At 47.7% G+C, this 57,671-nt stretch carries 51 protein-coding genes and 1 pseudogene (1 of these 52 running past the window's edge); 8 read left to right on the forward strand and 44 right to left on the reverse strand.

Going from position 1 to position 57,671, the window contains the following annotated elements:
* Together VNN20_07950 and VNN20_07955 are read right to left on the reverse strand one after the other, a co-directional pair.
* Window positions 1–491 (reverse strand): MBL fold metallo-hydrolase (locus VNN20_07950; GenBank protein ID HWP92113.1); only part of this gene is annotated, 491 nt, incomplete at its 3' end.
* A 23-nt stretch (window positions 492–514) separates the two neighbouring features.
* Window positions 515–784, reverse strand: coding sequence for a hypothetical protein (locus VNN20_07955; protein HWP92114.1), 270 nt, complete (start codon window positions 782–784; stop codon window positions 515–517).
* A 268-nt stretch (window positions 785–1,052) separates the two neighbouring features.
* Between VNN20_07955 and VNN20_07960 the strand changes: the two genes are divergently transcribed.
* The 4 genes from VNN20_07960 to VNN20_07975 all read left to right on the forward strand — a co-directional run bounded on the left by VNN20_07960 (window position 1,053) and on the right by VNN20_07975 (window position 4,010).
* Complete coding sequence (locus VNN20_07960; GenBank protein HWP92115.1) at window positions 1,053–1,457, forward strand: hypothetical protein; 405 nt, start codon at window positions 1,053–1,055, stop codon at window positions 1,455–1,457.
* Window positions 1,458–1,586: 129 nt separating this feature from the next.
* Entirely contained in the window at window positions 1,587–2,822 is a 1,236-nt protein-coding gene (gene thrC / locus VNN20_07965) for a threonine synthase (GenBank protein ID HWP92116.1), read from the forward strand.
* A gap of 18 nt (window positions 2,823–2,840) precedes the next feature.
* Entirely contained in the window at window positions 2,841–3,119 is a 279-nt protein-coding gene (locus VNN20_07970; GenBank protein ID HWP92117.1) for a MoaD/ThiS family protein, read from the forward strand.
* Between the two features lie 198 nt (window positions 3,120–3,317).
* A complete protein-coding gene (locus VNN20_07975; protein ID HWP92118.1) occupies window positions 3,318–4,010 on the forward strand; it encodes an OmpA family protein in 693 nt (230 codons plus the stop codon).
* Window positions 4,011–4,065: 55 nt separating this feature from the next.
* Here the strand turns inward: VNN20_07975 and dnaJ are convergent, their stop codons facing one another.
* The 30 genes from dnaJ to VNN20_08125 form a co-directional block, all read right to left on the reverse strand.
* Window positions 4,066–5,157, reverse strand: a complete 1,092-nt coding sequence (gene dnaJ / locus VNN20_07980; GenBank protein ID HWP92119.1) for a molecular chaperone DnaJ — start codon at window positions 5,155–5,157, stop codon at window positions 4,066–4,068.
* 43 nt (window positions 5,158–5,200) lie between these two features.
* On the reverse strand, window positions 5,201–7,018 hold the full coding sequence (gene dnaK / locus VNN20_07985; protein HWP92120.1) for a molecular chaperone DnaK: 1,818 nt from the start codon (window positions 7,016–7,018) through the stop codon (window positions 5,201–5,203).
* A gap of 9 nt (window positions 7,019–7,027) precedes the next feature.
* Window positions 7,028–7,735 (reverse strand): nucleotide exchange factor GrpE, encoded by a 708-nt coding sequence (gene grpE / locus VNN20_07990; protein ID HWP92121.1) that lies wholly within the window; start codon window positions 7,733–7,735, stop codon window positions 7,028–7,030.
* Window positions 7,725–8,765 (reverse strand): heat-inducible transcriptional repressor HrcA, encoded by a 1,041-nt coding sequence (hrcA, locus tag VNN20_07995; GenBank protein ID HWP92122.1) that lies wholly within the window; start codon window positions 8,763–8,765, stop codon window positions 7,725–7,727. Before hrcA ends, grpE begins: the two co-directional genes overlap by 11 nt.
* Window positions 8,766–8,961: 196 nt before the next feature.
* Entirely contained in the window at window positions 8,962–9,891 is a 930-nt protein-coding gene (locus VNN20_08000; GenBank protein HWP92123.1) for a Ppx/GppA phosphatase family protein, read from the reverse strand.
* Between the two features lie 30 nt (window positions 9,892–9,921).
* Complete coding sequence (locus tag VNN20_08005; GenBank protein ID HWP92124.1) at window positions 9,922–10,440, reverse strand: gamma carbonic anhydrase family protein; 519 nt, start codon at window positions 10,438–10,440, stop codon at window positions 9,922–9,924.
* Window positions 10,441–10,452: 12 nt separating this feature from the next.
* Entirely contained in the window at window positions 10,453–12,528 is a 2,076-nt protein-coding gene (gene fusA / locus VNN20_08010; GenBank protein ID HWP92125.1) for an elongation factor G, read from the reverse strand.
* Window positions 12,529–12,640: 112 nt separating this feature from the next.
* Complete coding sequence (gene rpmE, locus VNN20_08015; protein ID HWP92126.1) at window positions 12,641–12,853, reverse strand: 50S ribosomal protein L31; 213 nt, start codon at window positions 12,851–12,853, stop codon at window positions 12,641–12,643.
* 194 nt (window positions 12,854–13,047) lie between these two features.
* Window positions 13,048–14,970 (reverse strand): molecular chaperone DnaK, encoded by a 1,923-nt coding sequence (gene dnaK, locus VNN20_08020; GenBank protein ID HWP92127.1) that lies wholly within the window; start codon window positions 14,968–14,970, stop codon window positions 13,048–13,050.
* Between the two features lie 20 nt (window positions 14,971–14,990).
* Window positions 14,991–15,854 carry an RNA polymerase factor sigma-32 gene (locus VNN20_08025; GenBank protein HWP92128.1) on the reverse strand — a complete coding sequence of 288 codons (864 nt, stop codon included), beginning with the start codon at window positions 15,852–15,854 and terminating at the stop codon, window positions 14,991–14,993.
* A gap of 165 nt (window positions 15,855–16,019) precedes the next feature.
* A complete protein-coding gene (gene sucC / locus VNN20_08030) occupies window positions 16,020–17,186 on the reverse strand; it encodes an ADP-forming succinate--CoA ligase subunit beta (GenBank protein HWP92129.1) in 1,167 nt (388 codons plus the stop codon).
* A gap of 34 nt (window positions 17,187–17,220) precedes the next feature.
* Window positions 17,221–17,961 carry a succinate dehydrogenase/fumarate reductase iron-sulfur subunit gene (locus VNN20_08035; GenBank protein ID HWP92130.1) on the reverse strand — a complete coding sequence of 247 codons (741 nt, stop codon included), beginning with the start codon at window positions 17,959–17,961 and terminating at the stop codon, window positions 17,221–17,223.
* Window positions 17,961–19,685, reverse strand: coding sequence for a succinate dehydrogenase flavoprotein subunit (locus tag VNN20_08040; GenBank protein ID HWP92131.1), 1,725 nt, complete (start codon window positions 19,683–19,685; stop codon window positions 17,961–17,963). The genes VNN20_08035 and VNN20_08040 overlap by 1 nt, the downstream gene beginning before the upstream one ends.
* Window positions 19,685–20,416, reverse strand: coding sequence for a succinate dehydrogenase (locus tag VNN20_08045; protein HWP92132.1), 732 nt, complete (start codon window positions 20,414–20,416; stop codon window positions 19,685–19,687). The genes VNN20_08040 and VNN20_08045 overlap by 1 nt, the downstream gene beginning before the upstream one ends.
* Window positions 20,417–20,567: 151 nt before the next feature.
* Window positions 20,568–21,509: a malate dehydrogenase gene (gene mdh, locus VNN20_08050; protein ID HWP92133.1), complete on the reverse strand. Its 942-nt coding sequence runs from the start codon at window positions 21,507–21,509 to the stop codon at window positions 20,568–20,570.
* A 131-nt stretch (window positions 21,510–21,640) separates the two neighbouring features.
* On the reverse strand, window positions 21,641–22,897 hold the full coding sequence (icd, locus tag VNN20_08055; GenBank protein ID HWP92134.1) for an isocitrate dehydrogenase (NADP(+)): 1,257 nt from the start codon (window positions 22,895–22,897) through the stop codon (window positions 21,641–21,643).
* Window positions 22,898–23,166: 269 nt separating this feature from the next.
* Complete coding sequence (gene acnA / locus VNN20_08060; protein HWP92135.1) at window positions 23,167–25,860, reverse strand: aconitate hydratase AcnA; 2,694 nt, start codon at window positions 25,858–25,860, stop codon at window positions 23,167–23,169.
* Window positions 25,861–26,567: 707 nt separating this feature from the next.
* Window positions 26,568–27,806, reverse strand: coding sequence for a beta-ketoacyl-ACP synthase II (gene fabF, locus VNN20_08065; GenBank protein HWP92136.1), 1,239 nt, complete (start codon window positions 27,804–27,806; stop codon window positions 26,568–26,570).
* A complete protein-coding gene (gene acpP / locus VNN20_08070; GenBank protein ID HWP92137.1) occupies window positions 27,806–28,057 on the reverse strand; it encodes an acyl carrier protein in 252 nt (83 codons plus the stop codon). The genes fabF and acpP overlap by 1 nt, the downstream gene beginning before the upstream one ends.
* Window positions 28,058–28,080: 23 nt before the next feature.
* Window positions 28,081–28,824, reverse strand: coding sequence for a 3-oxoacyl-[acyl-carrier-protein] reductase (gene fabG, locus VNN20_08075; GenBank protein HWP92138.1), 744 nt, complete (start codon window positions 28,822–28,824; stop codon window positions 28,081–28,083).
* Complete coding sequence (gene fabD / locus VNN20_08080; GenBank protein ID HWP92139.1) at window positions 28,814–29,746, reverse strand: ACP S-malonyltransferase; 933 nt, start codon at window positions 29,744–29,746, stop codon at window positions 28,814–28,816. Before fabD ends, fabG begins: the two co-directional genes overlap by 11 nt.
* A gap of 7 nt (window positions 29,747–29,753) precedes the next feature.
* Entirely contained in the window at window positions 29,754–29,936 is a 183-nt protein-coding gene (gene rpmF / locus VNN20_08085; protein HWP92140.1) for a 50S ribosomal protein L32, read from the reverse strand.
* Window positions 29,937–29,960: 24 nt separating this feature from the next.
* Window positions 29,961–30,476: a DUF177 domain-containing protein gene (locus VNN20_08090; GenBank protein HWP92141.1), complete on the reverse strand. Its 516-nt coding sequence runs from the start codon at window positions 30,474–30,476 to the stop codon at window positions 29,961–29,963.
* A 79-nt stretch (window positions 30,477–30,555) separates the two neighbouring features.
* Window positions 30,556–31,524, reverse strand: coding sequence for a dipeptide ABC transporter ATP-binding protein (locus VNN20_08095; GenBank protein ID HWP92142.1), 969 nt, complete (start codon window positions 31,522–31,524; stop codon window positions 30,556–30,558).
* A gap of 30 nt (window positions 31,525–31,554) precedes the next feature.
* A complete protein-coding gene (locus VNN20_08100; GenBank protein HWP92143.1) occupies window positions 31,555–32,547 on the reverse strand; it encodes an ABC transporter ATP-binding protein in 993 nt (330 codons plus the stop codon).
* A gap of 105 nt (window positions 32,548–32,652) precedes the next feature.
* The gene (locus VNN20_08105) at window positions 32,653–33,660 is read right to left on the reverse strand and encodes an ABC transporter permease (GenBank protein ID HWP92144.1); all 1,008 of its coding nucleotides are present in this window, start codon (window positions 33,658–33,660) and stop codon (window positions 32,653–32,655) included.
* Window positions 33,657–34,658, reverse strand: coding sequence for an ABC transporter permease (locus tag VNN20_08110; protein HWP92145.1), 1,002 nt, complete (start codon window positions 34,656–34,658; stop codon window positions 33,657–33,659). Before VNN20_08110 ends, VNN20_08105 begins: the two co-directional genes overlap by 4 nt.
* Window positions 34,659–35,006: 348 nt before the next feature.
* Window positions 35,007–36,668: a peptide-binding protein gene (locus VNN20_08115; protein HWP92146.1), complete on the reverse strand. Its 1,662-nt coding sequence runs from the start codon at window positions 36,666–36,668 to the stop codon at window positions 35,007–35,009.
* Window positions 36,669–36,797: 129 nt separating this feature from the next.
* Window positions 36,798–37,553, reverse strand: coding sequence for a slipin family protein (locus tag VNN20_08120; protein ID HWP92147.1), 756 nt, complete (start codon window positions 37,551–37,553; stop codon window positions 36,798–36,800).
* 15 nt (window positions 37,554–37,568) lie between these two features.
* Window positions 37,569–38,918 carry a nodulation protein NfeD gene (locus VNN20_08125; protein HWP92148.1) on the reverse strand — a complete coding sequence of 450 codons (1,350 nt, stop codon included), beginning with the start codon at window positions 38,916–38,918 and terminating at the stop codon, window positions 37,569–37,571.
* 196 nt (window positions 38,919–39,114) lie between these two features.
* Here VNN20_08125 and VNN20_08130 point away from each other — a divergent pair, with 196 nt between their 5' ends.
* Together VNN20_08130 and VNN20_08135 are read left to right on the forward strand one after the other, a co-directional pair.
* Window positions 39,115–39,768 carry a tetratricopeptide repeat protein gene (locus VNN20_08130; protein HWP92149.1) on the forward strand — a complete coding sequence of 218 codons (654 nt, stop codon included), beginning with the start codon at window positions 39,115–39,117 and terminating at the stop codon, window positions 39,766–39,768.
* A 134-nt stretch (window positions 39,769–39,902) separates the two neighbouring features.
* Complete coding sequence (locus tag VNN20_08135; protein ID HWP92150.1) at window positions 39,903–40,262, forward strand: sulfite exporter TauE/SafE family protein; 360 nt, start codon at window positions 39,903–39,905, stop codon at window positions 40,260–40,262.
* Between the two features lie 56 nt (window positions 40,263–40,318).
* Here VNN20_08135 and miaA read toward each other — a convergent pair whose 3' ends face one another.
* The 10 genes from miaA to rimP all read right to left on the reverse strand — a co-directional run bounded on the left by miaA (window position 40,319) and on the right by rimP (window position 51,027).
* Entirely contained in the window at window positions 40,319–41,257 is a 939-nt protein-coding gene (gene miaA / locus VNN20_08140) for a tRNA (adenosine(37)-N6)-dimethylallyltransferase MiaA (protein HWP92151.1), read from the reverse strand.
* A gap of 283 nt (window positions 41,258–41,540) precedes the next feature.
* On the reverse strand, window positions 41,541–43,649 hold the full coding sequence (gene pnp, locus VNN20_08145) for a polyribonucleotide nucleotidyltransferase (GenBank protein ID HWP92152.1): 2,109 nt from the start codon (window positions 43,647–43,649) through the stop codon (window positions 41,541–41,543).
* A gap of 36 nt (window positions 43,650–43,685) precedes the next feature.
* Window positions 43,686–43,955 (reverse strand): 30S ribosomal protein S15, encoded by a 270-nt coding sequence (gene rpsO, locus VNN20_08150; GenBank protein ID HWP92153.1) that lies wholly within the window; start codon window positions 43,953–43,955, stop codon window positions 43,686–43,688.
* A 25-nt stretch (window positions 43,956–43,980) separates the two neighbouring features.
* On the reverse strand, window positions 43,981–44,892 hold the full coding sequence (truB, locus tag VNN20_08155) for a tRNA pseudouridine(55) synthase TruB (protein ID HWP92154.1): 912 nt from the start codon (window positions 44,890–44,892) through the stop codon (window positions 43,981–43,983).
* Window positions 44,889–45,875 carry a bifunctional oligoribonuclease/PAP phosphatase NrnA gene (locus VNN20_08160; GenBank protein ID HWP92155.1) on the reverse strand — a complete coding sequence of 329 codons (987 nt, stop codon included), beginning with the start codon at window positions 45,873–45,875 and terminating at the stop codon, window positions 44,889–44,891. Before VNN20_08160 ends, truB begins: the two co-directional genes overlap by 4 nt.
* Window positions 45,868–46,221 carry a 30S ribosome-binding factor RbfA gene (gene rbfA, locus VNN20_08165; GenBank protein HWP92156.1) on the reverse strand — a complete coding sequence of 118 codons (354 nt, stop codon included), beginning with the start codon at window positions 46,219–46,221 and terminating at the stop codon, window positions 45,868–45,870. The genes VNN20_08160 and rbfA overlap by 8 nt, the downstream gene beginning before the upstream one ends.
* A 12-nt stretch (window positions 46,222–46,233) precedes the next feature.
* A complete protein-coding gene (locus VNN20_08170; GenBank protein HWP92157.1) occupies window positions 46,234–46,524 on the reverse strand; it encodes a DUF503 domain-containing protein in 291 nt (96 codons plus the stop codon).
* A gap of 16 nt (window positions 46,525–46,540) precedes the next feature.
* Window positions 46,541–49,162 carry a translation initiation factor IF-2 gene (infB, locus tag VNN20_08175; protein HWP92158.1) on the reverse strand — a complete coding sequence of 874 codons (2,622 nt, stop codon included), beginning with the start codon at window positions 49,160–49,162 and terminating at the stop codon, window positions 46,541–46,543.
* A 122-nt stretch (window positions 49,163–49,284) separates the two neighbouring features.
* The gene (nusA, locus tag VNN20_08180; GenBank protein HWP92159.1) at window positions 49,285–50,592 is read right to left on the reverse strand and encodes a transcription termination factor NusA; all 1,308 of its coding nucleotides are present in this window, start codon (window positions 50,590–50,592) and stop codon (window positions 49,285–49,287) included.
* A 12-nt stretch (window positions 50,593–50,604) separates the two neighbouring features.
* Window positions 50,605–51,027: a ribosome maturation factor RimP gene (gene rimP, locus VNN20_08185; GenBank protein ID HWP92160.1), complete on the reverse strand. Its 423-nt coding sequence runs from the start codon at window positions 51,025–51,027 to the stop codon at window positions 50,605–50,607.
* 152 nt (window positions 51,028–51,179) lie between these two features.
* Here rimP and VNN20_08190 point away from each other — a divergent pair.
* Window positions 51,180–51,293: pseudogene (locus VNN20_08190) on the forward strand (AMP-binding protein).
* Between the two features lie 153 nt (window positions 51,294–51,446).
* Complete coding sequence (locus VNN20_08195) at window positions 51,447–52,052, forward strand: diadenylate cyclase (GenBank protein ID HWP92161.1); 606 nt, start codon at window positions 51,447–51,449, stop codon at window positions 52,050–52,052.
* A 68-nt stretch (window positions 52,053–52,120) separates the two neighbouring features.
* Here VNN20_08195 and VNN20_08200 read toward each other — a convergent pair whose 3' ends face one another.
* Window positions 52,121–54,976, reverse strand: coding sequence for an AMP-binding protein (locus tag VNN20_08200; GenBank protein HWP92162.1), 2,856 nt, complete (start codon window positions 54,974–54,976; stop codon window positions 52,121–52,123).
* 32 nt (window positions 54,977–55,008) lie between these two features.
* Window positions 55,009–57,671: the 3' portion of a sigma 54-interacting transcriptional regulator gene (locus VNN20_08205; GenBank protein ID HWP92163.1), read on the reverse strand. Its footprint extends 430 nt past the window's final position; 2,663 of the gene's 3,093 nt are visible here — the last part of the coding sequence; its start codon lies off the right edge, out of view; its stop codon occupies window positions 55,009–55,011.

Genomic DNA, 57,671 nt, shown 5'->3' on the forward strand with positions numbered 1-57,671 from the left:
AATGCAATACTCTCGTAAAGCTGATCAACATCCCCTCTATATCTTGTGTTGCCACAACCGGCTAGTAATAGGGTGTCTCCGACAAAAACATTCTCGTGAAAAATCAAAGACACGTGCTCAGGGCAATGGCCTGGAGTATGAATGACATTGATTTTTTGTCTGCCTATTTCTATCGTGCTACCCTCATCTATAGCTTCGCTTTCCGAAGAGATAAAAACCCGCCCTATCGGGTGGATTAATATATTGGCAAACGTGGCCTTTCTCATGGTTTCATTCCCTTCTATATGGTCAGGATGGGCATGGGTGTTGATCACATACTTGGCCCTCAACTTTCGATCTCTTATAAAATTAAGCAGGGTCTTCGCATCGAGCGGGTCGATGACAGCACATTCAGAGGTTTCTTCACACCAGAGGACGTAGTTATAGTTCTTATCGCTTTCTTCTATGCGGATCCGGGCAATCCCGTATCCTTTCTCGATGAATAAATCCATTTTTGCCTTCTCTTGAATTAACTCTATTCTACGGCAACTTTACATTTATCAAAGATTTTACATGGAAAAAGGAGATTACTTAGCAAATCTCCCAGGTCGACAAAGCTTCCGGCAAGCATGAGTTTCAGGCTCAATTTTTTCCCGTGTACCAACACAAAAAGCTCATCAATCGAAGAAAATTTTACATATCCCTTCTCTACACTGGCCAGGGTTCCCCTCAAAACCATTCTATGACCCATAAGGACGGCTTCTATATGCTTTCCGCTAAACTGTCTCAACTCTATTTCATTCATCACATAATCCCCCGGGAATAGTTATGGATTTAATAATACACGATAATAGCGTTTGGCTATGGGTGGAAGGAAACACTATCGGGCATGACCGATAAAACACTTTGCCGATCAGGTCACCAGAATCGATTGAGCATGTGCTTAGTATAAGCTTTCCCTGTATTCATCACCCCACTCGACCGGGTTATGACATATTTGCTCGTATATTGCCTTTAATTTCATTGACTCTTTGTAACCCCGGTATATACTCCATGTTAATTTACTACCCAGTATGAACACAATATTTGCTAAGACAATAAACACAGCCTTTGTCCTGGTCTTATTGGTAGTACCAACGGTCTCATGCAGCGGGGCAAAGGAAAAACCAATCCCTGGGGCAAATATTGCCGGAATCAGGACTCCAATCACCAGGATACTTATCTCACCGCTGGCCTTTGATGCAGCCATCGTAGCCGTTGAAGGATTAGCACACGACGTGCATGAAGAAAGCTTAAACGGAGAAGAAAAAACGATTTTTAAGCTCTCCGACTTAAAAGGAAATTTTATAAACATAGTCATCGACGGCTCCTGGGATATCTACGAAAATGACTACCTAATAGTTGGAGGAGTCTATAGAAGAGCTAAAAACGAGATTGAAGCAACCCAACTAGAAAAGATAAAGCTAGAAGAGGATTAGATAAACTCATTTCGGCTGACCTTTTACAAAGAAAACACTTAATTTTTCTAACTCCCCCAGAGGTCAAATTTTCTTGACAACATCGGAATTAAAGGGTAATTCTTAAAGATTAATTTAACGAGGAAAACCATGAGTTTCGTGAAGGGTCTAAAATGCCGGGAATGTGGACGGGAGTACCCAAAGGAGCCTGTCCACGTTTGTGAATTTTGCTTTGGTCCTCTTGAAGTAAGCTACAATTATGACGAAATAAAGGGCGTCCTCACACGCGAAGCCATAGAGAAAAGAGAGTCCAACATGTGGCGCTACAGCGAGCTCTTGCCTATAGACGAGTCTCCAACAGTGGGTAAGCATGTGGGATTCACTCCCCTTCTTAGGGCAAACAACCTGGCCAGGGCATTGGGGGTTAGAGAAATATACATAAAAAATGATTCCGTATCCTGCCCAACATTATCTTTTAAAGATAGAGTAGTATCCGTGGCTCTATCTAAGGCAAAAGAATTCGGCTTTAGAACGGTTGCCTGCGCCTCTACCGGCAATTTGGCAAACGCCGTTGCCTCCCTAGCCACGTCCGGGCGACTGGAAAGCTATATATTCATCCCTCGCGACTTGGAGCAGGCAAAAATAATCGGGACATCCGTCTATGGTGGTAGGCTCATCGGGATTAACGGAAGTTATGATGATGTGAATCGCCTTTGCAGTGAAATAGCCGGAAAGTTTGGCTGGGCTTTTGTCAACATTAACATGCGCCCATATTACGCGGAAGGCTCCAAAACCTTCGGCTTTGAGATAATGGAACAACTGGGATGGCGCGTCCCGAGGCACATTGTAATACCAATGGCCAGCGGTTCCCTACTCACCAAGATATGGAAGTCTATAAAAGAGTTTGAGAAGCTAGGTCTAGTAGATATTACCGAGACTAGGATATACGGTGCTCAAGCAAAGGGATGTTCTCCCATCACCACCGCAGTCAAGAATGGCTGGGAAGCCTTCAAGCCAGTAAAACCCGATACAATCGCAAAATCCCTAGCCATAGGAAACCCGGCGGACGGCTATTATGCCATGAGTGTAATCAGGGAAAGCGGCGGATACGGCGAAGACGCTACGGACGAAGAAATCGTCTCCGCGATGAAACTGCTTGCTGAAACCGAGGGAATATTCACCGAAACCGCAGGCGGAGTGACTCTGGCGGTAGCGGTAAAGCTGATCAACCAGGGGGTTATACCCCGGGACGAATCAATAGTTGTATCCATCACTGGGAATGGGCTTAAGACCCAAGAGCCTCTCCTGGATAAAGTTTCTAAGCCTTATATAATTGATGCAAAACTTGAAGAATTTGACAAACTCTATTCAAGGATTAATAGTTGAGAAGAGGAGGTAAGTAAAATGCCCTCTGTAAGAATACCTACCCCACTCAGGAGACTAACCGGGGAGAAAGATGAGGTAACGGTGAACTCGAAAAACATTGGCGAGCTGATTAATGAACTGGAAAAACAGTTCCCGGGCATAAGAGAAAGACTTTGTGACGAGACCGGAAACGTAAGGAGGTTTATAAACCTCTACGTCAACAACGAGGACATCAGGTTTTTAAAGGGAGTAGAAACCGAGCTCAAAGAAAATGATATCGTTTCCATCATCCCAGCCATAGCCGGCGGCATCGAGTGATAGTAACGATGTTCACGTCGCTGCCTGCACTAACAACCAAGAGCGGAATAGTACTCATCGGCGATGTGTTAAAATTTTTACGCTATATCCCTCCAGCCAGGAGGGAGTAATTCTCTTGAGCTAGGCCCTATAAATCCTAGGCGGTATATGGTTTAGCAACTGATAATTTGGAAAAAAGCAGATAGGAGGTAGTGGTCAATGAGCAAGTATAAGTCTCTTTTATTTTTCTTGATAATTGCCCTAGCATTTGCCTACGGTTGCGCCAAGAAACCGGATGAGGAACTAAGTAGCGCCGAGGCAGCACTTCAAGCCGCTCAAGAAGCAGGGGCTCAGGAATTGGCACCGGAGGAGTATGAAGCCGCCGAGGAACTACTAAGGCGGGCAAAGGAATTGATCGGACAGGGCAAATACGATGAGGCCAGAGAGCTATTACGACAGGCCAGGGCAAAAGCTGAAGAGGCTAGGAGCAAAGCCGAGTTTGCCAAGCAGGAGCAGGAGTTGGAAAGGCTCAGGCGTGGTGTACCCGAGGTAACTGGGCTAGGAATCCAGGACATTTTCTTTGATTTTGACCGGTATGATATCCGGGTCGACGCCAGGCCGGTGCTAGATCAAAACGCACAAATCTTGAGCACGAATACTAACGTGAACGTGGTGATAGAAGGATACTGTGACATAAGGGGGACTGACGAGTACAACCTTGCCCTCGGTCAGAGAAGGGCCGAATCTACAAAAAACTACCTAGTTCGTCTTGGAATATCGCCTGCGCGAATACAAGCGGTAAGCCGCGGAGAAACCACCCAATGGGCTGAAGGAACCGATGAATACGCTTATCAACAAAATAGAAGGGCTCATTTCATTCCTACTTCTACAACCTTTGGACCTTCGAGCTAACACCGTAAGTAACATAGCGAAATAAATAGGAAGAGAGTTGCTTGGATGAGTTTTATCATCCGAACAACTCTCTTAGCTTTTCCAGAAAATTTCTAGTAGCCGGACTTTCGTGTCCCTCACTGGCTTTGGCAAACTCTTCTAACAACTCTTTTTGCCTTGAATTTAGCTTTACCGGGATCTCCACGTTAACCCTTATGAACAGGTCGCCCCGGCCCCTTCCATTAAGTGTGGGAATTCCTCTATCTTTAAGCTTAAATGTCTGCCCCGGTTGTGTTCCCGGTGGAATTTTGATGGTGGTCTTACCGTCGAGCGTAGGCACTTCTATCTCCGAGCCAAGCGCCGCCTGGACAAAATTAATCGGCACCTCGCAAAATATATCCTTTCCCTCTCTCCTGAATAATGGATGATCCTTCACATATATCTCGATATACAAATCACCGTTGGGGCCGCCTAGAGCCCCGGCTTCTCCTTCCCCTCGAATTCTGAGCCTAGCCCCATCGCTAATTCCCGCCGGTATTTTTACCTTTACCTTTTGCTCGTTGATTATGTATCCCTCTCCCCTACACCGGGAGCAGGCCTTTTTTATTATTCTTCCGGTTCCCCCACAGCTTGAACAAGTTCTGCTGACGGCAAAGAACCCTTCGGAATATTTAATCGCTCCTTTGCCCCTGCATACCAGGCAAACGGATTCGCCACCGGGGGCAGCCCCTCTTCCACCACATTCCGAGCAAAAAACCCTCTTAGGAAGGGAAATCTCCTTCTCCGTACCAAAGGCCGCTTCTTCAAAATCAATTTCCAGATTGTATTTTAAGTCCCTGCCCCTCTCCGGACGCCGTCGTCTGCCGGCGTTGAATACCTCATCAAAAAGATTCTCGAAGAGGTCGTTAAAATTGCCGGAAAATTCGAAGTCCGAGAATAAGCCCTCGTTGGTCATGTGGCCGAAACTATCGTACCGTGCCCTCTTCTCCGGGTTGCTCAAAACCTGGTAAGCTTCGTTAATTTCCTTGAATCTTTCTTCCGCGGCAGGGTTTCCAGGATTTCTATCCGGATGGTATTCGAAGGCTAGCTTTTTATAAGCCTTTTTTATTTCTTCTTGATTTGCATTCCGGTTAAGCCCCAGAACCTCATAAAAATCTCTTCTCGCCATAATTAAACCATTTCGTAATTAGAGAGGTTAAGCAAGTTATTTTCTATTCTGCGCTTTTGGCTCTTTGGGAATATATAAACTCGGCAAAGCGGTAAGACGCTTCCTTGAGTTCATTCAAAGCATCCTTGATATCTATATAACTCTCACCATGGAGAACCTCCTTGGTCCTTCCGATCGCTTTTTCTATCAACTTTCTTATTTCCGGTTCAGCCTTTTCACCATAGGCATCTAGGGTCTTATTTACCGAGTAAAGCAGGCCCTCGGCCTCGTTTTTCAGTAGAGCCAGTTCTTTTCGCTTCCGGTCTTCGTCTACACTCTTTTGCCCCTCTTCTATTATCTTTTGAATCTCTTCCTCGCTCAACCCTCCAGACGGAAATACTTGAATCGCCTGCTTTTTCCCGGTACCGAGGTCTCTTGCCGAGACGTGAAGTATGCCGTCGGCATCGACTTCGAAAGATACCTCTACTTGAGGCATACCCCTGGGAGCAGGCGGAATACCCACGAGGTTGAACCTGGCCAAAGAAATATTGTCTGAGGACATCTCTCGTTCACCCTGAAGCACATGTACGCTCACAAAATCCTGATTGTCTATGGCTGTAGTGAAAATCCGACTTCTTCTGGTAGGAATCGTGGTGTTCCTTTCTATAATCTTGGTGAATAGACCTCCTTTCGTCTCCACGCCCAAAGACAGCGGGACGACGTCCAGCAGAAGAACTTCGTCAACCTTGCCCTCGAGAACGCCACCCTGTATCGCTGCACCAATTGCTACCACCTCGTCAGGGTTTATTCTTTTTTGGGGCTCCTTCTGAAATATGCTTTTTACCTTCTCTTGAACTTTGGGCATCCTGGTCATACCGCCAACAAGAACCACCTCATCTATCTCGGTGGGTTTCAACTTGGCGTCTTCGAAGGCTTGCCGGCAGGGGATCTCCAGCCTTTCTATCAGGTCGTCTACTAATTCTTCCAATTCCGACCGGGTGATTTTTACGTTAAGGTGCTTGGGGCCGCTGGTATCCACCGCTATGAAAGGCAGATTTATGTTTGTCTCCAGGATGGAGGACAACTCATGTTTGGCTTTTTCGCACGCTTCTCTTATCCTTTGAAGCGCCATCTTGTCGACTCTGAGGTCTATCCCGTTTTTTTTCTTGAAATCCTCTATAGCGAACTCCACCAATTTCTGGTCGAAATCGTCTCCGCCCAGGAAAGTATCTCCGCTGGTTGACTTAACCTCAAAAACGCCATTGGCGATCTCCAGAACAGTTATATCAAATGTCCCTCCTCCCAGGTCGAAAACGGCCACTCGCTGATTGCCCTTTTTATCCAGACCGTAAGCCAGAGCAGCCGCGGTTGGCTCGTTAATTATGCGCCTCACGTTAAATCCGGCGATTCTGCCAGCGTCCTTCGTGGCCTGACGTTGACGGTCGTTAAAATGAGCAGGTACCGTTATGACCGCCTCATCAACCTCATGACCTAGGTACTCCTCAGCAATCTGCTTCATCTTCGTGAGTATTATCGCCGAAATCTCCTGCGGGCTGTATCCTTTTCCGTTCACTTCAACCCAAGCATCGTCCGAAGAACTGGAAGTGATGTTGTAAGGAGCATACTGTCTAGCTTTCACCACTTCCGGCGCATCGTATCGCCTGCCGATGAGCCTCTTTACGCCAAAAATGGTATTAAGAGGATTCACCACCGCCTGTCTCTTGGCCACTGCACCGGCAAACCTGCTCCCATCTTCAGTAAAAGCTACTACGGAGGGTGTGGTTCTGCTGCCTTCTTCATTGGGAATGACAACCGGGCTGCCACCCTCAATCACCGCCACGCAAGAATTCGTAGTACCAAGGTCTATTCCAACTATAGGCATTGCCGTCCTCTAAATATTATCATCTAAATCCTCATCAGTTATATCCAATAATTCTCCCGGGCTGCCGTCGCTCTTTTTCTTTTCTTCCGGTTTATCCGGAGAGGCACCCTCAGTGGTCGTTTCCCGGTGCTCCTTTGATACCACCACCAAGGCTGGCCTTAGTAATCGGTCTTTAAGAGTATACCCTTTTAACATTTCAGAGAGAATTATGCCCGGGGTTAAATCTTTGGTTTCCACACGTTCTATGGCTTGATGATATCTTGGGTCAAACTCCTGGCCTTTATTAGCCTCTACCGGTTGTACCCCGAACCTCTCCAGACAACTGAGGAAGTGTTTATAAACCAATTTTACCCCCTCGACAATCGGGCCGTCCTGCTCGGCAGACTCGGAATGCTCCAATGCTCGCTCCAGGTTATCCAGTACGTTAAGCAGGGCCTTTATCAGTTCTTCATTTCCATAAGCTATGATATCGGCCTTCTCCTTTGATACCCTCTTCTTGTAATTATCAAAATCTGCGGCCATTCTTAAGTAGCGGTCGTGAAGGTCGTTATACTCTTTATTTTTATCTTCTAACCTTTGTTCTAGCTGCTTCAGCCTTAAATGCAGGTCCTCTGCAGCCGACCCTGATTCCGCATTAGCCTCTACCGTGCCTCCTATCTCGGAATCACTCTCGATACCTGTTATTTCTTTTTCTTCGTCTCTATCGTTACCGCTCATTATCTCCCCCTCCAACTATTTTACTCACAAGCCTAGCCGTATAATCAACCAACGGAATAATTTGAGAATAATCCATGCGTATCGGGCCTAGAACACCTAGTGTTCCTAGTCTCTTTTTATCGCCGTAGGGTGCAGCAACCAGGCTATAACCCTCGATAACGCCGTTCTCCAAACCTACGAAAACCTTGGTGCCTTGGCCCTTCATTACTTTTTCCAGAATATCCAACAGGAAGTCTTTTTCTTCGAAGGCCTTAAAAAGCTCTTTGAGCGCGCCAGGATTAACAAAATGAGCATTCTCTAAAAAAGAAGTCTGCCCCCTAATGTAGAAGTCGGATTTAAGTTTCTGCTCAGATACCTTAGTGCTGAACCTTATGACGCTCTCTATGAAATCCCGATAAAGCTGCTTTTGATCCTTCAACTCATCCAGCACCAACGATTTCAATTCGTCAAGCGTTAGGCCTATTGATAACTTGTTCAGATAATCGCTTATCCTATAAAGTGCATCCTTGGGGATTTCCTTCTTAACCCTTATCAGCGTCTTCTCGGTAATCCCTCCCTCGAAAACTATAACCACAAGAACCTTTTTATCTGCCAGCTTAATCAATTCGGCAGACTTTATCTTCATAAACCTAGTATTGGGAAGAGTAGCCAAACCAGCGCAACAAGATATATCCGATAGCATTCTAGTCGTTTCTTGCATTACCTGGTCGATGGTTCCGTCTATCTTTTTATAGCGCCTGCTTATAACTACCCTCTTACCTTCAGACAGCTCCTGTGGGTTAAGCAGTGAGTCAACATAAAACCTTACCCCTTTCTCGGTGGGAATTCTACCGGCGGAAACGTGAGGCTGAGCAATATAGCCCTTGTTCATAAGCTCGGCCATAGTATTTCTGACCGTGGCAGAACTCCAAGGGAGATTATAGCTTTGCACCAGTTTGAACGACCCGGCCGGCTGGCCTGTTTTTATGTAGTGATCTATTATTAGATGAAGCAATTTCCCGGCTCTATCGGATAGATGCATCACTTTCATGATTAATTATCTTTGAAAAATATAATAATTACAAGGCAGATTGTCAACGTAAAGGTCGTAATATCCGCACATGAATACTCGAAACTAATCTCAAATTCCCTTATCCATCCAGCTCAAAGAGCTTGGCGGGTAAGATTACAATATATATCATCATACGGAAAGTTAGAGTCGCTTTACAATTCCGGTAGAAGAAAGCTCAGTGCCGATCGGCAATGCTGAAGGCTACCCCTTCCAAGAGTCCGCCGTCGCTTACTATAATCCGGTCTTTGGAAAATATCTCCATGGTCTTCAGCACGATCAAAGCACCCGGAATAATGACATCCTCCCTGCCCTTCTCCAATCCAGTAATCTCGTGTCTTTTTCCCGTGGGGATTTTTATCAAGGAAGCGAAAATTCTCAATACCGCATCACGCTTGAGCACGTGTCCGTTAACCAAGTCGGGATCATAATTATTCATCCCCATGTCTATGGCTGCTAGGGTAGTGGGCGTTCCCGCCGTGCCGATTAAAGACAGACCGGCCACGGAGTATTCAGATGCCCAGGACAACTGAGAGAGTAGAGTATCCTCGATGTGCTTTGAAAGCAAGTTAAGTTCGGATTCGCTCGGAATATCATGCCGGAGAAAAAACTCAGCCAGATGCACCACACCAAGATTAGTACTGGCAAGACCCAGTATCAGTCCATCCTTAACATAGACATACTCGGTACTACCGCCGCCAACATCAAAAATCAGGTTATACTCCGAGACTTTGGGGACCGACCTCAACACACCCCGTACGGTAAGCTTAGCCTCTTCCTCCCCCGAAATCAGCTCCGCCCAAATTCCGGTCTCGCTTTTCACCCGTTCTAAGAAATCATGACCGTTTAAAGCCTCTCTTACCACACTAGTAGCCACCGCCCTCACCTTTTCGACCTTGTATTGTTCCAGAATATCGGCAAAGTTTTTAAGCGTACTAATCGCTCTTTCCATAGCATCAGGAGAAATTAACCCCTTTTCTTTGCTGAAGCCACCCCCGAGCCTGGTAATTACACGACCTACGTGTACCTTTTTCAGTTCATTACCCTTTAGCTCACACACCAGTATCCGGAAAGTATTTGTACCGATATCTATCGAAGCTATGCGCATGAGTAAGAATGTCTCTTGTAATGCTTAAGGCTAAAAATTGAGTTGCTGTTTATAGGTTTTCAAGTACTCCACGTAATTTCGTGCCGATTGCCTTATTTGCTCGACTTCATTCGGCCTAATCTCTCGTTTAATCCTGGCCGGTACACCCATGACCACAACGCCGGAAGGTACTCTGGAACCAGGAGGAACCACACTTCCTGACCCAATCACCACATTCTCCTCTATCATAGCTCCGTCCAGGACTATAGCACCGATCCCGATGAGGACGTTGTTTCCTATCGTGCATCCATGAAGCACGGCTCTATGGCCCACGGTTACTTCATCTCCGATCACCAAAGGATGCTTGCCCTTGGTAACATGTAGGACACAACTATCCTGGATGTTGGTCCTATCGCAAATGCGAATGTAATTTACGTCCCCCCTTACCACGGTCTGGAACCATATGCTCGATTCCTGGCCCAAGGAAACATCCCCTATAACTTGGGCGCTATCGGCCACAAAGGCTGTCTCATGCACGCTGGGATGAACTCCCTTATACGGTTTGATCATAAAAACCCATGCCTAAGACTCTTTTTCTTTTGCTGATTCTTCCACGATTTTGGCAGATAGATGGCTAGGTACCTCCTCATAGTGAGAGAACTCCATACTGAACATGCCTCTACCGCTGGTGATAGAGCGTAGCTCCGGTGCATAGGAAAGGATTTCAGCCATGGGAACTAAGGCTTTTACTAAGTGCCCGCCGGCCTGAGGCTCGACACCGGATACCTTCCCCCTTCTGGCATTAATGTCGCCTATGACGTCTCCTAAACAATCCTCCGGGGTAAATACCTCCATACTCATGATCGGCTCTAGAAGAATTGGTTGAGCCATTTCCATAGCCTTCTTGAATCCCATCGAGCCGGCGATTTGAAAGGCGATATCCGACGAATCCACCGGATGATACTTTCCGTCAAAAAGTGTCACTTTCAAATCCACTACCGGGTAACCGGCCAGGACACCCTTTTTCATAGCCTCCCTCACACCCTTTTCTACGGAGGGAATATAGTTTTTGGGAATTACGCCACCCACAATCCGGTCGACGAATTCATAGCCTGCTCCGGTGGGCAGGGGCTCGATTTCCAGCCATGCATCCCCATATTGTCCCCTCCCTCCGGTCTGCTTTATGTATTTTCCCTCTGCCTTTGCCGATTTTTTTACCGTTTCTTTATAGGGGACTTTAGGGGTTTTTAGCTCGACATTAACTCCGTAGGTGTTTTTAAGCTTATCTACCGTAACCTCTATATGCACCTGTCCGGTCCCGGAAAGGAGGAATTCCTTTGTCTCATCGTCCCTTCGGAATTGAATGGCGGGGTCTTCTTCGACTATCCTGTTTAACGAGGCCATCAGCTTATCCTCGTCGGACCGGGCTTTTGGCTGTATAGCATAAGACATAACGGCTTGGGGAATAGGTATAGGAGGAATAACTATGGGGTTTCCTTCATCGCAAAGTGTATCTCCGGTTTGTACATCTTTAAGCTTGTTGACTGCAACTATATCCCCAAAGTAAGCCGGGCTTAGCGGAAACTGTTTTTTTCCTACTATCCTGAACAACTGCCCTATTCTCTCGCGTGAATTTTTGGTGGAGTTAAAAAGCGTCGAATCGGCTTTAAGCATACCTGAGTACAATCTAAGAACACTCATTTTCCCAGCATATGGGTCGGATATAGTCTTGAAGGTAATGGCGGAAACCGGTTCCTCCAGTTTTGGCTGCCTCTCTATGTCTTCCCCCTTTAAGCTCTGCCCCTTGACCGGAGGTCTCTCCAGCGGCGAGGGTAAATAGCGATGAATAGCGTCCATGAGAATGTTTACTCCCATAAGCTTTACCGCAGATCCAACCACGACTGGAACTACCCTTGAGCTAAGCACACCTTCCCTTACCATTTTATGAATGGTTTCCTTATCGATGTTCTCCCCGTTAAGATATTTTTCGAGTAATTCGTCGTCCATCTCTGCTATAGACTCGAGTAGCCTTTCTCTCCATAAGCCTCCGCTTTTTTCCAGGTCGTTTGGTATTTTATCCTCTCTGTACTTTCCTCCATCGTCGTAGAGATAAGCCTTCATCTCTATCAAATCTACTATGCCCCTGAAGCTCTCCTCTTCACCTATGGGAATGGTAATGGGCACAGGGGTTATCTCCAAGTCCTTCTCAATATCAGCAATAGCGTTCTCAAAATTTGCCCTTTCCCTATCGAGCTTATTGACGAAGAGTAACCGGGGGATGCCCAAATCCGCTGCCATCTGCCAGAACTTTTCCGTCTGCCCCTTGACCCCGGTAATCGCGCTCACTATTACGATAACTCCATCCACCACCCTGAGTCCGCTTTCAGTTTCGAATAGAAAATTGGCGAATCCGGGCGTGTCTACCAAATTAAGGAGATAGTCATTCCACTCGGTAAAAGCGACGTGGCAGTTAATCGACATTTTCCGCTTCTTTTCCTCAGTCTCATAATCCAGAACGGAAGAACCGTCATCGACTTTTCCTAACTTTTCAGTAGCACCCCCTAGATAGAGCATCGCCTCGCAAAGAGAGGTCTTTCCGGCACCGTGATGCGCAATTATAGCCACGTTTCTCACGTGCTCTCGGTCATACTCTTTCATCGGAACTCCCCCTGGGCAGGTTTTTTACTATTATAGAATGATAAGTTGTAGTTTGTAAAGCTTCTTCAGGAAAAGAGTTGTCTAAGAAGCACAACTCAGCAAGGGAAAAATCTTAGGATGCTTGGTTTTCTTTGTATTTCTTCTTGAATCTTTCCACCCTGCCCCTGGATTCGGCAGTTCTTTCCTTTCCGGTGTAGAAAGGATGGCAGTTAGAGCATATTTCCACCGTAAAATTTTCTAGGCGTGTTGACCTGGTCTTGTAAGTTGCACCGCAGGCACAGGTAACAACGACTTCTTTATACTGTGGATGGATATTCTGCTTCATTACGATACCTCCAATCATTGAATAGGTCTGTGTAAACTCGCTACATCAGGGAGAAGGAATAGTTAAGAGCACTGATACCACGACCGAAAAAATTTAACATCGAAAACACCTCTAGGCAAGCTAAAACTAAAAGCAGCTTACCGATCATCTATAAGTCGTCCTTTACTGAAGCTCAAGAACCGCGGATGCCTTGATTATTTCTCGGTAAACTCGGCGTCAATCACGTCATCGCCGCCTTCTTTCTTACGTGCCTCGCCCGCCTGAGCCCCGGAGTCGCCAGTTTGTTCGGCAGCACCCTCTTTCCCGCCACCAGCTGCCTGCTTGTACATTAACTCCGCTATCTTGTGCGAAGCAGTCGTGATCCTGTCTGTAGCCCTCTGGATTTCACTCAAGTCTTCTCCCTTGACCGCTTTCTTTCCTTGCTCGAGCGCGTCCTCGAGCTCGCTCTTCTCGCTCTCAGAGAGCTTATCCTTGAATTCCTTGAAGCTTTTTTCCGTCCTGTAGATCAAGTCATCGAGCTTATTTCTATTCTCGACCAGTTCGCGCCTACTCTTGTCCTCCTCGGCTCGCTCTTCGGCTTCTCTCACCATCTTGTCGATCTGCTCCTTGGTTAAACCGCTTGACGCTTCCACCCTTATTTTCTGTTCTTTTTGAGTGGCCAAGTCTTTTGCAGATACGTGGAGAATACCGTCGGCATCAATATCAAAGGTGACTTCTACCTGGGGTATTCCCCTCGGTGACGGTGGAATACCGTCAAGTATGAATCTAGCCAATGTCCTATTATCACGAGCCATGGGCCGTTCTCCTTGTAGTACGTGTATCTCGACCGAGGTCTGGTTGTCCTCGGCTGTGGTAAAAACCTGGCTCTTTTTCGTAGGTATGGTGGTGTTCCTTGCGATAATAGTAGTCATAACACCGCCTAGGGTCTCGATCCCAAGCGAGAGCGGTGTAACATCCAGGAGAAGCACATCCCTCACCTCACCGCCGAGAACGGCGCCCTGTATGGCCGCCCCCACCGCTACGACCTCATCCGGGTTTATGCCTTTGTGCGGCTCTTTACCAAAGAAATCGGTTACCACCTTGTTTACCAGCGGTATCCTAGTAGAGCCTCCCACAAATATGACCTCATCGATGTTGTTCGCCTTGAGACCGGCGTCCTTCAATGCTTGTCGGCAAGGCTCCAAGGTCCCCAGTATTAGGTCCTCGATAAGTTGCTCGAACTTAGAACGGGTCAGCTTCATGATGAGATGTCTTGGACCGGCGGCATCCGCGGTGATAAAGGGAAGGTTGATTTCGGTCTCGAGGGTCGTGGAAAGCTCTATTTTAGCCTTCTCCGCCGCTTCCCTTAGCCTTTGCAATGCCATTTTATCTCGACTTAAATCAATTCCAGATTCTTTCTTGAATTCATCGATCAAGTAATCCATAATCCTTCTGTCAAAATCGTCTCCCCCAAGGTGGGTATCACCATTTGTAGATTTCACTTCTATGACGTTATCTCCAACCTCCAGTATAGAGATATCAAATGTTCCGCCTCCCAAGTCGTAAACCGCTATGGTCCCTTCTTTTTTCTTGTCGAACCCGTATGCCAAGGCTGCCGCAGTAGGCTCGTTTATTATCCTCCTCACATTCAACCCGGCAATTTTACCGGCATCCTTGGTAGCTTGTCTCTGGCTATCGTTAAAGTATGCGGGTACAGTTATTACCGCTTCGGTTACCTCTTCACCCAGATAGGTCTCTGCGGCTTTTTTGAGCTTCATCAAAACATGAGCAGAAATCTGTGGAGGGGAATACTGCTTCCCCATCGCCTCTACCCAGGCGTCACCGTTCGGGGCTTTAACCACTTTATAGGGAAGACGCTTCGCTTCATCTACCGCCTCATCGTACCTTCTCCCCATCAGTCTCTTGACCGAGAATACAGTGTTCTCGGGATTAACCACGGCTTGCCTCTTAGCCGGCCCCCCCACCAATATCTCGCCGTCCTTAGCAAAAGCTACAATAGAAGGTGTGAGTCTAGAACCCTCCTCATTTATCAGCACCTTCGGCTCTCCGCCTTCTACTATTGCCACAACTGAATTTGTAGTTCCAAGGTCTATTCCAATAATCTTTTTGCTAGCCATTATTCCCTCTCCTTGAAAATTTATATTTGTACATCGCTATTCAGATGGTTCTCGATAACTCCGCGAAGCTTTTTTAGCGCCTGGGTTTCGATCTGACGCACCCTTTCCTTGGAAATATCGAGCTCCTCGCCCAGGTCTTTGAGTTTGATGTTTGGTATAGTCAGGTATCTTTTCTCGATTACATACCGTTCTCTAGGGGACAGATGGTCAAGGCCATCCTGAAGGCCTTTCTGCATCAGTTCTTTTGTTTGCACTGATTCGATTACCTCCTCATGGTTAGGTCGATAATCGGATATCGAATCGAGATAAGTAATATTCTGATCTTCACTAGATGCCTGATCGAGAGAAAAATCCCTCGATGCCATTCTCATTTCCATACCTATCACATCGTCCTCTTTAACCCCAAACAAATCAGCCAGTCTACTCCAGTTTTTACCGTCTAGCTCTTCTCCTTCATCTATTTTTAATTGTTTCTTTCCCCTACCGAGCTTCTGAAAGAGTTTTCTTTGTGCCTGAGTAGTGCCGATCTTTACCAGGCTCCACGACCTCATGATAAAATTATGTATCCTCGCCCTAATCCACCAAACTGCATATGATATCAGTCTATAACCTTTATACGGATTGAACTTCTTTACCGCCTGCATCAATCCCACTGCACCCTCTTGAATCAAATCAACTAACGGGAACCCATAAGATACGTATTCAGAAGCTATCTTGACCACAAATCTAAGGTTCGAAACCACGAGCCTTCTTGCAGAATCATAGTCCTTTTCTTCATAGTACTTCACCGCCAGCGCCCTTTCCTCCTCACGGCTAAGCACCGGATAATTCTCCACTTCCTTCAAAAAGATAGTTAAAGAATCCCTTACCGCAATCTCTCGCATCTCTTTATATTACCTCTTTATAATCCGAAGTTAATCATCAATAGGAGAAAGTCAAGGGTTAATTGGTCAGAATTTCTAATGAAAAGAGCATAATGCGCTTCTAATTGATGGAATGTGCGGGTAAGTATGGTCTATATTGCTCGATATTAAGAATCTTAACTTTACTTAACTTCCCAGAGCGGCATTGACCGCCTTAGAGGCTGCCTCGCGCATATCCGCACCGGTGGCGATGTTCAAACCGGATTCGGCGAGCATTTTTCTTCCAAGCTCGACGTTGGTCCCCTCTAACCTCACCACTAGCGGAACCCCTATTCCTACCTCCTTGGCCGCCGTAATAATCCCCGTGGCTATGGTATCGCACTTCATGATGCCACCGAATATATTCACAAAAACGGCCTTAACGTGCGGGTCACTGAGTATCATCTTGAAAGCTTGAGTTACCTGCTCGGCGCTGGCCCCACCGCCAACATCCAAGAAGTTGGCCGGCTCACCTCCATGATGCTTGATGATATCCATCGTAGCCATGGCCAACCCCGCACCATTCACCAGGCAACCAATGTTTCCGTCCAGCTTTACGTAACTGATTCCCCATTTCTTTGCTTCAAGCTCCATCGGGTTCTCTTCATTCGGGTCACGGAGTTTTTCCACCTCAGGATGACGGTAAAGGGCATTGTCATCAAAGTTAAGTTTAGCATCAAGCGCAAGTATTTCCCCCTCACCGGTTACGACGAGCGGGTTCATTTCTGCTAATGAACAATCGTTTTCCACAAAAGCCCTATATAAAGATGAGATAAAGCTCGTCGCTTTATTCACGACCTTCCCGTTTAGTCTCAAAAAATAGGCGATCTTCCTGGTGTTGAACGGGAGTAGTCCGGTGGCCGGGTCTATATATTCTTTTAATATCTTATCCGGGCTAGTCCTGGCTATTTCTTCGATCTCTACTCCGCCTTCAGAACTGGCCATAATGACTATTCTTTCCTGAGCCCTATCTATAACCATACCCAGGTACATCTCTCTTTCTATCTGTGATGCTTCCTCTACCAGCACCTTGCCGACGATCTTCCCATCTGGTCCGGTTTGTTGCGTAACCAATCGCATGCCCAGCATTTCAGACGCGATTTGCCTTACTTCAGAAGGAGTTGTTGCCAGCTTGACCCCTCCCCCCTTGCCCCTTCCGCCTGCATGGATCTGGGCTTTCACCACGAATTTTTGGCAATTAAGGTCTTTTGCGATCTGTTCCGCTTCATCCGCATTAAAAGCCACCTTACCCGTAGGAACCCTGACGCCATATCGTGACAGTAGGTCTTTGGCCTGATATTCATGAATGTTCAAATCGGTGCTTCCTCCTGGCAAAAAAGCGTCTTATTCATAAGTTGCCGTTACTCCTTAGCTTCCGGAGTAACCAGTTTATAGGGTCAAAATATTTATCGGCGACCCTTTCTTTAAGCGGTATAATGGCATTATCGGTAATATGTATATGCTCGGGGCAGACCTCGGTACAGCATTTGGTGATGTTGCAATAGCCCACGCCTGCCTCCTTTCTCAGCATGGCCGAGCGGTCTAGTGTATCGAGCGGGTGCATCTCCAGCTCGGCGATCTTTATCATGAAACGCGGCCCGAAAAAGGCGTCGTTTTTATGATGATTCCTCAAGATGTGACACACATTCTGGCACAGGAAACACTCTATACACTTCCTGAATTCCTGAATACGGTCTATATCCTCCTGATACATTCTCCAATCCGTATCCTTAGGCGGGGTAAAGGGAGGGATCTTCTTGTGTGTCTGGTAATTCCACTTGACGTCCGTGACCAAGTCCTTTACTACCGGAAAAGCCTTCATCGGATAGACAGTTATAGGCTCTCCCTGCGGAAGGCTATCTATCCTGGTCTTGCAGGTTAAGCGTGGCTTGCCATTCACTTCGGCACTGCAAGAACCACACTTAGCCGCCTTACAGTTCCAGCGCACTGCCAAGTCACCATCATAATTTGCCTGTATATAATGGAGGGCGTCGAGGACAACCATTCCTTCATCCACGGGCACCTTATAATCTTTTTCTTCTCCGCCTTGGGCATCCCCACGAAATACTCTCAAAATGACGTCGGCCATTATTTGTCCTCCGCGATAATCCTTTTGAGTTCTTCCGGCATCTCCGGTAACGGAGATACCCCAATCCTCATGGACTCACCGTCTTTAGTAATGACTGAATTAACCTTGCCCCATTTATAGTCGTCCGTATTTGGATAGTCCACACGAGAGTGAGCCCCCCTGCTCTCTTGGCGCTGTAGCGCACTTTTAGCAATCGCCTCCGATATGATGAGCATAGACTTCAGGTCCCGGCACAGGTGCCATCCCGGATTGTAAAGCCGGGTGCCCTCAATTTTCAGATGTGACGCCCGCTCCTTTAACTTCTCCAGCTCGTTAATACCATGCTTGAGACCCTCGTCAATCCTAAAAACACCAAAATAGTTCTGCATCACATCCTGTAATGTGCTGTGGACGGTGTATGGGTTCTCTCCGTGGGCATTCTCGAACGGCCTGAGCATCTCCCTAGCCGCCTGCTCCAACTCGTCCTCGTTGATTTTGAGCGAGTCCCCGTTAATCTCATTGGCATACTGTGCGGCTCCCAATCCAGCCCGTCTCCCGAATACAAGGAGATCGGAGAGGGAATTCCCTCCCAACCGATTGGCACCGTGCATTCCTCCTGCCACCTCTCCGGCAGCAAAAAGTCCGGGCACCGTGCTAGCCCCATTCTCTGCTTGGACACGTACACCCCCCATCATGTAATGGGTAGTAGGTCCTACCTCCATTGGGCCTTTGGTTATATCTATATCGGCAAACTCCATGAACTGATGATACATACTAGGTAGTTTTCTCTTTATGTATTCCGGACCCTTATGAGATATATCGAGGAACGCCCCGCCGTGCGGAGAACCTCGACCCTCTTTCACCTCGGTGTAAATGGACCTGGCCACGACGTCACGGGTAGATAGCTCCATTTTCTGGGGGTCGTATCTTTCCATGAACCGCTCGCCCTTCGAGTTTGTGAGAATCCCTCCCTCCCCTCTAACCGCTTCCGTCACCAGTATTCCCTTCACGCTTGGCGGCCAAACCATGCCGGTGGGGTGGAATTGAACAAATTCCATATCTATGAGTTCCGCCCCTGCCTCATAGGCCAGTGCATGGCCGTCGCCCGTATACTCCCATGAATTGGAAGTGATTTTATATGCTTTCCCGATTCCGCCTGTTGCTAAAACCACTGATTTTGACTTAAAAACCACGAATCTTCCGCTTTCCCTCCAGTATCCAAAAGCCCCGGCGATGCGCTCCCCGTCCTTGAGGAGATGGGTAATCGTACATTCCATATATACATCCATGCCGGAGTGTATGCCTTTTTCCTGGAGCGTACGTATCATCTCCAGGCCGGTGCGGTCGCCGACGTGGCATAGCCTTTTCCAGGAATGTCCACCAAAGGCACGCTGCATTATACGTCCGTCGTTAGTGCGGTCAAATAGAGCACCCCACATCTCTAGCTCCTTGACCCGGTCTGGAGCTTCCTGGGCATGGATTTGAGCCATACGCCAGTTGTTGAGCATCTTGCCTCCCTTCATCGTATCCCGAAAATGGACCTGCCAGTTGTCCTTCACATCGACGTTAGCAAGGGCTGCAGCAATTCCTCCCTCCGCCATTACCGTATGTGCTTTTCCCAAAAGCGATTTACAGACCAAACCTACAGATGCCCCCTGGGCGGAAGCCTCGATCGCTGCCCTGAGCCCGGCGCCTCCTGCACCTATAACTATCACATCGTGCACATGTGTCTCGTACTTCTCCATCATATCAACCTCACGTCATTAATTATTCCCCTGGCTACGAGCATTACATAAAGGTCGGCGAACGCTACCACGAAAAGACTTATCCAAGCCCAGAACATATGATGTTCGTTTTGCTTGCTGACACACTTCCAGATCGCATGCCGGCTGGGGCACTTAGACATAACGTCCATCTTCCCGCCGACGAGATGGCGAAAAGAATGACAGGAAAAGGAGTACATCGATAGAAGGAATGCATTGACCAGAAGGACTATGGAGCCGATTCCGATGCCGAAACCGTCTTCGAAAAAGAAAGCCTTAATCGCATCGTACCAGAGAAAAAGGACCACGACGGTAGCAGCATAAAGGAAATAGCGGTGTATGTTCTGGAGGATGAACGGAAACTCAGTCTCCCCGGCATAGCTACCCTCTTTTGCTTTCGGCTTCACTGCGCATGCCGGTGGGGCCCAGAAGAAAGAGCGATAATATGCCTTTCTGTAATAATAGCATGTAAGCCTGAAACCAAGCGGAGCCCAGAGTATCAATATAGCCGGAGAAAACTTCCACCAGTCGGGTGTTATCAGTGGAGAGTAAAAGGGAGACAAATACGGTTCGGCTAAATAGTAATTCCCGGCCAGCGCCCGCCAAGTTGCATATATACCAAATGCCCCCAGTACAATGACCGTGATAAGCGGCTCAATCCACCAGGTGTCCCTCCTCATGGTTAGGGCATTTTCTGTTGCTGCGTTCGCCATTTTTCTTCCTCCAGATTAGTATACCAGAGCTAATTCAAACGCTATTTTCATATCGTTTCCTTTGGGATAATCAGGGGAAATCGCTCAGGGTCACTAATATTAAATAAGCGTCTTGACCTAGTCAAGAATTTGCACCAGCCAATTGCCACTCTTAAAGCTCCCCCAGCTCATGTATCCTATCGCAAAGCTCTTTTACATGGCTAGCGGAAAGGTGAAGAGCTTTAGCCTCTTCATCCGTGAGCTTAATTTCAAGGATTTTTTCGACCCCGTTTCTTCCCAGTTTTACCGGAAGACCGACGAAGGTGTCTTTAATTCCGTATTCGCCGCTCGTCAGCACGCAGCAGGGCAGTATTTTCTTCTTGTCCTTGAGTATTGCCTCAACCATCTCTACGGCCGATGCCGCCGGGGCGTAGAACGCACTCCCGGTCCTCAAGAGCTTGACAATCTCTGCACCACCGTCGCGGGTCCTCTGGATTATCGCATCAAGCCTCTCTTTAGCTATAAGCTCGGTGATCGGGACGCCGGACACTGTAGTGTACCTAGCCAGAGGAACCATATCGTCCCCGTGCCCGCCAAGCACAAAGGCGTGTATGTTTTCTACCGAAACACCTAACTCCATGGCGATGAATGTCCTGAACCGGGCTGAGTCTAACACCCCGGCCATCCCCATGACCCTCTCTTTTGGGAACCCGCTTACTTTGTATGCAACGTAGGTCATAGCATCGAGCGGGTTGGTCACCAGGATCAGAACCGATTTGGGAGACCTTTTAGCAACCTCAGCCGTAACCTGTTTCACTATCTTGGTATTAGTGGAAAGGAGATCATCCCGGCTCATCCCGGGCTTTCTGGGTATTCCAGATGTTATTACCACAACATCCGAACCCTCGGTTTGGTCATAGCTATTGGTCCCAACAATATTAAGGTCGTAGCCGGAGATAGGCCCCTGCTGCATGAGGTCGAGTGCCTTCCCCTGGGGCATTCCCTCGACTATATCCACCAGCACTATGTCTCCTAGCTCCATCTCCGCCAATTTTAGGGCGGCAGAAGCCCCTACATTCCCTGCTCCAATCACTGAAATCTTCGGTCTGCTCATCATTCACTCCTGGTCTAATTTTATTAGTTAAGGCTGGCGGGAGTGCATAATATCCGCCTTTATCCACTCCAGAGAACTTTTTGGTTAATAAGCATACCTAATCAACCCGGAAGATTTAAAATCTATGTGTTTCATCCAGCCAATACCCTGTCCATGTTGTCCACAATGGCCTGTCCGAACTCGGAGCACTTTAAGAGCGTTGCACCCTCAAGCTGGCGTTCTAGGTCATAGGTGACTTTCTTCTCGGAGACCGTTCTCTCCATGGCCTTCATTATTAGGTCTGCAGCTTCTTTCCACCCAAGATATTCGAACATCATAACCCCGGATAGTATGACCGAGCCCGGATTTACCTTATCCTGTCCGGCATACTTGGGAGCGGTCCCATGAGTGGCCTCAAACACCGCATAGAAGTCGCCGATGTTTCCACCAGGAGCCATCCCCAACCCCCCTACCTGAGCGGCACAAGCATCGGAGAGATAATCACCGTTTAAATTGGGAGTAGCAATTATGTCATATTCGTTCGTCCTGGTTAAAACCTGCTGGAGCATATTGTCCGCAATTCTATCCTGTATGACCACTTTACCCTCAGGCGCTTTGCCGTTGTATTTACTCCAGAGGTCGTCCTCGGTTATGGTCACATCGCTGAATTCCTCCCTGGCTACTTCGTACCCCCATTCCCTGAACGCACCCTCGGTGAATTTCATTATGTTTCCTTTGTGAACCAGGGTTATACTCTTTCTTCCATACTCCAGTGCGTACTTAATTGCTTTTCTAACCAGCCTCTTTGTCCCAAAGACACTTATAGGCTTGATTCCTATTCCTGAATCTTCACGGATGTTCACCTTCAGGTTTTTCTTCAAATACTTGATCAGCCTCAGAGCCTCCGGAGAGTGACATTCCCATTCCATTCCAGCATAAACATCCTCAGTATTCTCTCTAAAAATCACTACATCCATATTCTCGGGTTTTTTCACAGGAGATGGAGTTCCTTTTATGTATTTAACCGGACGTACACATGCGTAAAGGTCAAGCAACTGCCTGAGGGCTACATTCAGGCTCCTTATACCTCCGCCCACAGGGGTGGTAAGGGGTCCCTTTATGGCCACAACATGCTCTTTTATCGCCGTCAGTGTCTCGTCGGGGAGCCAAGTCCCTGTCTGGTTATAGGCCTTCTCCCCAGCAAGAACCTCAAGCCAGGCTATCTTTCTGTTGCCATCATAGGCCTTTTTGACAGCCGCATCGAATACCAGTTGTGAGGCATGCCAAATATCCGGCCCGGTTCCGTCTCCCTCTATGAAGGGAATTATGGGATTGTCAGGAACTATTAACTTCTCCTCTTTTTTGTCTATAGTAATTTTTTGGCCTTCGTTATTTGATATGAATGACATGATTAAAATTCCTCTCTATCATAATTTTCGGCTAATGAATATACATGGATTTATTGAAAAAACAAATCATTTTGGGCTAATTTATCAACCACAAGTACAACAAAGCAAAAAGAAAAACGGAAAAGAATTATTGATTCCCCAACCCTAGTCGCTGAGCCATACCGCGCCCTAATTTAACCAGGATGCAATCGGTTATCGAGAACTGGTCTCAACCTGTAGTGGATTCCCGTTTTCACGGGAATATAGTACCTATCTCTACCCCACTTGTTTTAATTACCCCTAGCCATCTGGCGCAGCACGGTATGTAAGATACCGCCGTTCCGATAGTACTCGATTTCGATGTGGCTATCCAAACGGCACACTGTCTTGAACACGGTCTCACCACCATCTTCACGCCTTGCCCGGACCGTAACGTCTTTACGCGGCCGTAGGTCTTCGCTAATTCCCTCTATTTCGTATTGTTCGAATCCGGTTAGTCCTAGCGTCTTCCAGCTCTCACCAGCCTTAAACTGAAGCGGAAGAACACCCATTCCTACCAGGTTGCTCCTATGTATCCTCTCGTAGCTCTCTGCTATGACCGCCTTGACCCCTAGGAGCATCGTGCCTTTAGCCGCCCAGTCTCTAGAGCTGCCGCTTCCGTATTCCTTCCCCGCTATAACTATCAGTGGTATTCCCTCATTTTTATATTTCATCGCTGCGTCATATATACTGGCTTTTTCTCCACTAGGCACATACACAGTCCACCCGCCTTCTGTACCCGGAACCATCTGGTTCCTAAGCCTGATATTGGCGAAGGTGCCCCGTATCATAACCTCATGGTTGCCGCGACGAGAGCCGTAGCTGTTGAAGTCGAGCGGCTGAACCCCATGCTCGATTAAATATTTTCCGGCAGGGCTATCCTTGGCTATGTTGCCCGCCGGAGATATATGGTCAGTGGTAATAGAGTCTTCAAGAAGGGCCAGCACCCGTGCCCCCCTGATATCTCCAACTGGTGCCGGTTCTAGAGAGAAATCGGTAAAGTAAGGCGGCTGCTGGATGTAGGTAGATTGAGCGTCCCACTCGTACAGGTCGCCCTCTGGAATGGCTAAATTCTTCCATTCATCGTCACCCTCAAAGACATGGGCATAGCGGCCCCGGAAGAGCTCTGGATTCAGGGTCCTTTTTATTGTCTTTCTTATCTCTTTTTGAGAGGGCCAGATATCCCTTAAAAATACCGGTTTACCATCGGAGCCTACTCCTAAAGGTTCGTTGGCCATATCTATATTCACCGTCCCGGCAAGGGCATAGGCTACTACTAGAGGCGGCGAAGCCAGATAAGCCAGCCTGGCCTGCGGATGTACCCTGCCCTCAAAGTTTCTATTACCGCTCAGTACTGCGGCAACGGTGAGGTCATTTTCCTTGACTGCCTGGGCTATGGGCTCGGGTAATGGGCCGCTATTCCCTATACAGGTCGTGCATCCATACCCGACCAGATGGAACCCCAATTTTTCCAGATAGGGCATCAGGTCTGCTCCATGCAGATAATCCATGACCACGCGCGAACCGGGTGCCAAGCTCGTTTTAACGGTAGGGCTAACGCTTAGACCATGCTCGACTGCCTTTTTGGCCAGGAGCCCCGCCCCGACCATCACCGATGGGTTTGACGTATTAGTACAACTGGTGATGGCCGAAATCACCACTGAGCCATCGGCGAGGGTGGCCTTATCTCCGTTGACCTGGACCTCGGCTTTCTTCAAATCTTCTGGATTTCTCTTGGCCTTAGTCTCCATGTATGTATGGAAGGATTTCTTCATCTCTCCTAAAGTTATCCGGTCTTGAGGACGTGATGGCCCGGCCAGGGAAGGCTCGACCGTGCTCAGGTCTAGTTCCAGATAATCGCTGTAAACCGGGTCTTCGGTATCATCGGTGCGAAACAGTCCCTGAGCTTTGGTGTATTTTTCGACCAGGTCAACCAGTTTTTTATCCCGCCCGGTGCCCCGGAGGTATATGAGAGTCTCCTCATCAACCGGGAAGAATCCTATCGTCGCTCCATATTCCGGTGACATGTTGGAAACGGTCGCCCGGTCGGCAAGGCTCAGATGGCTGAGACCCGGGCCGTAAAATTCGACGAACTTCTCCACAACCCCTCTTTTCCTGAGCATCTGTGTTACAACAAGGACCAAATCGGTAGCAGTTGACCCCTCGGGCAATTCACCGTATAGCTTAAAACCCACCACCTCTGGAATAAGCATATAAAGAGGTTGTCCCAGCATGCAGGCTTCGGCCTCTATACCGCCAACACCCCATCCCAGCACGCTTAGGCCGTTAATCATGGTGGTATGAGAGTCGGTTCCGACTAGCGTATCCGGATAGGCGATTGTGTCGCCATTGACTTCAGCAGTCTGAACCACATTGGCCAGGTATTCCAGGTTGACCTGATGAACTATGCCGGTGCCCGGAGGAACCACCCGAAACTTGTCGAAGGACTTCTGCGCCCAGCGAAGGAAGGCATAACGCTCCCGGTTTCTTTCAAATTCAATTTCTACGTTTCTCTTGAATGCGTCAGGCGAGCCGAAAAAATCAACCTGTACCGAGTGGTCTATCACCAGGTCGACCGGCACTATGGGATTTATCCGTTTGGTATCTCCTCCTGAATTCTTCACCGCATCCCGCATCGCTGCCAAATCAGCCACACAAGGCACCCCGGTGAAATCCTGGAGTATCACCCGGGCGGGCATGTAGGGAATCTCCCTAGCCTCGGGCTTCTCCGGATTCCATTTAGAAAGCGCATGTACATCCTCTTCCGTAGCAATCCTGCCGTCACAATGTCGAAGTAAGTTTTCCAGAAGTATTTTTATGGAAAACGGTAACCTTGAAGTATCAACTCCTATTGCACCCTCAAGGCGGTTTAGAGAGTAATATTTAACCGTTTTTCGACCGACCTTAAGAGCGGATATTGTATTGAAAGGGTTATTTGTTGGCATTTTTTATCTCCTAATTTTTAATCTCGATTGACTCCTTTATTATATCCGAGGTGGGAGAATTGGGAAGTTATAGTCAGAATTATATCAACCTTAGAACAGACACTTAAAAATACGATCTAAAATAAAACTCATTTGCGTCCTTCGACAGGACGAACGGGATTTTTAACTTCGTCGAAGAGCAAGCATTCTAAGAGCGGATAGATATATCCGCTCATCCTGAGTTCATCAAAGGATGATAAACAAATTACAAAGCTAAAGAAGGCATTCTTCGACAAGCTGTTATGTAAAAAGTCAAGGGGTATTTCAAGAAAAACCACAGCTTTGAACAAACGAATCCCTTCTGCTTTTTTTAGTCTCCTCTGTCTCCTATCTAAACTACTCCCCTGGACCAACCCCAGGGTGAACGGGTCCTTAACTCCGTTAAATAGGAACTCAGTCTCTTTTCGTGCTTCTCCCTAAATGAAAGGAACGCAGATCCTTTCCCGAATGAACCACCTTGCAGCAAGGGGGCTGTAGGGTATCCGAAAATTTCCCCTCCCTTGATGGGAGGGGATGAAGGGGAGGGTGAATTACCCCCCACTCCTTTGGCTTCGCTCAGGACAGGTATGCGTTCCCTACAACATAAACAAATGTTGCATAAGCAAAATATTAGAAATGTTTTTCGCCTAATTTTTAATTCAGTGTGGTCAAAGGCAAGAACTGGCCCTCTACTGGCCGTCAAATCTTCTAAAGGCCAATGTCACGTTCGTCCCCCCAAAGCCGAAGGAGTTGCTGAGGGCAACTGCTATATCTGCCTCCCTAGCTTTATTTGCGACATAGTCGAGGTCGCAATCCGGCTCGGGATTGTCCAAGTTTATGGTTGGCGGGAGGATTCCGTGGTATATGGCCAGAGCAGTGAAGGCCGCTTCGATGCCGCCTGCCGCTCCCAGGAGGTGTCCGGTCATGGATTTGGTGGAGCTTACCGGGATGCTGTAGGCATGTTTTCCAAACAATTCCTTTATTGCACGCGTCTCGTTAATGTCGTTCTGCGGAGTAGATGTCCCATGAGCGTTAATGTATTGAACGTCCTCCGGATTCAACTCCGCATCTCGTAATGCCGCTTTCATACATCTGACCGGACCGTCGAGTGAAGGAGAGGTTATGTGGTAGGCATCACTGCTCATCCCGGAGCCTATCAACTCGGCGTAAATTCTTGCGCCCCGCTTTTTAGCGAACTCAAGCTCCTCAAGAATCAATATTCCGGCGCCTTCTGCGATTATGAACCCATCCCTGTCCCGGTCAAATGGACGGGAGGCACGCTCAGGCTCGTCGTTCCTCGTAGAAATAGCCCGCATCACGTTAAACCCGGCTATGGTCATGGGAATAACCGGAGCTTCGGTCCCCCCGGCGATCATAGCATCAGCATCCCCTCTCTGGATGGCCATCGCCGAATAGGCAATGGCATGAGCGCCCGCCGCACAGGCCGTAGTGGTGCAGCTATTCGGTCCCTTAGCGTTGAAGTAAATTGATACATACCCGGCGGCCATGTTGGCAATAATATTCGGAACAAAGAACGGAGATATCCGGCTGGGACCCCTTTCTTCCATCACCAGCACCGTCTTGTAATACGTATCCATACCGCCTATCCCGGAGCCAATGATGGTTCCAATCTGTGGAGAAAGTTCGTCGGTAACCTGAAGGTTGGCATCGTCCAGAGCGAGCTTGGTAGCGGCCACTGCATACTGTATGAACGGGTCGCTTCTCCTTATCTCCTTGGACTCCATAAAGGCTTCCGGCTCAAAATCCAGGACCTCCCCGGCTATCTGGGTCTTGAGCGAAGAAGGGTCGAATTTGGTGATACGTCCTATGCCCGAACGCCCTTCGCATATGCCTTCCCAGGTCTTTTTATTGCCGGTGCCAAGCGGCGTTACCAGCCCGATCCCCGTTACAGCCACCCTTCTTTTCATTATTTCTTACGCTCCAAAATGTAATTTATTGCATCCTGCACAGTTAGAATTCCTTCTGCATCCTCATCCGATATTTCCAGCCCGAATTCATCCTCCATGGACATGATTAACTCGACCAGGTCAAGAGAATCAGCCCCCAAATCCTCGATGAAAGATGATTCCGGGGTAACTTCATTCTCCGACTTGCCCAACTGAGTCGCTATCATTTTCTTTACCTTAGCGACGACTTCCTGATCTACCTGAGTTGCCATATTGTTTTCCTCCCAAAATTTTTTCAAGTGTAAAGACCACCGTTTACCCTTACAACCTCCCCAGTAACATACGATGCGCCGTCGGACGCCAGAAATGACACCACCTTTGCTACGTCCTCGGGCGTTCCAAACCTGCCCAGTGGAATAGCTTCCATGTATTTTTCTTTGACATTTTGCGGAAGTACATTTGTTATATCCGTCTCGATAAAACCCGGGCTCACCGCGTTAACCGTTATCCCCCTAGAAGCGAGCTCCTTGGCGGCCGACTTGGTAAACCCGATTATTCCAGCTTTGGCTGCCGAATAATTCGCCTGTCCCGGGTTACCCATTTCACCGACAACAGAAGTGATGTTGATAATTCTTCCGTATCTCTCTTTCATCATCATCTTCGCCGCCGCCCGGGTACAGTTAAACACACCCTTTAAGTCAACAGCCAATACCTCGTCCCAATCCTGGTCTTTCATTCTCAAGAGGAGCCCGTCTTTTGTTATTCCAGCGTTATTCACGAGAATCTGGAGCCCGCCAAACTCTTCACCGATTTTTGCTATTTCTTCCTGAACCCTGGGTGAATCCGAAACATCGAAACAAGAGAGCTTGGCCCTTCCGCCTGAGCTTTCTATTTCGTCGAGCACTTCCTTTGCCGCAGATTCGCTTTTCGAGTAATTAACAACGACAAAGGCACCACGTTGCGCCAACTCTACTGCAACCGCCCTTCCGATTCCCCTGGATGCTCCGGTTACCAGTGCTATCTTGTTCTTAAATTCCATCTTGTTTAAGCTGTTTTAAATGACCCACTTTCTCAAAATTCCGCACAAAAGCATCCGGGACCGTTCTCTTTATTAATCCGGAAAGCACGTTTCCGGGGCCGACCTCCAAAAATCTTCTTACCCCGGCTTCGTACAAGGTTTTGATTGATTCGTACCATCTGACCGGACTCATCACCTGGTCTATCAAAAGATCTCTTATCCTGGTCGGGTCGATATTTATCTTTGCGTCTAGGTTTGTCACTATCGGTATCTTAAACTCAGAAAAGTTTATCTTATCCAAGACCTGGGCCAGCCTTTCCGCAGCAGGGGCCATGAGCTTGCAGTGAAAGGGGGCGCTAACCTCCAGGAGAACCACCCTTTTTGCACCCCGTTCTTTAGATAAAGAGGTGGCTTTTTCCACTGCCTCCCGGTTCCCGGAAATCACCGTCTGGCCGGGGGCATTAAAATTCGCCGGACTAACGACGAACCCATTCGTGGAGGCCTCTTCGCAGATTCCCTCGACTACATCTTTTTCTAGCCCGAGAACGGCGGCCATAGCGCCTACTCCTACCGGGACTGCTTCCTGGGTGAATTTGCCCCTCTCCCTCACTATCCATACTGCATCCTTGAATTCCAGGGTTTCGCTTGCCACGAGCGCGCTGTACTCTCCGAGGCTATGCCCGGCTACATAATCCGCTTGAAACCCGGCCTCTTCATTGAGTACCCGGAGAGCGGCAATGCTAGCGGTAAGTATGGCCGGTTGGGCATTCACCGTTAGATTTAGGTCGTTAGAACCTTCATCAAAACAGAGCTTGGCCATATCTAGATGAAGCACATCGCTGGCTTCTTCAAAGGTTTTGCGGACAGTCGGAAATTCACCATATAGTTCCTTACACATACCTATATACTGAGACCCCTGTCCCGGAAATACAAAAGCCATCATTTAATCGTCACTCCTCTGACTCTTTCTTAAAAGTCCTTCCTTTATAAAAACCGCAATTGGGGCAGGCCCTATGCGGCGATTTCAGCTCATTACAATTTGGGCAAAGCGATAGCCCCGGTGTCGAAATCCGGTAGTGTGTTCTCCTCTTCCTTGACTTAGACCGGGATGTTTTTCTCTTGGGAAGCGCCATCTGATTTTCTCCTTAACAGGTTTTCTATACTTTTAGGCCCCTCAGCACGGCAAATCTGGGGTCCAGGCGGTCTTCTTTGCAAGAACAGACCCCATGGTTCAAGTTAGCCCCACAATTTTGGCAAAGTCCTTTGCAATCCTCCACACAGAGTACCTTAATCGGTAGGGACATCGCTATTAACTCCCTGAGGTAAACACCGAGGTCAAACTCATCTCCGCTATAGGTTTCATAGTCGACGTCCTTATCCTTTTCCTCGGTTTTATACGCCGGAGAAAGAACCAAATTCACCCTCGGGGAGAGGGTTAAGTCCACATCCCCCAGGCACCTTGCGCAAAAAGACCTTATAGAAAAAGATATGTTACCGTATACGGCAACCTCTTTTAAAACCTTCACCAGCTGCAGGTCAAACTTGATATTGGAAGACAAATGGGTGTCGTCCGAGTTAGACGCAAGCTCCGGTATATTGGTCAGCCATTCCGGCTTCCTCGATGCGGCTATGTGCAGGCCTTCATTGCCTATGTCGGATACTCTTACTTTCATAACAAACTAATTACCTAAAAATACGGCATTAAATAATAATATAACATTTGGCTTTTGCAAGTTCAGAGATTTTTACCATTCACACCAGGTGGCAAGCAACCATATGTCCTCCGCCGACGTCTCTGAGCGATGGTTCTTCATTTTTACACCTTTCGACGGCAACGGGACACCGGGGATGGAACCGGCACCCGGAGGGCGGGTCGATGGGGCTGGGAACATCGCCCGATAATATTATTCTCTTTTTCTTGGTCTTAGGGTCAGGAAGGGGAACGGCAGAAAGCAGCACCTTGGTGTACGGATGTAGAGGATTCTTATAAAGCTCCTCATTCTCGGCAAGCTCAACTACCTTTCCCAAATACATTACCGCAACCCTGTTGCTTATATGTCTCACCACACGGAGGTCATGGGATATGAAAAGGTAGGTCAGCCTGAATGCCTCCTGGAGTGAGATAAGAAGGTTTATGATTTGGGCTTGAACCGAGACATCCAGGGCAGAAACAGGCTCGTCACAAACAATAAACCGCGGCTTGACCGCCAGTGCCCTGGCTATGGCGATTCTCTGTCTCTGTCCACCGCTAAATTCATGCGGATAGCGAGAGAGCACGTCCTCTCTGAGACCAACCGTTTCCAGTACCCTTTTAACCTCCTCTTTAATTTTGCTTTTGGGCACTATGCGGTGAATGGTAATCCCTTCACCTACGATGGCTTCGACCTTCATTCTCGGGTTGAGGGAACCGTAGGGATCCTGGAATACTATTTGCATTTCACGCCGGAGTCGTCGCATCTTACCGGAATTCAAATGAGTTATGTCCTGTCCATCGAAGAAAATATGCCCATCGGTCGGCTGGTTAAGTCTGATAGCTGTTTTCCCAAGCGTGGTCTTTCCGCATCCGCTCTCTCCCACTAGTCCCATAGTCTCGCCTTCAAAGATGTTTAGGTCCACCCCATCTACGGCCTTTACGTAGTTACTCAGCCTAGACAGGATCCCCGACTTGATGGGGAAATACTTTTTTAGTCGAACTAGCCTGATCAGTTCTTTACGTTCCATCTATGATTAGCTCTTGACCCATTCACGTTTCTACACCTTGTCATAAATCCCGAAACTCACTTCTTCTACCCTAAAACATGCCGACAGGTGTCCGTTTACCGCCCGGAGCGGCGGCTCCGACATCCGGCACTTTTCTATCACCAGGGGACACCGGTCTTGAAACCTGCATCCAGTGGGGAAATCCTGAGGGCTAGGTATTACACCGGGAATGGCGCTTAACTTCTCCCTCTTCTCATGAAGGCCGGGAATCGAGTTCATAAGGCCAACAGTATAAGGATGCTGCGGGCTTTCGAAGAGATTGGTCGTCGATGCATGCTCCACAATCTTCCCGGCATACATTACATAAACTTCGTCGGCAACCTCTGCCACTATTCCCAGGTCGTGGGTTATAAGAAACACGGACATTCCCATTTTTTCTCTGAGGTCGTTTATAAGCTCCAGGATTCCGGCCTGAATCGTGACGTCGAGAGCCGTTGTGGGTTCATCCGCAATCAGGAGCTCCGGGTTGCAGGCAAGGGCCATTGCTATCATCACCCTCTGGCACATCCCGCCGCTTAATTCATGTGGATAATTGTTTACTCTTTCTTTAGGGGAAGGAATACCTACCAACCTCAGCAGCTCCAAAACGCGCTCCCGCTCCTCTTTCCTGGAAACACGAAGGTGGGTTCTTATCGCCTCCCCGATTTGATCCCCGACCGGGAAGACCGGGTTAAGGGAGCTGAGAGGCTCCTGAAAAATCATGGATATTCTGTTTCCCCGAATTGCCCTGATGTCTCTCTCCGAAAGCTTGAGCAGATTCATATCATCAAATATCACCTCACCGTCGTCAATTCTGCCCGGTGGCTCCGGAATCAAACGCATTATGGAGAGCGCAGTTACGGTTTTTCCACATCCGCTCTCCCCTACAACGCCTACGATTTTACCCTCGGGGATGGCCAGGGAGACCCCGCTCAAAACCTCTACCCTTTCCTCATCGCTTCCGAAAGATAACCTGAGATTTTTAATTTCCAGTATGTTTCTCATCGAACAGCCTATCCATTTCTAACTAGCCACAGAGGTTGCAGAGAATTTTCAATATCAAGACAAATTCTTCTCGGTGTGCTCTGTGGCAAATAGTTTTTTTCAATATTAAAACTTCCTCTTCCTCAATCTTGGGTCTATTGCGCTCTTGAAACCATCCCCGACCAAATTAAACGCAGTCACGGTCAGAAAGATTGCCGCACCAGGAAATAGAACAAGCCACCAGGCAAAATCAACGTACCTCTGCGACTGGGAAAGCACATCGCCCCAACTAGGTTCTGGCGGTGGCACTCCAAAGCCTAAAAAGCTTAACCCTGACTCGACCAGAATCGCCCCGGCTATTCCAAACGTAGCGGCGACGAGAACCGGCGCCAAGGCATTAGGCAGCATGTGCTTGAGCATAACCCGGAAATCGTCTCCCCCCAGAGCCACAGCCGCCTCCACATAATCGTACTCTCTTAATCTCAGGAACTCTCCCCTCACCAACCGGGCAATCCCGGTCCATCCCGTCGCCCCTATCACAATCATTATGTTATAAATGCTGGGGTCCCTGAATGCAAGTATGGTTAGAATGAGAAAGAACACCGGGAAAGTCATCATTACCTCAAAAAGCCTGGAAATCACAAAATCGACCACACCACCATAGTATCCAGCTATCCCTCCCAACAAGATTCCGATGATAGAAGCTATGCCCACGGCGATAAAACCTATGGATAAGGAAATCCTGGTTCCGTGGATCATCCTGCTGAGGACATCCCTTCCTCGGTCGTCTGTCCCGAAAAGGTGTTCTCTAGATGGTGGTGTGAGCACGGATAAAAGATCGCTTTCGGTTGGGCTGTATCTCACCGGAGGGAATAGTACAAAGTCACCCGGCTTTAGCTCTTCTTCCAGCTCCTTGAAATCGACACCGAATAATTCGCTGTGGGTAAAAATTAATGGGAAATAGAGCCTTCCATTCCACTTGATCAAAATGGGCTTGTTACCGGCCAGAAAGTTCTCAAATAGGGCTATACCGCATAGGACGAGAATGACTATGAGAGCGGCCAAAGCTAGCCTGTCTTTCTTGAAACCCTTCCAGACCGTACCCCAATAACTCAGGTTTTTGTCAGCGGTCATCTTCTGCTCTCAAAGCTTATCCTTGGGTCCACCAGCACATATAAGATATCAGCGACCAAAATACCAACCAGGGTAAGAAAGGCAGAAATGGTAGCGATTGCCATAATCACTGGATAATCGCGGGAAAGTACTGCCTCAAATCCCAACTGTCCAATCCCGGGGATAGAAAAGATGCTCTCGATAATCACGCTTCCTCCGATCATCGCTGGTAGGATAGAGGCGACGATGGTAATTATCGGTATCAGGGCGTTTCTGAGTGCATGCTTGAACAAAATCACCGAGTCCGGCAATCCTTTGGCTTTTGCTGTTCTGATGAAATCTTCCCTAAGAACTTCAAGCAGGCTTCCCCTTTGATACCGAGACAGATAGGCCAAATCGCCGTAGGTCAGACATATAATCGGGAGTATAATATGCCAGAGAAAATCAAGAGCCTTCTCGGTAAATGTAAAATTTTCCGCCCCCGGCGAGAGAATCCCGTAGATCGGAAAGACGTTCCAGAAATCTCCCCCGCCCAGAAAGTAGATCAAAATCATCGCCAGCCAGAAGCTGGGGATGGAATAAAGTGCGAAAAGAATGAAGGTGATAACCCGCTCCGACAAATTCCCCTCCTTGACCGCAGAATAAACACCGAGGGGAATGGATATAAAATAGGCCAGGAATATGGAAATTAAATTGAGAGACAGCGTCACCGGGAGCCGTTCTCCAATCTTCTCGATGACCGGACGGTGGTCCTTGTATGAAGAGCCAAAGTCAAGCGTGATGATACGCTTGACCCAAATCAGATAGCGTATATAGATGGGCTTGTCCAGTCCGTATAGTTTTTTGGTTTGTTCGACGATATCCTTGGTAATGGCCTCCGCTTTTACCCCCTCTTCTATGTTTAGTTTTCTCTCCACCGGGCTGCCCGGGGCAAGCTGAATCACAAAAAAAGTAATCACGGTGATTCCGAAAAGTGTAGGTATTAAAAGTAAAAGTCTCTTCAGTAAGTAGCTTCTCATCTTATTTATTCACCCGAGAATAAAACTATGTCAAATAATACAAAATCCAATTTAAAAATTTAACAAGGCATATGCTCGATAAGATCTTGCCTTGATTTACCCGAGTAACAACGCTGTAGGGAACGCATATATGCGTTCCCTACGCTATCTAGCTACTCATTACCAGAATAGATTTTGAAAGACCGGAGCATTGAGCTAGATGAATTACTTAAAAAAAGAAACATCATTTTAGCGCAATACCGATATTCATTCAATTATCAATCGGATAAATATATTTTGGCATCTGTGGGAGGTAATAAAATGGTGGGTCACACATTTCTGTCTGACAACTTGGACGGTGGTTAAGCATTAGCGATTCAGCGCAGCCCGGCCGTACTTCTGGAGAGGCAGTGGAACATACCACTCAAGCGGGTCGAGCCCCAGGGGATATACCGTAACCCCCTTGAACCTCTTATTGACTGCCACAGTCGACTTACGGCAAAAGAGAAAGGTATACGGCTGTTCTTGGTGTATGATTTCGGCAAACTTTCTATAAAGCTCTATTCTCTTTTCCCGGTTGAACTCGGTACGAGCCTCCTCTATCAACCTATCCGCTTCTTTATTCCTAAAACCCACGAAATTTGACCCCTGCTCGGCTTGTGAGGAATGCCATACTTGGTATGGGTCGGACTCAACCCCCATGGACCAGGCCAGGGTCACGGCGTCGAATTTTCTTTCGTTGAGACGCTGCGTAAACACGGCCCACTCGGTCTTTCTTATCTCCATGTTTATTCCCACTTTATCCAGCTCCTCTTTAAATATAGTAGCAATCTTTTCACCGGTTTCAGAGCCGGCCGGTATTAGAAACTCGAACTTGAATTTAACTCCGTCTTTATCCCTGATTCCATCGCCGTCATGATCAACCCACCCAGCTTCTTTAAGTAGCCTTTTGGCTTCCTCGGGGTCATACCTATAAGGTTTTATGGACTTATCGTACTCCGGGCTGTTAATGTAGAAAGGATTAGTAACCACAGCCCCCAGGTCATACAGTATTTTGCTCAGGATAAGCTCTCTATTCACCAGATGAGTCATCGCCGTCCTCACGCGCACGTCGGAGAAATAGGGCTTAGTCATGTTCCACCCGATATAGCTATAGTTAGGGGTGAAGTAGCTAAGCTTATCGAAGTTCTTGACGAAGGCTTCCGAGGAAGTCTGCCTGAACCACTGTATCGGGGTGAGCCCGGAAAGATCTAGCTCTTCGCGCTTCAGCACCTGAAAAGCAACTGTATTGTCGGTGATTATCTTGAAGATAATTCTATTCAGATAGGGCTTTTTGCCCCAGTAATCCTCATTCCTTTCAAGGACGATCTCCCTACCGGTTTCCCACTTCGCGAACTTATAAGGACCAGTGCCGATCGGATGCCTCCCCGCCGGGTTGGTATTAAAATCACCTTTTTCAAAGATATGCTTAGGCACTATGGGCATTCCCCCGCAGAACTCGAGCGCCAGGAAGTAAGGCCGGGCATAAGTGAATCTGACCGTATGATCGTCGAGGGCCTCTACCTTTTCTATATCTTGGTAATAATTTCTGAGATGAGGCGCATCGACCTTCGGGTCCTTAATCTTATCGTATGAAAAAACCACATCATGAGCAGTGAATGGAACCCCATCATGCCACTTTACCCCTTTTTTGAGAAGAAAAGTAAAGGTCAGTTTATCTTCGGATATTTGCCAGGAATCGGCAAGAAGGGGAACGATTTCCAGGCTTTTATTGTCACGCTTAACCAAGGTCTCGTAGATATTTCCGGAGTTTATTGTGTTCTCGTAAGCGTCGGTGGCAGTTATAGGGTTCAATGTGGCCGGTTCTGCGCTAAGATGGTAAATCAACCAATCACCCTCGACCGGCTCGGAATCCGAATAAGCCGAGTAATCGTTCGCCGGGGGACCTGATTTCTCATCGGCAGGCTTACAGGAGAGGAGGGTCAACGAGAAAAGAAGCGGGAAGAGTAGGATAAGGAACAACCTGGACATATGAAAATTTATTATAACTCTAGTTTGAGAGAAAACAAAGGAGCTAAGAACCTGCCAAACAACCGAGGTAAAACATCATTCCGGAATGGAAATTACCGGAGAGACGCTTAAACCGCGCCTCTCCAGTGATCAATCCCCTTGAGAAGCTTTGCTGATTAAAGGCTTGATAATATCTATTGGAATAGGAAACACGATTGTAGAGTTTCTCTCGGAGGATACCTCCACCAGTGTCTGAAGGAACCTGAGCTGAAGTGACATCGGGTTTTGAGAAAGGATATTGGAAGCCTCCGCCAGCTTTGTCGCAGCCTGGTATTCTCCCTCCGCATTTATTACCTTTGCTCTTCTTTCTCTTTCCGCTTCAGCCTGTCTAGCCATCGCCCTCTGCATCTCCTGGGGTAGGTCAACAAACTTGATCTCTACCAACGAAACCTTTATCCCCCATGGGTCGGTGTGTTTGTCCAAAACCTCCTGAAGTTGGACGTTTAACTTTTCTCTCTCCGAAAGTAGGTCGTCTAGTTCCACCTGTCCTAGGATGCTTCTAAGTGTAGTCTGTGAAAGCTGGGATGTGGCGTAAAGATAATTTTCTACTTGCACTACGGCCTTCACCGGGTCAACCACACGAAAATAAACAACGGCGTTAACTTTAACCGAAACGTTGTCTCTAGTTATAACGTCCTGGGGCGGAACATCCATGGTAATCACCCGAAGTCCGATCTTCACCATCTTGTCCACCCCCGGAATTATCCAGGTAATTCCCGGTCCCTTCGGATTGATGATTCTCCCAAGCCTGAATACCACGCCGCGTTCGTATTCGTTGAGTACCTTAACCCCGGAAAGCAGAAATAGTATTATGAAAGCTACAAATATTAAAGTGGGCGTAGACATAACCTATCCTCCTTTTTAATCTCCGACTTTTTTGACCTTCAGCTTGAAACCGCTTTTGACCTCGACTACCTTTACCTTGTCGCCGGCACTGATCGCTTCATCGCTTTCCGCATCCCAGTACTCGCCGTGAATGAAAATCTTGCCATTCTTATCTATTACGGTTACCGCTACCCCTTCATCCCCCATAAGACCTTCAAACCCGGTAGAAGTGGCAGAGCTCTGCGCTTTCACCAGATAAAATGCCACGAAGGCAAAGAAAAGTCCTATGGCTAAAGCTGCAGCAATCACCACGTCAAATCCTACTCTTACATCGGACTGAGGCGTATCGAATAGAAGAAGCGCTCCCAGGATGAAACTTATTATCCCGCCCACCCCGAGAATGCCAAAGCTGGTTACATAAATCTCCAGGATCAGAAGCATGACGGACAACACCAGCAAAGCAAGGCCGGCATAATTGAAGGGGAGTATCTGAAGAGAGACCATGCCCAGAAGAAGACATATCGCTCCAGCCACGCCCGGAAATATTAAACCGGGGTTGTAAAATTCAAGTAGAAGCCCGAGTGAGCCGAGGGAAATCAAGAGAAAAGCTATATCCGGTACGCTCAGGGTATCGATCAACTTCTGCTTGAAATTCATATCAATTCTCTCTACACTCGCGCCCTTTGTCTTTAATATCCTCTTGCCATCCGGAAGCTCTACTTCCCGTCCGTCGATTTGGACAAGAAGCTCGTTTACACTAGGGGAAATAAGGTCTACGACATTAATCTTGAGGGCTTCTGTAGCGGTGATTGAAGCGCTATTTCTCACCGCTTCAATTGCCCATTCCGTATTCCTTTTTCTTTTTTCCGCTATACTTTCTATGAATGATGAGGCAAAGTTCTCCACCTTTTCGTTAAACTTTTTCTTTTCATTATCGTCTTGTTTCTCCTCATCGGTTCCTTCGCCGCCTCCTCCACCTGGCGAAATTAGAACAGGATGGGCAGCCCCTATGCTTGTTCCATCAGTCATCGCAGCGACATGGGCAGAAAGAGTTATGAACACTCCAGCGGATGTAGCCGTTGCACCGCTGGGATAAACATAAATCACGATCGGTACAGGAGAATTCAATATTAACTGCACAATCTCCTTCGTAGATGAAAGAAGCCCACCCGGAGTATCAAGAATTATAATTAGAGCTTCTGAAGAATTTTCTTTCGATTTGTCAATGCCTGTTCTTATGTAGTCATAGGTAGCCGGATTTATCGTACCATCTATCTCTATAAGAGTCACATTTCTTTCTGAAGCATCCTCGGGGTCTGCATGAGAAATTACAACCAAACCAAGGAAGACAACGGTAGCCAGAGATAAAAGTATTTTTTTTCTCATATTATGCATACCAAGGATATTGTAGCTTTCGACTGGAAAAACCGCAAGTTTGGTCTTTGGTCTTTGGTCTTTGGTCTTTGGTCTTTGGTCTTTGGTCTTAGATTTAAATCTTTAACCCGAAACTTGGAACTCGGAACTCTAAACTTTTTACTCAAAGCCAACTTGTATTTTCACTGGGTACTATTATAATTCCGACATGTCCAGAAAGATAAAAGTCACGCAAAAGGAGCTAAAAAGCCCGGATAAATTCAGGGAGGCAGTATCTAATACCATCATTTTTCTATCCGACAACTATAAGAAAATTTTATTGGTTATTTTTGTAGTGATAATCATCGCCGTAATCACCTTTGTTTTAATCAACAGGCTAGAGAAAAAAAACCTGGAGGCAAACTCCGAGTTTAGTGAAGCATCAAAAATCTACAGTAATGGGAATTCAGAGGAAGCGCTAGCCAAATTTTTGGCGGTAAGAGAAAAGTATCCGGATACCCGGATTTCGACCATTGCTCTATACTACGCCGGCTCTATAAATTATGAGCTAGGGAATTACGAACAATCCATCTCCCAACTCAACGATTTCATGAATAGCGACGTAAAAGACCAGACGCTCAGGGACGCTGCCTATCTCACCCTTGGTTTGTCTAGCTTCAACTTGGGTAAATGGCAAGAGGCCATTGAATACCTATCCGAGCTAAACAAGGATGGAGGCCCCTATGAGAATCAAGCCAAGCTACATATAGGGATGTCGCTTGAAAAGCTGGGGAGGTCAGATGAAGCCGAGGAAATCTACAAGCGAATCCTAAACGAGCAGACGGCCAATAATCCGGGGTCGAGGGTCAATCAACCTAATTAATAAATTCCCAGTATCAAACCGAAATAGCAGGAAGGTTAACCGGTAAAGAGGGTACATATCTTTCAAAGCCGGATAATTTATATTATAGTTTTTCAATCGAATTTCCGGTCATTCTTTCCTCGGAGGTCTCACCAATGTTAGCAGTCGGCTCCATTCTAATAGGTCTAATATCGGGAATAGCCAGCGGCTTTTTCGGAATAGGCGGGGGATTGGTAATGGTCCCGGCCATGGTCTATTTCTTTCAACTTACCCAGCATCAGGCGCAGGGGACCTCCCTTGCCGTTCTTACCCCACCTCTAGTTCTTTTTGCCGCGATAAAATACTACAAAGAGGGAAACGTCAACCTACATATGGCGATATTTATCGCACTGGGCTTTGTCGGAGGCGCCTACCTAGGGGCCACACTCGTTCATTATATCTCCGACCCGACACTCAAAAAACTTTTCGGTGTAGTTCTTCTCATTGTCTCTATTAAGATGATACTGGGAAAGTAAAGAACAAAGTGAAAAGTTATGAGTTAAGAGTGAAGAATTTGAGCATTTTCTTTTTTCTAACTCTTAACTCTATAAAACGTCTCGACTTCATCCATTAACTTATCCCGGTCCTCGGGAAGCCGATGCCAGCGAATATCCTTATCTTGTCTGAGCCAGGTCATCTGGCGCTTGGCCAGTCGTTTGGTATCACGTTTTATTAACTCTATTGCCCTCTCCAGTGTAATCTCGCCATCCAGATATTGATTCATTTGTTTATATCCTATGGATTGCATCGGCTTTAAGTCTCTGCCAAAGCCCATCCCCCGGAGTTTTCTTACCTCGTCGAGAAGCCCTTCCTCCATCATCTTATCCACCCTTTCATCTATCCTCTTTCTCAGAACCTCTCTTTCTGCGGAAAGCCCGATTTTCAGCACATCATACTCATTCTCTTTAAAGCCATGTTCTTCCTGAAGTTGAGACATCTTCTCCCCGGTTAGATAATAAGCCTCCAGCGCGCGCTCGACCCGGACATAGTCATTTCTATGAATACGATAAGCGGAATCGGGGTCTAGAGACTTGAGCTTTTCATACAAGTAGACAGTGCCAAAAACAGATTTAAGTCTTCTCAGGTGGTGCCGAATTTCCCGGTTTGCCGGAATCTTCTCGACTATTCCGTGAAGCAGTACCCGGACGTAAAGATAGGTGCCGCCGACTACTATGATTTTTGCTGATTTCCCGTGAAGCTCACCAATCAGCGGTCTGGCGGTCTTGGTATAGATTCCGGCATTGTACTCTTCGTCTGGGTTAACTATATCGACTAGATGATGGGGAATGCCTTCTCGGTCCGCTTCTTTAGGCTTTGCTGTGCCTATATCCAAGTATTTATAAACCTGGAGGGAATCGGCATTGACTATCTCTCCCCCTATTACTCTAGCCACCTCGATGCCGAGCCTGCTTTTTCCCACGGCAGTGGGACCTAAGATTATGACTAGTTTGGGCTTATTCTCTGACGACAAATTCTATGGGCTGATATATTCAAAACGTTTAAAACTTAAGTGTATTAAACTGAATTTAATCAACAAACACTGCAATCTTAGGTTGTACTCAAATGAACCACTTTGCACCTTGTTGTCACCCAGAGCACAGCGAAGGGTCTCCATTTCCCTTAAGATTCTTCGCCTTCGGCTCAGAATGACAACGTTTTGTAACTCTATCTCTTAGTACAACTCCTGCTGAAGTTGTCTGAAACTCAGATTCTGACTATAATTAACTCAAAAAGTACAAAGGCTGCTTTCGGATTTATGTCACCCTTTTTCTATAATCCTCTATGTTTTCCCCCAAAGCCTCTTTTCTACTAAGCCTTATCCTTCCGTCATTCTCGATGCTTATGCACTTTACCAGTATTTCATCCCCTTCCTTGACGATATCCGATACCGTCCTCACCCTGGTTGGAGCAAGCTCGGAGATGTGGACTAAACCGTCGGTGCGGGGCATAATTTCCACGATAGCACCGAAATCGAGTATCCGCTTAACTTTCCCTATATAGATTTTTCCAACCTCTATCTCCTGCACGATGCTCTCTACTATATCCACGGCCTTATCACAGGCCTCTTTGCTGGGTGAGGCGATTTTTACCTTACCGTTTTCGTCGATGTCTATCTGAACACCGGTCTCCTCTATTATCTTCTTTATGGTTCTCCCACTGGGGCCGATCACATCTTTTATTTTCTCCGGTTTTATCTGCAATGTTATAATCTTGGGAGCAAAATCGGAGATCTGCGCCCTAGGCCCGGTTATGATTTCTGCCATCTTTCCCAACACAAATAGCCGGGCAACCTTTGCCTGGTTTAGCGCATCGGATAGTATCTCCCGGGTTATACCCTTGACCTTGATATCCATCTGGAGCGCGGTAATACCGGATTCGGTCCCGGCGACCTTAAAATCCATATCGCCTAACTGGTCCTCGTCACCCAGAATATCGGTAAGAATCACGAACTGATTTTCCTCTTTGATGAGCCCCATGGCTATACCGGCGACGGGGGCACGTACCGGAACACCGGCATCCATCAGGGAGAGTGTCGCTCCGCACACAGTTGCCATAGACGACGAGCCGTTTGATTCAAGTACGTCTGACACGACCCGTATGGTATAAGGAAACCTATCCTTAGAAGGAAGGACCGGAAGTATGGCCCTTTCTGCCAGAGCACCGTGGCCTATCTCCCTTCGTCCCGGGCCTAGCCGATTTCCGATTTCACCCACAGAAAACGGAGGGAAGTTATAGTGGAGCATGAATCTTTTGGTGACTTCTCCCTCGAGCGCGTCTATCCTCTGCTCGTCATAAGTAGTCCCCAACGTCGAAACTACAGCGACCTGGGTTTCACCCCTGGTAAACAGTGCCGAGCCATGGGTACGCGGAAGAAATCCCACCTCGCCGCTTATGGGTCGTATGTCGGTATAGCCCCGACCGTCTATTCTTCTTTTCTCCTCGACGATAAGCTTGCGAACCAAGTCCTTTTTTAATTTGTCAAACGACTTGACGATATTGACTTCCATACCCGGAAACTTAGGAGACAAGGCTTTGACTGTCTCTTCAAAAGCGGTTTGTATAGCCTCCCTCCTGGCAATCTTGGATGATATTCTGATAGCTTCTCTAAGACGATCCCCGGCGTATGAAACCACATTCTCCTTGAGTGAAGGATCCTCAGCTGAAGCCGGGACCTCTCTCTTCTCCACTATCAGGCCGTCCAGAAGCTCTTCCTGAGGCTTTATGAACTCCTCGATAATACACCTGTGGGCAAATAAAAGCGCCTCGACCACCTCCGGTTCCGGTACCTCACTCAAACTACCCTCGACCATGATTATGGCCTCCTTTGTACCGGCCACAACTATATCCATATCACTCTTTTCCAGCTCGGTTTTTGTAGGATTACAAATAAACTCACCGTTTATGCGGCCCACCCTCACCGCGGCGGCAGGACCGTCGAAAGGAACGTTCGAGACCATTAGAGCCGACGATACCGCGGTTACGGAAAGGACATCCGGGTCGTTATCCTGGTCCGCCGATAGAACCGTAACTATGATCTGGGTGGCGTAGGTAAAATCCTTGGGGATGAGCGGCCTTATCGGTCTGTCTATCAGCCTCGAGGTCAAAACCTCCTTCTCGCTCGGGCGCCCTTCCCTCTTAAAGTATCCTCCCGGAATTCTGCCCGCGGCATAAGCCTTTTCCTGGTAGTTGACAGTTAGGGGAAGGAAATCCTCGCCCTCCGATTTCTCCTTTGATGCCACAACCGTAGCCAGAACCGTGGTCCCCTCGTAGCGGGCCAGCACTGCTCCGTCCGCCTGCTTGGCCAGCCTCCCGGTCTCGATTTCCAGCTCTTTTCCGAACACCTTGGTTTTTACGCGTCTCACTTCACTGATCAAACTATTACTACCTCCTTAGAATTACTATTTTCTTAGCCTAAGCTTATCCAGCAGATTCCCATATCTCTCCGGGCTTATCTGTTTGACGTAGTCAAGAAGCTTTCTTCTCTTTGCGACGATCGAAAGAAGCCCTCTTTTCGAGTGAAAGTCTTGGGGAGCAGACTGCATGTGTTTAGAGAGTTCCTGAATTCGCCTGGTAAGTATAGCTATCTGTACCTCTGGCGACCCGACGTCTTTCTCATGCAGGCGGAAATCACTGATAAGCTGACTTTTCTCCTCTTTCTCTAGTGCCATTTAAATTCCTCCTTTTCTTCCTGGGTCAGTTGAAAACCCGAAGCAGTTTTAGCACCACTTTATTGCTATCTAATTTATCCAAATCATCCGAACTTACAACTGCCTCCCCAATGGAGACCAGTTCGTCTTTCTCATATACCTTCATTTTATCCCCGGCTTCAAATCGAGGAACGTTAGACCAATTAAGGTAAGACTTTATGACTTGTCTTCCCTGCTTTATGCGCTCCGATACCCCGTCCTTTACACCTATATCTTTTATGTGAAAAAGAGCCTTACTCAAGGGAATCAAGTTGACCCTACCCTCTAAGACACTCTCCATAGAGACCATTTCATCTGGGCCAAAACTTCCACTTCGAACCCTCCTGAGCTCGACCAGGTGTCCACCACATCCTATCTCATTTCCTATCTCCGAACCCAATACCCTTACATAGGTCCCTTTAGAACAGCAGACGAAGAACCGAAGATAAGGAGGGTTAAACTCCTGAAGCTTTAGTTCTTTAATCATAACTGTACGGCTGGGCCTGTCTACCTCTTTGCCCTGCCTGGCCAGCTGGTAAAGCTTAACACCGTCCTTTTTGAGCGCCGAGAACATCGGGGGAACCTGCGAGATTCTACCCTTGAACTTGGATAAAACTCTTTGAATATCGGCCTCGGTTATCGCCTCTACCTTCCTCTCTCCAATAACATTCCCGGTCACGTCCATGGTATCAGTTGCTATCCCCAGCCTAAGCACCGCCTCATAATCTTTAAAGTCTTCATCCAGAAAAGGAATAATTTTTGTAGCTTTGCCAACACATATAGGCAAAACACCGGTGGCGAACGGGTCCAGAGTACCAGTATGTCCAGCCCGTCTTATTTTGAGTGACCTCTTCACCCTGCTTACCGCTCCCTGGGAAGTCATACCCTTTGGTTTATCCAAGACTAATATTCCGTTCACCCGAGTGCCTCGTTTATGGTGCTTAATAATCGCTGACGCACGTTGGATAAGCTACCAACTAGCATGCATCCAGCCGCTCTTTTGTGTCCGCCTCCCTCAAATTTTTCGGCAATCACCGAGACATCCACTTCGCTGTTCGATCTTAAGCTAACTTTCCACTTTGAGCCGTTTTCTCCGGGCTCTTCCTCTCTGAAGAGCAAGGCCACCTCAACTCCCTTGATTGACCGGGGGAAATTTACGAACCCATCCGTATCTTCCCTGCCAGTACCGGTTTGTCTAAACATCTCTCTGTTCACGAATACCCAGGCGATGCGTCCATCCTCGGTAACCTCAAGCGTCGGCAGTACCAATCCAAGCAGCCTGAGCCTGGCCAATGGCTCACTCTCATAAATGGCATGAGAGACCTCCCAGGGGTCGGCGCCCATTTCGACCAGTTCCCCCGCTACCCTGAATGTATCTCTATTAGTGTTCGAGTACCTAAAAGAGCCCGTATCAACGACGATCGTAGCATACAGGTTTGTGGCTATGTCTGGAGTGATCTGGACAGATAAGGTTTTAAGTAGTGAATGTATTATCATTCCTGTGGAAGAGGCATCGGGGTCGAGAAGGTACAGGTCAGCAGAAGGTTTGTTGGTCTGATGATGGTCGATTATGATTTTGGTGCCGACGGTGGTAGAGCCGGCAAAAACCTCAAAATCCTTTCCCACCCTGCTCGTGTCGGTGCAGTCTACGATGAACGTGGCATCAAAGCCCTCACCAGCGAATTCTAAAGACTTCTTTACCCCATCCGAGCCGGGCAAAAATTGAAGGACAGTCGGAGTCCCGTCCTTGTTGTAGAAAACAACCTGTTTACCCATGCCTTTTAGGGCTAAGCCTAACCCTAACATCGAGCCTATGGCATCGCCGTCCGGATTCTCATGAGAAACGATGAGGAATCTTTTTCCCTTTTTTATAGACTGAATTATTCTCTCCAGGTCACTCAACTTTGACCCCTTTCAGTATATCATCAACCCGGTAGCCTTCTTCAAGCACATCGTCGTATTCAAAGTGGAAATCAGGAACCCTTTTTATCCGGAGCCTTTTAGACAGTTCCCTTTTTATGAACCCGGACGCACATTTTAGGCCGCTCAAGATTTCCTCCTTATTTGCATCCTCAGTTAATACCGTAAAATACACCCGGGCAAAGCCTAAATCGTCGGTGATTCTTATGTCGGTGAGCACCGCGGCACGTACCCTGGGGTCCTTTATGTCTTCTCTAAGAATCATTTGAGAGATTTCCTTGAGAATTAACTCACCGAGCCTGTCCGCGCGCTTGTAACCAAATCCCAAATGCGGCCTCTCCTAGAAATGAATAATCTCCATCTCGCGGTTTAATATATGGACAATTCCGGTGGTGTCTATAAATTTTAAAACTTGATCCAGGGTGGAATTAACGTAAGGAGTTTCGTTGCCTACGCACGAGACCCCAATAGTTGCCCTCTGCCAAAGGTCGTGAGAATCAACTTCGGAAATTGAAACATTGACATACTTTGACTTTACTCGCTGAATCAAACTTCTCAACACCTGTCTCTTTCCCTTGAGGGACCTATTGCCATTCATGTAGAGCTCTATTTTGAGCAGTCCTACCACCATTATGCGGAACAAAAGGTCAGAGTTTTTGTTTAATTTCCTCGAAGCTGTAAATCTCGAAGGTATCCCCAACCTTTATATCGTTAAAATTCTCGATGCCTATACCACATTCATAACCGCTCTGAACCTCTCTTACGTCGTCTTTGAATCTCTTGAGGGAGGAAATCTTTCCCTCGAAGATTACCACTCCATCCCTCACTACCCGGATATTATTTCCCCTTACCACTTTCCCGTCGGTAACCAAGCATCCGGCGATTGTTCCCATCTTAGAAACATGGAAAGTGGCTTTGACTTCCGCATGCCCTATCACCTTCTCCTTGATCACCGGCTCGAGCAGGCCTTCCATAGCCTTTTTTATTCGGTCGACAGCATCGTATATAACGGTATGAAGCTCCAGTGAGACATTCTCCCTTTCAGCCGCCTCCATAGCCTTCATATCCGGACGAACGTTGAATCCGACTACTACGGCGTTTGATGCGCTGGCCAGTACAACGTCAGTTTCGTTTATCGCTCCGACTCCGGCGTGCACTATCTTTACCCGGCACTTATCCGTGCTCAACTTAGTTATGGCCTCTTTCACCGCCTCGACCGAACCTTGGGTGTCCGCTTTTATGACCAAAGGTAACTCCTTTATCTCTCCCTTTTCCAGCGACTCGAATAAATCCTCGAGCGAGAGCTTGGTTTGCTTCGCCGCTATTCTCTTTCTTTCTTTGGTTTCTCTAAAACTGACTAGTTGTTTTGCCGTTTTCTCGTCCGCTACAACATAAAATAGCTCACCGGCACTGGGCACGCCGGATAGGCCCATCACCTCGACCGGGATTGAAGGGCCTGCTTCGTCCACTCTCTTTCCCTTGTCGTCTATGAGAGCCCGAACCCGGCCGTAGGTTCGTTCCGCCACCAGATAGTCTCCGACCCTCAATGTTCCTTCCTTCACCAGCACCGTGGCCACGGAACCCCTTCCTTTGTCCAGTTGAGCTTCAATGACCACGCCGTTGGCCCTCTTGTTGGGATTCGCCTTGAGCTCAAGTATATCCGCCTGGAGAAGAACGAGCTCCAGCAGTTCATTTATGCCTGTTTTCTTCTTGGCCGATATTTCTGCAAACAAGGTATCTCCACCCCATTCTTCGGGAACCAACCCTACTTCCGACAGTTGTCTCTTTATATTATCGGGATTGGCCTCGGGCTTGTCGACCTTGTTTATAGCGACTACTATAGGAACACCAGCAGCCTTTGCATGGTTTATAGCCTCCACCGTTTGCGGCATAACACCGTCGTCAGCAGCCACCACCAGTATAACGATATCCGTGACCTGGGCACCCCTTGCCCTCATCGCAGTAAATGCTTCATGTCCGGGCGTGTCGATGAATACAACATGTCTTCCATCCACCTTCACACTATAAGCACCGATATGCTGCGTGATTCCCCCCGCCTCCTGCTCCACCACTTTTGTATGTCTTATGGCGTCAAGAAGGGTGGTCTTTCCATGGTCAACATGTCCCATCACGGTTACGACGGGAGGCCTTGGAAGAAGTCCCTCGCCCTCGCCCGTATTTTGATCGAGAAGAAGTTCTTCCTCAGCGAAAATATCCACCGAAATCTCATAGCCGAACTCCTCGGCTAAAATAGCTGCAGTCTCATGGTCTATAGACTGGTTTATGGTAACCTTAGCGCCGAGAGACATGAGCTTTTTTATCACATCACCGGTCTTTACGCTCATGCTCTTGGCCAGATCCCCCACATTAATGGATTCACCGACCTTTATGACCCGTTTTGCCTGTTTGGAGGGAAAAGGAATTACCTGAGCAGACTCAGTATCCTTTAGATGCGTTTGTGCGCTTTTGAATTGCCGCACCCTTTGTGCATTGTCGTGAGCCCTTCTATAAGTCCCGCCGTCGCCCAATGTCTTTCCTCGAGACCGGCGGTCTTCGACCAAATACTCTCTTTTCCTCCCCGGGAGCTTGGTCCGGAAAGCTTTTCTCAGTTCTTCAAGGGTTTCTTCATCTATAATTTCTTCCCTCTTGGGCTTAGCCTTACGCCCCTTCTTTCGTAGAACCTTGGACTCGTCTTCCTTCTCCTCTTCGGCTTTTTCCGGTGCTTCCGTTTTTGCCTTAGCCTCCGCTACCGGTTCTCCCGTCGCCGATGTTAAATCCTCCTCAGCCGCCCCATTTTCTAAGCGAACGATGGGTTCCTTAGTATCGGCCGGCCTATCCTGTTTATCGAATCCCTCCATCTCCTCGTGCTCCACGACCTGGGCTGGTAAATCCGTCTTCGAAGATAATGAGAGCATGTCTTCTTTTACTTCCTCCTCTGGTGTAGGGGCCTCTTCTGTCTCTACTTCTTCTACTTTTTTCTTTTTCCTGATTATTACGGTGCTTCCTTTCCTCCTTTCTACTACCTCTTCCCCGCTTTCGGATCGAAACACCTTTACCGCTTCCTTCGTTTCCTTGGCTTCAGCCTGGTCCGCGGCACGATTTTGGTTTTTGGGTATCTGTATTTTTTCTCTTAATTTTTTAGCTTCCTCTTCGGAAACCGAACTGGCGTGGCTGCGCACAGCTATGCCCATGTCATTTGCCGCATCTATGACCTCCTTATTCGATACACCTAATTCCTTTGAAAGTTCATAGATTCTAATATTTGCCATTCTTTTAGCACCCTTGGAAAGGATATAACGATTCCCTTGGTCAAGACTATGTTACCCAAAACTTTAATATTATGCAAAAGTGATAGGGTTAAGCTCCCCGCGCTCAGAAATGAAAAATACGGTCAGCTTTCATGCACCTCGTCAGTTTGGTTGGAGGGCTGTTCTGATAAAGACATCTTTTCCAGTCTGTCTTTGAGGGCAATCCTCGCCGCAACCTGGATTTTTTGCGCGTCCTCCTCGCTTTTGAGGCCACCGGATTTGGCCAGGGTCTCCGGATCGGAAAATGCGATATCCTCCAAAGAGTGAAATCCTTCGTTATACAAAAGGTTAGCCGTGACCTCTCCGACATTGGGCAGGGTCATGAGTAGAGAAACAACCTCCTGTTGCTCGCGCTTCACCTGTGACTCGGTCTTTATATCTATCCTCCATTCAGTGAGCTGGGATGCCAGCCTTACGTTCTGTCCCCGCCTTCCTATTGCCAGTGAAAGCTGGTCATCATCGACAATCACCTCCATAGACCTGTTGCTCTCATCGATAATAACCTTGTTTACCCTGGCCGGGGAAAGGGCATTACAGACGAACCTAGCCGGATCCGATGACCAAGGAACGATATCAATCTTTTCACCCCTGAGCTCCTGAATGATATTTTGCACCCTCGAGCCTCTCATACCTACGCAAGCTCCTACCGGGTCTACATCCGAATCCTTGGAAGCAACCGCGATCTTGGTGCGGCTCCCCGGATCCCGGGATATGGATTTAATTTCCACGATACCTTCGGTTATCTCCGGAACCTCAGCCTCAAATAATCTCCTGACGAAGTCGGGGTGAGCTCTCGAAAGTATTAGCTGCGGGCCTCTTTTGGTTTCCTTTATATCTATGAGCACTGCCCTCACCCTTTCTTTAGCCTTGTAATATTCCTTGGGAACCTGCTGGATTTGGGGTATTACGGCTTCAGTCCTTCCCAGGTCTACGATTACATTCTTTTTCTCGATTCTTCTGACAATCCCGCTCACCAATTCACCTTTACGACTCTTAAACTCCTCGTAGATTACCTTTCCCTCGGCTTCCTTGAGCTTCTGCAGTATCTTCTGTTTTGCGTTTTGAATGGCGATCCTGGTAAAATCCGGGTTGATTTTTACCCCGATCAGGTCGCCCAGTCCGGCTTCCGGGTCTAGCTCCTTTGCCTCTTCCAGGCTTATCTCCAAGTCCGGGTCCTTAACCTCTTGAACAACCGTCTTAAACTCGAATAGCTCTATGTCGGCTTCCTCCTCGTTATAATGTACTTCGAGCTCTTTATTCTTGTCCTCCATTCGAAAAAGCTTCTGGGCAGCAGACAGGACCGCCTCTTCGATGGCGGCAATGATAGCCTCTCTTTCTACGCCCTTGTCCTTGCTCACAGAATCTATGACCCGGCTGAGTTCGGTAGCCATTCGTATAACCTCCTAAAAATCCAATTCCAGATTTGCCTTCTCAATCTGCTCATAAGGAATGGAGTAGGTACGTCCATCTGCTTCTACCGTTGCCACGTTGTCCACATAGTCAAGCAGCACACCGATGAAAAGCCTGGCATTTTCGATGTCGCTTTTTGTCTTAATTCGTACCTTTTTCCCCTTGAATCGCTCAAAATCTCTGGGCTTTTTGAGCGGCCTGTCCAACCCGGGAGAAGACACCTCCAGATTGTACGGGCCGGGCACTACATCGTAGACATCCAAGAGCGTACCCAACTCTCTACTTATTTTAGTACAGTCTCCGATGGTCACACCGCCTTCCCTGTCTATGTATATTCTCAGTATTTTTCCCCGGGGCTCTCTCCGGTATTCGATGTCAACCAGTTCGAGTCCCTGCTCCAGGATAAGCGGGTTCATTATTTCTCGAACGACTTCAATTAACTTTTCCTCTGACACGTCAATACCTATATCATCTATCAACAAAAAAGCGGGTTTTGACCCGCTTTTTTGTTGTATATTCTACCTCAATGAAATTCTCAGAGCAAGTGTAAGTAAGCCTAAAGGATGTAGCACGGCTTATGTATACATCCGGCACAACCGGAAGGTCTAAAGGAGTAATAAAATCTCATGCTGCCGACTATTACAGTGCGAGGGGTTATAATGAATGTTGGTTGTCCATATAAACCAATCTCATAGAACCAGGAGCGGCAAAGCGGCCCGGCAATACAAAAACTTAACTTTGTACAACTAAAAACCCCTGTTAAAATTAATAGTGCTAGTTCGGTCAAAAATCTATTTTTAATAATTCCAGTTGTATTTTGGAAACATAATCAGATATGAAACTAAGGCAACCCTTAAAAACATACTATGACATACTCAAGGGCGTTTGTTCCAGAAAAAGAGGAATCAACTCCGAGACGCTCGAACAAGTGGTAATCCTGGCCATTGAGATTGCGCGTGAAGGAAGAGAGGGAAGAAAAATAGGTACGATGTTCATAGTTTCAGACTCGGACCAGGTTTTAAGACGTTCCAAATGTATGATACTCGATCCACTTTTGGGGCATAAAGCCAGTAAAAAAAATATCCGCGACCATAACATGAGAGAAACGGTCAAAGAATTGGCCCAATTAGACGGAGCCTTTATCGTATCGGACGACGGAATTGTGATTTCTGCTTGCCGGTATATTAACTCTTCCTCAGAAGGAATCGACCTGCCACTTGGTTTGGGCAGCCGTCACATGGCAGCGGCTTCGATTACTAGAGAGACAAATGCCGTAGCAGTGGTGGTCTCCGAAAGCTCCATGGTTAGGGTGTTCGATAACGGAGAAATCATCGGTGAAATCATTCCCGAGCTCTGGATGCTCAAGTATTATTCCCTTCACATTACCGAGCCATATTCGCAAAAGTCTAACCAAGAAATAACCGTCGTTAGTAAAGACTGATGGAAAAGGCTTATGCGTTAATTTCGATTTCTTTATATCTAGCTTCATCGTATGGACTTAATCAATCTTCACAACGAGAGTACCCTCTGCCCGCAATCATAGACGGTGATCGGGCCATCCTGCGAGACAGTTATAGCCAAGCATTCCGCCTCGGCACTCATCTTAGCCGCACTGCTGTGGCGCGAGCCTTTACCAATGCCTATTTCTGCCTGGGTATCGGCCCTAGGTCTCAGCAAAACCATACAGCCCCTGAATCTGCCTTGGTGTATGTCTATTATGGTCGCCCCATCCTGCTTGGCAAAATTTATCAGCTCGCGGTCAGATAACCTCTCCATATCGGCATTAACGATCGTAGCATAAGTGCTGATCTCCGGCGGGTCGGAACGCTCCAGTATGACATTAGCATCACCCAGAAGAAAAATAGCTCCTAGATTCTCCTCGGACATCCTGAAGGCGCATCGAAACACCCGGCGCATCAACGTCAGGTCGTATCGTTTCTGCTCGGCTAATCGAACAACTGCCTCGTCAATCAGTGTTATGCTCTCAGAAGACCAGTTGCCGTTCGAATAGCGGCCTACGAGCTGTCCGTCCGCAAATACCCGAACCTGGCGTCCCCCAACGGGTACGAAAAAGACCACGGCATCACATTGTTTGGATATTGCCGCATGATGACGAAATTGGGGACCCAATAGGAAGGTATCCGGTTCATCGAGTTTTATTTCTAGTTTGTGTATACGCCTAAGGTATCCGTGCTTATCCACTCCATAACCAAGCACAAGCCCGTCAACCATCTTTGATAGGGAGATAACAACCTGGCGCATGCGTCTAATGTGGTCGTAGCGCTGCAGTTGAATCTCGCTCTCGGGGAGGATGCGAGCAATATGCACAGGGTCGCCTACAACCAGGGCGGTGGAGAGGGGCTTTTCCTCGCTCTGCATCTGAGCGATGGCGGCGGCGGTCTCACAAATATGTACCATTGATGGAGCATCAATCTGTTTAGACATGGCCAGGTCGAAGAGAAATTCGATACCGGCATCTTTCATCCAGGCATCGAGTATGTCCTGCTTCTCCAATAGCTCACGCAGTTGTTCCGGGTGGAGCTGAACCTGGGTGACTGCCTTCTCTTCCATCCGAATAGTCATCGGATACATGGCATTTATATATGCGGCATATTGCTCGGCTTTCAAGTTCCGGTTGACTTGGTTGGAATCTCCCAGCTCACCAATACCTTCTATAAGCGGCTGGTCAACCAGGGTATAGGCTTCTATTTTCTCCCAGATATTTAACTGGGCATTAACCTCGGCCACCGCTTTATCCAATAACATCTTAATCTTAGGATGAGAGGCGTTTGCCGTAAGCATCTCATCTTCCCCATTTTCGCGTAAGTGCGCCGCCACTGCTTTAAGATTGGGCACGATCAAAGCTGAGATATAGGGCCTACCCTCGCCAAAGACAAGGGCCTGTGAAATAAATGGATTAGCCATAAGAGCGTTCTCGATTTTGGTAGGAATTACCTTACTACCCGCGGATAGAACGATCAGCGACTGCTTATGACCGATGATGTAAAGATAGCCATCCTGGTCGAAACGTCCAAGGTCTCCGGTGTGCAGCCAACCGTCCGGGTCGATTACCTGTTTTATTCCATCGGGGTCATTCCAGTATTTACGCGACACAGTTTCACCGCGAACTAGAACTTCTCCGTCATCGGCAATACGGACCTGAAATCCTGGACCGACCTGGCCGCAGGAACCCGGACGTCTAGCGTTAGGACGGCTGACTGCCGGAAAACCGCCGGCCTCGAAGGTCCCGTAAATATTAAGTGGCAAGAGCCCTAAGGCCTCCGCAAAATCAAAGAGTTCATGAGAAAGAGGGGCACCCGCAGAATAGATGCGGCGAAGTCGTCCACCCATCATGGCCCTAATAGGATTAAAAAACGTCATGTCCGCCCTAGTGTAGCGCTCTCTCAACTCTTCCGAGGCGGCAAGACCCTTAGCCCGGTATTCTTTGCCGGTAGCCAAAGCCCATTGAAAAACCTTTCTTCTAGATTCCGGTAGCTGGTTTACTTGAGCCATCACTCCACTATGTATAAATTCAAACCCGGAGGGTATGGTCATGATAACCGTTGGGCTTGTCTCCTGCATGTTCTCGAATACCCTCTCCATACTCTCGGCTAGAACGTTAGGCACCCCAGATAAAAAATAATGAAGGGTGGCAACCAGACTGGGAACAAAGCCCCAGCTTACCAGTGTAAAGGCTAAATCGTTCTCATCCAAAACAAACCATTCGGCGATATACCTCGCCCCGAGTATGGTCTGCTCATGGTCAAAAACTACCCCCTTGATTTTGCCCGTTTCTTTGACTACATAGATAATGGAAGCAAGTGCGCTCGGCTCGATGCTCTCGGCGGTAGTCCTTATTGTCAGCTCTTGCTCATAATCCACCGCCTCGGAGAGAGCCTCCTCTATCGTAAATACGGAAACAACATTCGTCGCCGGTTTCTCCTGCCCCTTTAAAAAAAGCAGGGTGCTTAAACGAGGAAATTCCTCGGTCGATTCCTTGATTATACGGCTTTGCTCCCTGCCCTGAAAAAATGCTAGCGAAGTGCCCGAGTGTTGCAATGCAAAGCGAAGTATTTCTGCCGGTAAGAGAGGATTAAGTGGTACCACAACCATGCCGGACAATAAAGAAGCTACATAGCCTAACATCCACTCAGGGGAGTTTTCCAAAATGATAGCCACCCGGTCGCCTTTGTCTAAACCCTGTCTTCTAAAAAATTGAGCCAGACGAAAAGTAAGCTTTTGAAACTCGCCATAAGTTATGTCCCGATAACGACCATCTCTTTTGACCTTAAAGCAGGTTCTACCTGCGTATTTATCCATTGCTAATAGCAAGGCTTGGCTAATGTTCTTCACCTTCTCTTTCATCTACAAGACCCTCTTGTTTTTAGGAGGCATTTTTAGTGAGTACTAAGCATCTCACCTAAATCCATATCGTCTACCGAGATAATCGCTTTCTCGATTACACTTTCCAGTTCGCGAACATTGCCGGGCCAGTCGTAGGCCAGAAGGGTATCCATGATACCCTGTGGAAGCATCCCCACATTCTTTCCAATCCTAGCTCCATGCTTGTTGATAAAATGCTTTACTAAGAGGGGAATATCTTCCTTACGATCGCGAAGAGGAGGGATTTTGATCTGAAATGCCTTTAGCTCGTTGTATAACTCCTCACTGAAGAGCCCAGACTTCAAGGCTTGTTCCAGGTCGTGGCTCGTGGCGGTAATCAGTCGAATGTCGACTTTCACTGTATTTGAACCGCCCAGACGCTTGAATTCACCCTCCTGGAGCACCCTGAGCAATTTAGACTGTATTTCAAGCGGCAAGCCGTAAATCTCGTCGAGGAAAACCGTACCCTCGTTTGCCAACTCAAAACGCCCGATGGAGAGAGAAAGTGCACCGCTAAAACCCCCTTTTTCCTCACGACCAAATAGCTCGCCCTCTATTTGATTTTTCGGGAATTCTGAACAATTAATCTTGACAAACGGGTTATGACTTCGGGGGCTCAGTTTATGGATAGAGCGGGCAATAAGCTCTTTGCCCGTACCCTTCTCGCCTTCGATCAATAAGGCTGAATCGGTAGTGGACACATGCTCCACTTTTAGCAGCACCTTCATAAGAAGTGGGCTCCGGCCTATAATCTCCTCGAAGCTGTGTTCGGCCTTTGCATCCCCATGGAAAAACAGATTATCAGCCTGAAGACGTCTTTTAAGCGACTCCACCTCGGAAAGAGCTTCTTGAAGCGCTCCTCGCTGGCGGGTGTTCCCGAGGGCTACGGTGATTTGTTCTCGCACGATTTCCAGCAGTTTTAACTCATCCTCATCAAAGGCATTTCTTTCAAAAGAATTCACATTTATCACTCCTATGGTTTTGCCTTCAAATTGAATAGGCATAGACAAGTAACTCTTTATCCCGAACTCCCTGCCCGCTGGCCCTATGACCGTGTCTTCGTCCACATCAGCGCAATACCTTGGTTGCTCATCCATGATCACCTTCCAGGCATAACCTTTTGGGTAAGGGATTCTGCCCACGCGCTCCAAATACCACTCCGAGTACCCTTTTTGCGCTTTCAAGACCGCTTCTTCTCCTTCCACGAAGTAAATAGCCACACTGTCCGCTCGGTCTATATTCTCCATTATTGCTTGAACAGCATTATCGATAACATCCTGAAGATTTGTAGACTGATGGATGGAACGAATAACCGTGCTTATTATGGTCTCATATCTGTTTTTCTTGGAAAGTTGCGCCAGGCTCTCTTTAAGGGCTTCTTCGGATTTTTTTAGCGCCTCGGCCTGCTTTGCGTTATTTATTGCGGACTCTATTTGCTGTGCTACGATTTCAAGGAGTTTTAACTCTTCTTCGTCAAAAGTATTCTTTTCAAATGAGTTTATGTTTATAACCCCGACAGTCGTGCCAGCGAAATGGATAGGCATGGAAAGATAGCTCTTTGTTCCGAGCTTTATACCGGCAGGTCCAAGAATTTTATCCTTTTCCGCATCGGGAGAATAGGTGGGCTTGCCTTCGATGATTGTCTTCCATGTAGCTCCTTTTGGATATGGAATTCTGCTTACCTCTCTGGTAAACCAGTCAGGAAACCCCCTGAATGCCTTAATAACCGCCTCGTCCCCTTCCACAAGCCATATTCCCACATTTTCTGCGCCACCTATATTCTTGCTCATGACGTCTACAGCGTTTTCTAAGACGTCCTCCAAGTTAAGCGATTGATGCACGCTTCTTGTTACCGTACTGATAATCGACTCGTATCGGCTCTTCTTAGATAACTGGGCCAGGCTTTCTTTAAGTGCATCCTCGGCAGTTTTTCGCTCCCAGGCCTCTATAGCCAAGGAGATAAAATCGGCCATCGAACCGGCAAAATGCTGTTCTTCTAAACTCCACTGCCTGGCCGGTCCGACGTTTTCATGGCAGATGAGCCCAACCATACGGCCTTCAACCCTTATCGGAGCGTCCAAGAGAGAGGTAATACCAAATGGGGTCAAGTAAGAAGAGGAAAACTCTCTCGTCCTCGGGTCAGTATGGGCATCATGTGCGGCTATGATGCGCTCTTCCTCCAAGGCCTTGAAGTAGCGGGGATAGTCGGCGGCAGAAAGCTCATATCCTTTTGAATGTACTCTACCGCTCAATTCATATTGCTCTACGCATTTAACCCTTGACCGGGTATCATCATATAACCATATATTTACCCGTTCGACATCGAGCGTGCGTGCGGCTGCTTCCGCAATTTCTCTTAAAGCCGCATCTAGATTGCCTTGCTCTAAAATCCTGCTGCTGGCCAATTCTAGGAGAACTTCATTCTGTCTTTTGAGTCTTTTTTCGCGATCCTCAAGTTCCCTCTCTATGCATTTACGATCGGTAACATCGCGGAAGCTCCATACCCGACCCACTATTGTTTCTCCGACCCGCTGTGGCTGGGAATAGCGCTCGAATATTCTCCCGTCCTTAAATTCCAGTACGTCATAGCTTTCTTTATCCGGCTGCTCGTATAGTTCCTCTACCCTTTTGACAAAAGCATCGGGGTTTTTTAGCTGGTCTAGGACGAACTCAAGAG

This window comes from Thermodesulfobacteriota bacterium, from assembly GCA_035559815.1.
Taxonomy (GTDB): Bacteria; Desulfobacterota_D; UBA1144; order Nemesobacterales; family CSP1-2; genus DATMAT01.

Coding starts and splice junctions, on each gene's coding strand:
- hrcA (HWP92122.1), bottom strand. CDS start 8,765: ATGAAAGTGATGCATCTATCCGATAGAGCCGGGAAATTGCTTCATCTA.
- icd (HWP92134.1), bottom strand. CDS start 22,897: ATGTCATTCATATCAAATAACGAAGGCCAAAAAATTACTATAGACAAA.
- VNN20_08115 (HWP92146.1), bottom strand. CDS start 36,668: ATGTCCAGGTTGTTCCTTATCCTACTCTTCCCGCTTCTTTTCTCGTTG.
- dnaK (HWP92120.1), bottom strand. CDS start 7,018: ATGCCTATAGTTGGAATAGACCTTGGTACTACGAATTCTTGCGTGGCG.
- mdh (HWP92133.1), bottom strand. CDS start 21,509: ATGAGCAGACCGAAGATTTCAGTGATTGGAGCAGGGAATGTAGGGGCT.
- grpE (HWP92121.1), bottom strand. CDS start 7,735: ATGAGCGGTAACGATAGAGACGAAGAAAAAGAAATAACAGGTATCGAG.
- VNN20_08200 (HWP92162.1), bottom strand. CDS start 54,976: ATGAAAGAGAAGGTGAAGAACATTAGCCAAGCCTTGCTATTAGCAATG.
- rpsO (HWP92153.1), bottom strand. CDS start 43,955: ATGGCACTAGAGAAAGAGGAGAAAAGTCAGCTTATCAGTGATTTCCGC.
- dnaJ (HWP92119.1), bottom strand. CDS start 5,157: ATGGCGAGAAGAGATTTTTATGAGGTTCTGGGGCTTAACCGGAATGCA.
- rpmE (HWP92126.1), bottom strand. CDS start 12,853: ATGAAGCAGAATATCCATCCACAGTATAAAGAAGTCGTTGTTACCTGT.
- VNN20_08100 (HWP92143.1), bottom strand. CDS start 32,547: ATGAGAAACATACTGGAAATTAAAAATCTCAGGTTATCTTTCGGAAGC.
- fabF (HWP92136.1), bottom strand. CDS start 27,806: ATGAAAAGAAGGGTGGCTGTAACGGGGATCGGGCTGGTAACGCCGCTT.
- VNN20_08170 (HWP92157.1), bottom strand. CDS start 46,524: ATGGTGGTAGGACTGCTCAAAATAGAGCTCTACATGAATGGCAATAGG.
- rpmF (HWP92140.1), bottom strand. CDS start 29,936: ATGGCGCTTCCCAAGAGAAAAACATCCCGGTCTAAGTCAAGGAAGAGG.
- rimP (HWP92160.1), bottom strand. CDS start 51,027: ATGAACCCGCTTATCCTGGAGCAGGGACTCGAACTGGTTGACATCGAA.
- VNN20_08130 (HWP92149.1), top strand. CDS start 39,115: ATGTCCAGAAAGATAAAAGTCACGCAAAAGGAGCTAAAAAGCCCGGAT.
- VNN20_08005 (HWP92124.1), bottom strand. CDS start 10,440: ATGATCAAACCGTATAAGGGAGTTCATCCCAGCGTGCATGAGACAGCC.
- VNN20_08195 (HWP92161.1), top strand. CDS start 51,447: ATGAAACTAAGGCAACCCTTAAAAACATACTATGACATACTCAAGGGC.
- thrC (HWP92116.1), top strand. CDS start 1,587: ATGAGTTTCGTGAAGGGTCTAAAATGCCGGGAATGTGGACGGGAGTAC.
- acpP (HWP92137.1), bottom strand. CDS start 28,057: ATGGCAACTCAGGTAGATCAGGAAGTCGTCGCTAAGGTAAAGAAAATG.
- VNN20_08120 (HWP92147.1), bottom strand. CDS start 37,553: ATGTCTACGCCCACTTTAATATTTGTAGCTTTCATAATACTATTTCTG.
- VNN20_08000 (HWP92123.1), bottom strand. CDS start 9,891: ATGCGCATAGCTTCGATAGATATCGGTACAAATACTTTCCGGATACTG.
- VNN20_08110 (HWP92145.1), bottom strand. CDS start 34,658: ATGAGAAGCTACTTACTGAAGAGACTTTTACTTTTAATACCTACACTT.
- VNN20_08045 (HWP92132.1), bottom strand. CDS start 20,416: ATGGCGAACGCAGCAACAGAAAATGCCCTAACCATGAGGAGGGACACC.
- fusA (HWP92125.1), bottom strand. CDS start 12,528: ATGAAAGAGTATGACCGAGAGCACGTGAGAAACGTGGCTATAATTGCG.
- infB (HWP92158.1), bottom strand. CDS start 49,162: ATGGCAAATATTAGAATCTATGAACTTTCAAAGGAATTAGGTGTATCG.
- nusA (HWP92159.1), bottom strand. CDS start 50,592: ATGGCTACCGAACTCAGCCGGGTCATAGATTCTGTGAGCAAGGACAAG.
- VNN20_07955 (HWP92114.1), bottom strand. CDS start 784: ATGAATGAAATAGAGTTGAGACAGTTTAGCGGAAAGCATATAGAAGCC.
- VNN20_08105 (HWP92144.1), bottom strand. CDS start 33,660: ATGACCGCTGACAAAAACCTGAGTTATTGGGGTACGGTCTGGAAGGGT.
- VNN20_08035 (HWP92130.1), bottom strand. CDS start 17,961: ATGGCCGACGTCATTTTGAGAGTATTTCGTGGGGATGCCCAAGGCGGA.
- VNN20_08090 (HWP92141.1), bottom strand. CDS start 30,476: ATGAAAGTAAGAGTATCCGACATAGGCAATGAAGGCCTGCACATAGCC.
- VNN20_08025 (HWP92128.1), bottom strand. CDS start 15,854: ATGCGAGAGATTGCGGTAAGGGATTCTTTAACTATCTTTTTGAAGGAA.
- VNN20_08095 (HWP92142.1), bottom strand. CDS start 31,524: ATGGAACGTAAAGAACTGATCAGGCTAGTTCGACTAAAAAAGTATTTC.
- fabG (HWP92138.1), bottom strand. CDS start 28,824: ATGGAATTTAAGAACAAGATAGCACTGGTAACCGGAGCATCCAGGGGA.
- VNN20_08040 (HWP92131.1), bottom strand. CDS start 19,685: ATGGAGAAGTACGAGACACATGTGCACGATGTGATAGTTATAGGTGCA.
- VNN20_08135 (HWP92150.1), top strand. CDS start 39,903: ATGTTAGCAGTCGGCTCCATTCTAATAGGTCTAATATCGGGAATAGCC.
- VNN20_07960 (HWP92115.1), top strand. CDS start 1,053: ATGAACACAATATTTGCTAAGACAATAAACACAGCCTTTGTCCTGGTC.
- acnA (HWP92135.1), bottom strand. CDS start 25,860: ATGCCAACAAATAACCCTTTCAATACAATATCCGCTCTTAAGGTCGGT.
- fabD (HWP92139.1), bottom strand. CDS start 29,746: ATGATGGCTTTTGTATTTCCGGGACAGGGGTCTCAGTATATAGGTATG.
- dnaK (HWP92127.1), bottom strand. CDS start 14,970: ATGGCTAGCAAAAAGATTATTGGAATAGACCTTGGAACTACAAATTCA.
- VNN20_07970 (HWP92117.1), top strand. CDS start 2,841: ATGCCCTCTGTAAGAATACCTACCCCACTCAGGAGACTAACCGGGGAG.
- VNN20_07975 (HWP92118.1), top strand. CDS start 3,318: ATGAGCAAGTATAAGTCTCTTTTATTTTTCTTGATAATTGCCCTAGCA.
- VNN20_08125 (HWP92148.1), bottom strand. CDS start 38,918: ATGAGAAAAAAAATACTTTTATCTCTGGCTACCGTTGTCTTCCTTGGT.